Genomic DNA, 55452 nt, shown 5'->3' with positions numbered 1-55452 from the left:
AAGATCAACACGCCCTAATAACTTCACTATCTTCTCATGCCAACAGTCACGACTCATCTAAGTTTACGGCAGTGGTAAATTTCACGGTTCTCATTGAGACAGAGGTATGGAATTTACGAATATTCAGATCTTTGCGTAGTACTCGCTCCACAAAGTCTTCGTAGGCTTGAATGTCTTTGACCGTCACAATCAACATGAAATCAAAGCTGCCTAATATCTGATAGCACTGCGTGACCTCTTCTGCCTTTGAAATAGAATGGCGAAAGATTTGGTAAATATCCCCTCGATCACGCTCCATTTCCACGGACACAACCAAAGTCATCTTACTGCCGGTCAGTTCTGGATTAATGATGGACACACCACCGACAATCACGCCCTCTTCTCTCAGCCGTTTCACTCGCTTTAAGCAAGCAGGCGGTGACAACCCGACCAGCTCTGCTATTGTCAAATTTCACGTCATTGAAACACTGAAAGTTACTCTCAATACCCTAATTATTGATATTTTGAGTAAAAATAATTTGAGCATGGGTATTTACTAATGACTCAGTTATTACATGCGTATTTTAAAACACCGATAATAAAAAATTATCTTATTAGTTAGAACCCAACGCCTTGTATAAAGCGCCCTCCAGAATAATAACCACGACCTAATCAATGTTATTAAACATCCAAACTATCAACTATTCATTCAACAAAACCCATTAAATAACTGACAATAGAATAAATAACACTCCTTATTTTATATTAACTCTAAATGTTGAAACCGGAACGAATAATTAATTGTAATAATTATCCATTTGATTGGTAAATTTATAAATATATTTTGTTACATAATCAAAACTGATGGCTTGATATAATAATGTCACACAAAACAATGGCTTTAATGGTTCTAATTTTTTCCTCACTGTCACAGGCTTCCACTATTGAGAACGACGAACTATTACTGAAGTCATTGATTAAACAAGGTGTTATCTGTTCAGGCTTAACCTATGAGGAAAATCAAGAAGCTTTGCGTATCTATCTCAACGCTAAAAAAGTGAAGAGCACTCCGTTTGATTCAAAAAATAGAAAAGAGACAACCAATAAAAAAGAGATAGAAGGTAAAAAACATACAACAAACACACGTCAGTTAAATAAGACACCACAAGAGTGTATTAGGCCAAACTCGGACAACAGATCCGAATAAGGCAAGTTGATACTGATATCGACATGGAAATATAAAAAGGAAATATAATGAAAATGATGAGAAAAACATTGTTGGCTTCAGCAATGCTTACTCTATTTAGCGTCAGTAGTTATGCAAAAACACCGATTGATTTAGGCGTTGTTAATGAAGACAAACTTATCGAAATGCTAGTTAGACAAGGCTTAGTCGATCAAGATGCAACCGATGTTGCAAAACACGATGCTCTTGACCGTTACTTGAAAAATAAGATCAATTCCGGTTTTAAAGGCGATGCTCAATTCGGTAAAAAAGCGCTAGAACAACGAGCGAAAATACTCAAAGCCATCGAAAAAGGGTCTGGTGTTAAAAAAGCAAGCGTATTTGCTTTAGAGCTCGGCACCAAGCGTACCGATAAAGTACTGGCTCTATTGGTCGATTTCCCTGATTTGAACTGGGATGACAACAAGCTGACCGAAGAGCACACCCAAATGCTCTACGAGAGCTACAACCCAGAACATTATCAAGAGTTGTTGTTTTCAAACTCTGGCTACACAGGGCCAAACGGCGAAAACCTAATCTCGATGCGTCAGTATTACCAAAGCGAATCGGGTGACAGTTACAGCGTTGCAGGTCAAGCTGCGGGTTGGTATCGCGCCTCTAAACCTGCGTCATTCTATGGTGGTAACTCCCCGACGACCGACAACGACTTAAACGCACAGGAACTGGTTCGTGAAGCACTTAATCAATTGGCTCAAGATCCGAGTATCAACCTAGCCGATTACGATATCGAAGATCGTTACGATTACGACGGTGACGGAAACTTCCGTGAACCGGATGGTGTGATTGATCACCTAATGGTATTCCACGCATCTGTTGGCGAAGAAGCCGGTGGTGGCGTATTAGGCCCTGATGCTATCTGGTCTCACCGATTCAACCTTGGTCGCACACATGTGCTTGAAGGTACCTCTAGCTCGCTTCCCGACCGCTTTGGTGGCCAATACGCGGCATTTGATTACACCATTCAACCGATTGATGCAGCAGCGGGTGTCTGTGCTCACGAGTATGGCCATGATTTAGGCTTACCAGACGAGTACGACACGCAATACACAGGCAAGGGTGAACCAGTATCTTACTGGTCAATCATGTCTTCAGGCAGCTGGGCTGGCAAAATTGGTGGCACACAACCAACGGCATTCAGCTCTTGGGCAAAGCACTTCCTACAAAAATCGATTGGTGGTCGCTGGGTTAACGATGATCAAATCTCGATTGATGACCTAGAAGACAACCCACAAGTTTATACACTGTTCCAAACAACGGATAACAGCCGTCCGAACATGATTAAGGTCGATCTTCCTGAAAAGCAAATTGAAAGTCTGAAACCCTTTGAGGGAGAGTATTCATTCCACTCTCAAAAAGGCGATGATCTGAAAAATAGCATGACTCGCAAGTTGGTGATTCCAGCGGGTGATTCTGCATTGCTTTCGTTCAAAGCGTGGTATGAAATTGAGAAAGACTACGACTTCGCTCGCGTGCTAATCAACGGACAAGCAATAGCTGGCAACATCACCTCAATGGATGACCCATACAATACTGGCCTCGTTCCTGCTATTGGCGGCGAATCTAGCGGGTGGATTGACGCTGAGTTTGACGTATCACAATGGGTAGGCCAAGAAGTAGAGCTTTCGTTTGAGTACATCACCGATGGTGGCTTGGCGATGGAAGGCTTCTATCTGGATAACCTCAGTGTGGTCGTGGATGGTGAAGTAACCTCAATAGACGATGGAGAAAGCAACTCCACCTTCGCCCTAAATGGCTACAAGCTAAGTAATGGATTCCACCAAGCGCAACACTACTACCTACTGCAATGGCGTAGCCACATGGACGTTGATGAAGGCCTAGCCAACATCAAACGCATGGGCCAACTCATCTCATTCGACCCAGGATTGATCATTTGGTACGTCGACGAATCACTCACCGACAACTGGGTAGGTAAACACCCTGGTGAAGGTTGGTTAGGCGTGGTCGATGCAGACCAAAATGCCATGGTGTGGGCAAACTCTGGTGAAGTGGCTCAAACACGCTACCAAGTTCGAGACGCTGCGTTTTCACTCAAAGATCATACTCCAATGCGCCTTGTAAACAGCGATAATGATGTACTCGAAGATACCAGTTTGGTTGGCAATGCTAGCTTCTCGGATGACCAAGATTACACATCGCCTCAAGCGCCTGATTCAGGACGCATCCTGACGGAGTTTGGTTTAGCGGTCGATATTGTGAATCAGAGTGATAACAACGAATACGGTGTGGTTCGCTTATCTAAAGTAAGTCAACACAACATCGTTCCTACTGCGAACTTCGAGCTTAATGTGACTGGCCTGAATGTTTCTGCAAACAACTTCAGCTCAGACCAAGACGGTGAGATCGCCCGTTACCTATGGGACTTTGGGAACGGCACAACAAGTAACGAAGTGGCACCAACTTGGTCTTACGAGCAAGCGGGCGAATACACGGTGAACTTGACTGTTGTCGACGACAAAGGCGCTACCGCTTCATTTAGCTCCGTAGTGAGTGTTGAATCTCCAAACGCCCTTCCAGAAGCAAGCGCGAAGTACATTCACTTGGGCCGCTGGGTAACCATGTGGTCTACAAGTTCAGACAGCGATGGTCGTATTGTTGATACCGAGTGGACACTTCCAAACGGAAAGGTGAAACGAGGTCGCACATTCACGTCAATCTTCCCTTCATACGGAAAGCACGAGGTGACACTTAAGATAATCGATGACCAAGGTGGGATTACAACTAAGACAATTTTGGTCGACCTGTAGCTCATCTTGGGTCTTAGGTCTTAGGTCTTAGGTCTTAGGTCTTAGGTCTTAAACGATAGACCATCAAAATAAGTACGCGGCTCTATCACGCGTACTTACAAGCAAGCTTAAGCACTGTTGTCTTCGAGCATGAGCCAAGACAGCAGTTTTAAGAAAACGTTATTATTTAAGCCGTAAGCAAAAGCCCTACCGCTTTGGTAGGGCTTTTTATTGGTCGCAGTTCGAGATGCTAAGGTTCTAATCACAGTAACGAATTTACTGAACCACCATTCGATGAGCCATTACACAGGCTGCTTTTGAATACGCGATTTACGAGCACTGAATGCGAACAGCAAGATAACAGCTAACACGAATGGCAATACGTAGATATTGAGGTTCTGCCACCCTGCTGTCGATTCTAGCCAACCAGAGAGCATCGCTGTAATAGTCACACAGCCAAAGACAATAAATTCATTAAACGCTTGTGCCTTAGCTTTATTCTGCGATTGGTAGGACTGACTAAACAAACCTGTTGCCGCGATAAACATGAAGTTCCAACCCACACCAAGCACAACCAAAGCCGCTCTGAAGTGCCAAATAGATTCGCCATGAATGTTAATCGCGATACAGACGACGAACAGAATCCCGCCTGCCAAGATCATCATTCTTGAGCCAAACCTCTCGATAAGTGATCCGGTAAAAAATGCAGGTACAAACATCCCCAGAACATGCCACTCAATCACGCCAGCAGCTTTAGTAAAGTCAAAACCACAACCAATCATTGCCAATGGCGTTACTGTCATCAGGATATTCATCACCGCATAAGCGACCATGGCAGCAAACACTGCGCCAATAAAGTTAGGCGCTTTTACTATCACACTGAGAGGATCGGATTTAGGTGCCTGACTATTAAAAGAGACTTTTGGAAACTGAATTGTTTGTAAGATGAGTAACGCAAGAATGTTCAATCCAATCAAAGAAGCAAAAGCACCAATGTACAAGCCATCTTGCGACCACTGTTGCGACATAATCGCCAAATTTGGTCCTAATACCGCGGCTAAAACGCCACCAGCCATCGAGATAGAGATCGCTCGGTGACGGGCATTTTCATCACACACCTCGATTGCAGCAAAACGATAAAGCGTGCCAAAACCTATGCCTATCCCAAGTAAGAACGTAGCGAAACAAAACAAATAGAAATGTTGTTGAGACAGTGCGTAGGTGGCAAGACTAGCTCCTGTAATGCCAACCACATTACCAATGCTAAATCCTCGCTTTCTCCCTAACTTGCCTGAAATTAAAGATGCTGGAATAGTGGCTGCCATTAAACCCAAAAACTGCAGTGCAACCGGCAAGGTGATCATGCTGACACTGGGTGCAATCTGCTTACCGATCAAACCAATCACAGAGATCAGTAATATGTTACCCGTCATCAACAAGGCCTGACACAGTGAAAGCAGCCAAACATTTCTATTCATCTTCGTTCCTAAATATGAGCACAGTTGGTCAATAGACCAAAAATTCAACAAAGTCGCAACACTTTGTTACTCATAGCAACTCTACAAAGCGACCAATAGACCAATATAAAGTGCTACCACCACATGACTTTGATTAGCGTTACTTAAGACGCTAGAGTTGAAATTATCATTACTTAAGATAATAATAATTTTCTGTTATTTATTGGCTTTGTTATTTATAGGCTTTAGTATTTGAAGGTGAGTATGATTAATCCACTTTGGCTCAATACGTTTAAGACTCTGGTTGAAGTTGGCCATTTCACCCAAACGGCAGAAAAGTTGTATATGACACAACCTGGAGTCAGCCAACACATCAAGAAGCTTGAACAAGCTTGTAATTGTGACCTGCTATCTCGAGAAAACAAGAGCTTCGAACTGACCGAACAGGGTCGGATTATGTATCGCTATGCGATCAAACTAGAGAAAGACCAAGAAGATCTTTTTGAGTCTCTGAGTTTTGATAACCCTTATGCTGGGCAATGTCACTTGTCTTGCTCTGGCTCACTCTCTTTGCGTCTGTATCCTAAGCTTCTTGAACTTCAACAGCAACACCAAGAGCTCAGCATTAACTTAGAAGCCGCTCCAAACAAAAAGATATTGAATGACCTAAGCGAAGGCACTACCGATATCGGCATTGTTAGGCATTCCCCGAACGACAGCTACTACCAAAGCCAAGTCATCGGCAAAGAAGCACTGTGTCTTATTGTTCACCACAGCCTTGCTGATTTAGAGATAACGCCGCAAGTATTGAATGACATTGGCCTGATTGCCCACCCAGATTCTGCACACTATCTGTCTTTGTATTTCGACCTTTGCGGAGATAAAGACTTAGCGAACATCAACGTTAATGAGATACCAAGATCTGGCTACATCAATCAGCTTCACCAGATCTTGCTACCCGTATCAAAAGGATTAGGTTTTACCGTGTTACCGGCTGGCGCGGTTGAACACTTCCCAGATAGAGACAAGCTACACGTTGTGCCGCCAAAGGTAGAAGTTGAGGAAACGTTGTATCTGGTTCAAAAACGAAACCGAAAACTGCCGCACCGATACGATACGGTTGTTGAATTGATCAAACAGAATGTGAGTGGTTAGTTCGGTATAGATAGATTTAAAGCCTTTAGCTAGCGCGTTATTTCGCTGTAAGAGCTAAAGGCTTTAATGTTGAAGTGATATTTATAAAAGACAACTACTCAGAAGCGCCAAGCCCCTCTTTGGCTCGTTCAAAGTCATAATTATCTAACGCACTTTGAACATCTTTAAGAACAACAGAATGTGGATACTGTGCCAGTAACTCAGTCACATATTGAGTTGCATCGTTATCATACGCATCCAGCAGTGATAGCAACTGAGCATGCTGTTCTGACGTGATGCTCGGTGAGTCAGAGGTATCAGCAAGACTCACATCGGCTACTTCAGAACTTGTCGTATTAGATCCTTTGGCACCAGGCACATCAAAGCTGATCTCAACTGCTTTAATCAGTTCAATTAACCCAAGCTCACCTTGTTTAAGATCCTCTTCATCACACGCCTTGTTATGAGCTTTGCTTTCTAAATCACTGAGTAACTCTGCCAATCGCAACCCACCAATCGAAGCTGCCATGCTTTTTAAGGTATGTAGATTACGCTCTAACGTCTCCCATTCGCCTTGTACTAAGCTATCAAAAGCATCCGACATCATGTCTGGTGATCCTTTGCAGAACCTATCAAGCATTTTGGCTTGCAGTTTCACATCATGATAAGTCAGTTGCTCAAACCTCGACTGAGAGAAAACAGGCGGTTTTATGTGAGTATCAGAGTGTAATTCCGCACTCTCATCAGAATCACCTGTCTGTATCGCATCTGAATGCGTTCTACCTTCAACTAATACCTCAGGAACAATGTATCGAGTAATCAGAGACATCGCTTTATCAATAACAATAGGCTTGTCTAAGAAGTCCGTGACACCCGCTTCCCTCGCTCGTTGTTTCGCATCAGCAAAAACATTGGCTGACATTGCAATAATCGGTACATCTATATCGAATTCACGAATCAAACGGGTAGCTTCAAAGCCGTCCATAATCGGCATTTGAAGATCCATGAAGATTATTTCGTAGTCGTTGTTTTTAGCTAACTCCAGCGCTTCCTTTCCGTTTTCAGCAAGATCGGCATTTAATTTAGAGCGACTGAAAAATGCTAAGGCTAGATCTTGGTTCAGCTCATTGTCTTCAACCAATAACACTCTTTGGCCTTTGAACTCTATCTGGTAATCCAGTTGCAGTTCTTGGGCTTTGAAGTCGGCTAACGCATCCGAGCTTGATCGTGGCAATGTCAGTACAAAGGAGAACTCACTGCCTTGCCCGTAAACACTCTCCACCGTAATTTGACTGCCCATCGCATGCACTAATTTCTGGCTAATGTTGAGTCCAAGCCCTGTACCGCCAAACCGACGTGTCGTTGTGCTATCCGCTTGGCTAAAGGCTTCAAACAGCTTGTGCAGATTCTCATCCGAGATGCCTATCCCGGTATCCATCACACTCACTCTCATGGTTAGGCTGCTGTCGTTCGAGTCAACATGCTCCACCGTTAACGCTACGCTGCCTTTTTCCGTAAACTTAATCGCGTTGCCCACAAGGTTGAGTATGACTTGGAACAACCTCAATGGATCGCCTTGTAGTGGCGTGTCTAACTCTGGGTCGATGACCATAGACAAATTGAGTTGCTTCTCAGCCGCTTTCGATTCCATCAACTCAATCACATCTTTAAAAGTCGTTACGGGATCAAACGGGACGTTATCAATAACAAGTTGCCCAGCTTCTATCTTTGAAAAATCAAGGATGTCATTGATGATACCGAGTAACGAATGGCCAGAACGGTGCACTTTCTCAATATAATTTCGAGCTACAGGATTAGATATTTCGCCAATCGCCAGATAAGACAAGCCAATAATGGCGTTCATTGGGGTTCTTATCTCATGGCTCATATTGGCTAAGAATTCCGATTTAGCTTGGCTCGCCAAATCGGCTCTCTGTTTCTCTTCTTCCAATTGTTCGTTAAGGCGCTTCATTTCTGAAATATCGAATGCCCAAAATAGTGTGGCGACTTCACCATCAATCTCAAAAAGATAGTAACTGACCAAAGCAACAAATCGGGTTCCATCAGACTTTCTGAGTACTAACTCCCTATTTTCAACTTTACCGTTAAGGTCGAGCTCTTCATGCACGCCATCACGAACGCTCAGCGAATCATGGATAGCGGCAACGTCGATAGAAGACAACGCCTGATCTTCCACGCCAAACAAACGTTTTGCCGTATCGTTCGCGTAACGAACCTCTTCTTCAAATACCACACTAGCTGCAATTGGAGAGCTATTTAGCATGTTGTAGAGTTGGTTCTGCGCCTTTTCCAGAGCTTCGGTCGCTTCCTTAGCAATACTGATCTGCTTCGCTAATTTACGATTCCAGAAAATAATAAGAAGAAGGATCACCAGAGAAAAAACCGAAATAGTGTAAACCAATTGATAATCAACTCTTTCTATCGCTTTGGGCGCCGCCCACTTCGCCGATATCTTTTGATGTTCTTCAGCAGAAATACTCTCAATCGCCTTATTCACAATCGAATAAAGCAAAGGTTCAGATTTGATGACATGCAGAGTTGGCGATAGGAAGAAGTCTAACCGGCCGATGATACCAACCCCTCGATGACCAAATGAATCAATGAGGTAATTGAGGACATCAACAGTGTCGACCATGCCGTCTAAGGTTTTATCATCCAATCGGTTGAGCCCATCGGCCGTGGATTCTACCTCTACCCACTCAACGTTCGGGTACTTATATAAAATCGCGTTAGTATTTGCCGCATTCTTCAATATACCGATTTTCCAACCATCAGCTTCTTCAAGTACCAAGCTACTAACGTCTCTTCTCGATGCAATGGCCAAACGACTTGAAAACAAGCTTTTAGCTGCTTTGACGTTATCTCCTAACGAACGATTCTCTTGAGCTGCTGAGACCAGTTCCACTTCATGATGATCAACCAAGCTTCGGGTCTCAGACCAATTCGCCACGTCAACATGCTGAATACTTAGCCCTGTTTTTTGTTCAATCAGCGTTAGATAATCATCAATCATCCCGATGTATTCACCGGTATTGGATACCGCTTCATAAGGTAACGAATTCGGATCGATACCTATACGTACATCCGGATTATCTTTAATCCACGCCCTCTCTTTTTGGCTTAGATTTAGGATCTCTCCAGTCAAGTTACTCGCTTGATAAACATCCGCAATATAGCGTTTCGCCGCATCTCCGAATGAACTAAATTGTTCGACAGATGGAAAATAAACATAGTTCCGCTCTAACGAATTAACATCAAAGTAGAAAGTCATCGAACCAGAGTTGATACTCCCTCCCTTGGTCCTATAATTCGCCACCTTGGTGACTGATGAAAAGTGAGAGGTATTTTTCTTCTCTCCATATTGATCAACTAGGTTGCCTATGTACCAAGATTTGATCGGGCGACTATTGTTATCCGCTTGTGCGGTGATCACCTGAAAAGAACTGTCCGTGTCGAAAATTTCAAACACTTCCGTCAACTCTTCAAAGCGGTCGTTGACGATAAAATACGCAGATATTTGCGCGATAATATTCGCTTTTTTAAGGACTAGGCTTAAATCACTCTGAACCTGCATCTCGATAATTTGGTTTAAGCCGTCATCCTCCTGTTTAAGCCTTTTAATTGCGGCATTGAAGCTATCTCTGATTTCTTCACTCTTAAAGTCCACATAGATCGGATACTCAACTTTATACTCGTCATGTAGCGTTAGCTCTGCCATTTCAATAAAACGAGTATTGGTGATAAACCACTCTAGCACTCTTCGTTCAACCATTAGCAGGTCAACATTTTGAGCCCTCAACTGCGAGAATGCTGATTCAAGATCTTCGTAATCTTCAACACGATCAATGTCTAACTTACTCTTCAGAACTTCAACAGAGTTTTTAATTGTGGATGTTTCGTCGAACAATAACGCCCCTAATGATAGGTCTTTTGGGGATTGAAGTTGGAGTTTGCGGCGAGTTAGTGAAACAGGAACAAACTCAACATTAAAAACGTTATCACTTAAAAAGTGCGCATTAGGATCATCAAACTGAACACCAGAAAAAAAGGCTATAGAATTATTGTTATCGATGGCTTTTTTAGCGGCGCTAGGTGGAAGTGTGACAACGTCACCTAGTTTATATCCCATGTCATTCAGTGCACGCTGAAGAATGTCGTACTGTAGCCCGACTGCGGTGCTGTCTGGGTAAATATACGGAGGGTTACCAAAGCCAAACACGCCTTTTAGCGGCACTCGATAGGGGGAACTGTCTAGCCACTTCGATAAAATCTGGTTCTTGTTATCAACGTCGAAGGTTTCAATCTGTTTGTTGATTAGCGTCAGCAGTTCTGGTTCATCGGTTCGAATCACCATTGATGCTTCAAACCTTTTCCAATGCTCCAGAACATAATTTACCGCTAAATCATGAACGCCAATCTTTTTCGCAAGATCCATAGTGGTGATAGGTTCACCGACCATGCCTTCGACATCCCCGGCCCCTAACGCACGTACTGCATCAATAACGTTATCAAAATTCACTCGCTCAATAGAACTCAATTTGACACCGGCTCGCTCCAAGTCGATATTTTCATTAACCATCGCGATGCGGCGCTTTTGAGTTTGGTCGATGTTGGTATCTATTTTGTTGTCGATGGGAACAATCACTGCGACCTGATAAGGAATATAAGGATCACTTGCAAGAAAACGGCCACCTTCACTTGGGTCGAACTGTTGGAATGGGAATACATCGCCTCGCCCGTCGACTAACGCGGCTTTAGCCTCGACACGCGAGTTAACTGTGACAAACCGAACATGAACACCAAAACGCTGTTCAAGATCCAGTGTCCAATCTTTGATGATCCCAGAAACTTGCCCATCATCATCGATGAATGAGTAAGGATAATGGTTGGCCAAGACAACAAAAGTTACCGTTGGTTGGTTTCCCAACCACTGATTTAACTCAGTATCTGTTACCTCAGCAGCATTCGTAGATCGCATTAGCAGTGGCCACACCAAAAGTGTAATGGCCAGAAAAACAACCAAACGATTTAGCGACAACATCAAGCCATCACTCATCTCTAAATTTCTCTTTAATTGCTAGAATCTCAGGTAACTTCAGAAAAAACACATCAACGATAGTTGGATCAAAATGTTTGCCTTTCTGTTCTTCAAACAAGTTCAGCGCCTCATCAATACTCCAAGCTTTTTTATAAGGGCGCTCTGCGGTCAGGGCATCAAACACATCAGCAACAGCCGCAATTCTTCCAACCAATGGGATACCTTCACCAGCTATCTGGTTTGGATAACCACTGCCATCCCATTTTTCGTGATGATATTGCGCCACCTGAATAGCCATACGCATCAGTTTGGAATCACTCTGCCTACCAAGTATATCAACACCATATTCGACATGCTTTTGCATAATTGTCCACTCGTCGGCGTCCAATTTACCCGGCTTGAGTAATACGCTATCAGGAATACCGATCTTGCCAATATCATGCATTGGTGCTGCATCACGCAACGTCTCGGCATCTTCGTCAGTCATTCCCAAGGCTTTAGCTAGCACTTCACAGTAGTGACTCATACGCTTAACGTGCATGCCTGTTTCATTGTCTTTAAATTCAGCAGCTCTACCCAGTATGTTCAGTGTTTCTAGCTTACCGAGATTGATCTCTTGAGTTTTCTCTTTTACCTGACTAAACAACGCGCGTTGTTGGTCATAAAGTGCGATATGCGTTTTCACACGCTGGAGTGCAATTGCAGGGGTTATCGGCTTGGTTAGGTAATCGACAGCCCCCAAGGAGAGCCCTTTTACTTCGGCTTCTGGACCAATTGTGGCGGTCACGAAAATGATAGGAATGTGAGCCGTATTCGGCTGAGCTTTAAGTTGGCGGCACACCTCGTAACCATCGATGTCAGGCATCATGATATCAAGGAGGATAAGGTCTGGCTGCGGCACCATCTTCGCAATTTTGATACCAATTGTGCCGTTAATCGCTACTTTCACTTGATAAGTATCTTTGAGTATTGCCGTTAACACATCCAAGTTACTTGGGGTGTCATCCACGACTAACACTATAGGTTTCCGACTCATTGATACCTCGTATACAAATCAAACAGTTATAACCCTAGTGTAGAACGGTTTTCAGAGGTTAAGCAGAAAAAAAGCAATTGATTTTCAAAAATGAAGAGTAGATCTTCGAGTGACGTCAAACTAACGGTTTGAGTCTAGCCTGATGTCAGAAACTCGGCGGACGATCCCAGGTACAAATCAGATAGAGGCAAAAACTTTGGTTCACAATATATTCAATTGAGGGCGGATCAGATCATAAATAAAGACCCGTTCATTGGAATGGTCAAACACTTGATTAACAACACCACCAGCCATATGCGAGTGTCCTCCACCAAAACCAACACCCGTATCATTCAGCGATCTCTTTATCACCTTAGCCATGTCATTCTGGGGGCATTCAGAACGCAATGAAACAAATGTTCTCTCATGACTACGGGCACTCAACACCACAATATCTAGTTCATCAACTGTAAGTAGAAAGTCACCAAGCACTCCTAGCATATTTTTGGGACACCCTTCTGGTAAGCTCCCAAATGCACAATTTCCGTCTTTCCTAATAGATTCAAACATGAAATCAAATAACTTCAACTCTTGATATTCGATTTGATTTCGACAAATACGATTGACCATATTCATATCAGCACAGTTTTGAAGTTGAAGTAGGGCTTTGATATCAGCTTTGTTCATTGCGCGGGTAAAATTTGCCGTATCGAACGTCAATCCAACAAGTAGAGCCGTCGCTACGCGGTCGGGAATTGGAATATCATAATGATTAAAGTACTCCACCATAATGGAAGCTGTTGCGCCATAGTTAGGTCGAATATCTGAAAACCAAACGAAACTGGGTGCTACAACCTGATGATGATCGATCACCCCAACTTCTATACCCGGTAAGTCGGTAACATTTTTTTCACCAATACAGCCATCTACCACAATGATTTTGTCATTGGGCTTTAAATCTAATCGATGTGACTTAACTATGGGAATATCAAGCCAACCAATCAAATTATGTAAAGAAACACGATCAATAAAGCCTTGATAAGTAATGAGTGGTTTAAAGCCCTTCTTTCTAAGTAAATAAGCGAGAGCAAAAGCGGAGCCAACCGCATCATGATCAGGAAAGTCATGAGCTTGAATGATGATTCGTTCGCAGTCCCTGAGACGCTCAAGAAAATCGTTAAATGAGAAAATAGACATACCTCACCTTAACCTTTCAAGTTTTCTATTGTATTAAGAACAGTTTCAGTACCACCACCCAATGGACTAACTATCTCATCTCCATATTGTATTCCAATAAAAACACCGAGAGCGATTAAGATAAGACTAGCAACTTTTAACATGAGAACACCACTAACTATAAATAAAGCGAATCAATTGAGTTCTAAACGTAAGAACACCTAACTCCTAAGCCTCTCAAACAGAAGAAATTTAATAAACACCCATTCCAAATTAACTAAAACTTACTCACACTTAACAAAACAAACATTGACTTATATCCCATTACGATTAATGCGCCATTGAGTGATATTCAACTAGACTATATGGTCTTGAGCTCATCTGACACTACGGCCATATGGAAAACTTATCTAATGACACGGAATAGAATTGTCACAGGTATGCTATTTGCGTTAGCACCAACTCTTAGTTTTGCTAACGCTGACAATCAATTTGAATTTTCGCACTCTAAACAGGGAACTGTATGTTCATCTAATCCTGATATTTGGCAGCTTGGCGGTGAGCTGCAAGTTGATGCTCCTATTTCGCTGAATGGCAAGGTCATCACTCGCGGCGGACAAAAAAAAGCAAGCAATAATGTTGACCTATTTGCAGGACAAGAGTCCTCTACCGAACAACATTACATGACGAGTTCTATCGGATGTATACAATCTGACGACCCAATGTCATTGGTTGGTGCTGTCGCCTCTTTATACGAAGTACAACACACCACATTGAGCAGCTCAGACATTCCACCACCAGTTCGAGAGCCTGATCTGCCCAAAGCGCCAGAAATCGTCAAAGATCAATTTGAAACCAAAACTCAATTTGATCAACGCGTCGAAAAATTGCGAATAGAACGACAACAACAAATAGCCGCTATACAACTTAAATACCGTCAACAAGTAGAAGCTCGAAATGCCAAAATTCGAGTCCTACAAGAAGGGGCAGACTCTCGAAAGGGCAACTTGGGCGTGCAAAAAACTCGACTCGTTGCTAAGGCTTTTAGAGATGTAATGGGTAAGCCGGTCGTCACAACAAAGAGTTATGATGCTGAAAACCAGCAAATGCACCTGTTGTTTAAAGCGTCAAATCAAAACTATCAGCGAGACATTATTCTAAATGTACCTCTTGAGCAGGCGCGTGATGTCTTCAGCAATATCGATAACCTTGACCTCGCACTCACCTACTCTTATGACGAGAATCAACTAGAGCTCGTAAATATAAAAGGCAACTACAATGACGTAATGTTCTCAGGGGATGTGGCTAAAAGTAATTATCAGCCCGAAGCTCTGAGTGTGGTTATTAACAGTGGCCCAAGCAGTGCCGAGACTCCAGGGCTAGAGATGCAAAACCCTAACTTAATCGATGCGTTTGAAGTCGATTCACGCCTCTCGGCAACGGACAACACCGCCTCTGATGAATTGAAGCAACTACTTAATGGCTTTGTGCCTGTGGAAAGTAATTCATCCAACTGGTTCTTCAACCTATCTATCGAAGATTACGCAAATTCAGATCAAGTAGCTTTTGCGCGCAGCAGTGGTGAAGTGATGTCTGACGTCGCGACAAAAGTTCTGGGTGTTCCAGAAAGGCACGTCTACGAACTCATTGACCGTGACGCAACCAGTGGTGCGATTAAAGATAAGTTACGTTTAATGTTAGACAACGTCGATGAAGGCGATACGGTTTACTTTTACTACAGTGGACACGGTATCCCTGCGATTCCCGATAATGATCCTTACATTCTCCCGCAAGATAAGATCCCTGACTACATAACTGATGATGAGTTCTTCAAACTCGATAACCTCTACAAAACACTGTCTAGCAGTAAAGCAGGCAAGATAGTCGTTATGGTAGACAGTTGTTTCAGTGGAGCGACTGATGGTGTATCGGTCATCAAAGGGGTTGCCGCCTCCAGACTGGCACCGAAAAAAGTCAGTATTGATCCTGAGCGTATGGTCGTGATCACTGCGGGACGCGATAAAGAGTATTCCAATATGTACCAAGAAAAAGGTCATCGCCTGTTTAGTTACTACCTCATGAAGTCAATGATCGAGGGAAACAAGGATGTGAATACGCTTTATCAAGATGTTTACGACAAAGTGAAATCTGCCTCTTTTGAGATGGGGGATTTAAAACGTCAACATCCAACAATTACCGGTAACCAGACTATGTCCCTTTAAGAGCATGTCTCTTTAAAAACGTTTCTACTTTTAAAAACTATTTCAATTTACAGCATATTTGAAACATTGATTAAGGCTTATATCCATGTTTAAGAAAACACTTTTAGCAAAATCCGCTCTTCTAATCTCATCAACAGCCTTCGCTGCGGATGTAGAAAACTCCAATCTAGATATCGCGTTTCAGGGAGCTCACTTCCAAGGTGCTGGTAATCAAGTAACGATGTTGCGAGTACCAGTAACCAACAAAGACACCGGGCAAACTCAATTCTTTGATATGAGTGCAGAATTCTCAGCAGACAAAAATGGCAACCTAATCTTCCAAAATATGAGCTCAGTAAAATCTGTAGCTTTTGCAAGCGCTAACCAGTTGCTCTCAGGACACTACTTAGATGGAAAAAACTGTAGTTGGTTTGTTGATGGCCCTTCAGTAGGAGCAAATGGCCGTTCAGTCTGGTCGTTTTTTATGCCCGGCAATAATATAGGATGTAAGAACAATAATGATTATGCAGGGACTGTAATGAGCGGCCCAGTGCAAGGTAACGAGTTAATCAAAACCATGTTACCATATAAAACTTTATCCAAAGCTTCCGATCATAACCTAAATTATGGTGTTTATGACGGAGACTATGTTGTTTCAGCAAGCCAATCTGGCTCACTTATTTCTTTTGTTGCTCATTCACATTCAGATGCTCGTGTAAGATTTAGTTGGACAGTAAAACAAGCACCTTATCCAGGAAAAAAAGAAGACTAATGAAAATAATAGCGCTAATCATCTCCCTGTCGAGTGCTTGTGCTTTCGCTTCCCCGTCTTGGTATGGGGAAGTGCCATTAGACTTAACCTTGAGCTATGGGTTCGGTAAAGGCAACACTTACCGACAAGCCAAAGACGCAGCTTATCATGATCTGGCTAAAGGTATTGAAAACCAAATTGTCAGTAAGACCACTAGTACTAAAACCTTCGAAAATGGTGAGTTGAAAAAATCTGCGGCTTCTCATAAAGAGTCCATATCCAATGTGGTTTTCCGAAACAACGTCACCATTATCAACAGTGAAAAATCGCAAAACCAGTTTTATGTTCAAGTTCAATATGACCCCGAGTCATTTGCACAAAAGCTCTCTGCTTGGTTAAAGAAATCACAATGTCACCGTGAATTACACCCATACTGGTCAACAACGACCATGCTAAAAAACTGGGTGGAACAACACCAATGTCTGCCGGATATAGATATCGAGCGGTTTGCTGGGGGCTGGATGCTTTCCAACAGTAGTGGCCAGTTAATACTACCGGAAGCAAAGTATAACCACCTATTTTTCAACTATTCAGATGAAAATATAAATATTCACTCATCCAAGCGACGACTCAATGCTGGCGACCATTACTTTATTCAACTCAACTCAAACCAAGCGGGTTATCTCTCTTTGTTTCAAGTTTATGAAGATGGTAGTACAGGCGTGTTAGTTGAAAACCATCAAGTCACAGATGGCGACTCTATCGAGTTTCCAGATAGAAATCAGTATGACGGAATCGAAGCGCTGCTCAACAACGGACAAGAGACATACGATACCAATATCGCATTGCTCTGCCCTACAAAAATAGACACCTCTCGATTTGAGCGATTGGATGAATCGCGTTTATCAACAGACACTCCAGGGTTTGGGTTGATCCTGAACTATTTCGAGCACTGTGATTTTGTCATGGAACGACTCTCGATAGAGAAAGGTTAACCCCTCGGTCAAGGAACAGATATGAAGAAAATAATTTGCCAGCTATCCCCTTTAGCGATACTTATCTCTAGTGGATGGGCGTCTGCAGATACGCTGCAGCAAGCGTGTGAACTTTCAATTACCGAACAAAGTTGCCCTAGCGTCGAACATTTTTTCAATCAACCTTTTGAAGCGAAAGATGAGTTTGAAAAATACAAACTCTGCAGTGAAGCCCAATTTGATCTTTACAAAGTACAAAAGAACTGCGAATTCGATCAATATGTGGCACAAGCTCAACAAGAGTTTGATAAGTTTAAAACCAAAGTTTCAGAATCTTGGGATAATCCTACCTTTAGCGACCAATTTAAGTGGGTCAGCTACAGCCCCTCTCTACAAATAAAGCGTGAAGTTAACTTCGAGAAAAATACGATTCAAGTCACCACTATTACAGGTGAAACAACCTCAATAGAAGAACTCAAAGAAGAGATCGTGCGTACATCTCAGCTGACCATTGGCGAAGCCCAACAAGCCGATGCTTATACCTCTGAACTGATTGAAGCAACAAATGTTGAGAAACTCAGTGATAAGACATTCTTACCCGTTTCCGAAACACCAAAGGTTCAGGCTCAAGAGTTAGACAAAGCTCTTGAAAATGTGGCCGTGACCAAAGCCAAAGACAGTAAAGGCAATACCGTTCTCAAAGCCGTTATTTCTTTTCCGCCAAGTTGGCTTAATCGTAAAGAACAACGCTTTTTTGATACCGTTGAAGTTTACGCAGAAAAATACAAACTTGAGCCTGAATTTATACTGTCTATCATCAAAACAGAAAGCGCTTTCGATCCTACAGCAACCTCACATGTTCCTGCCTTTGGCCTGATGCAAATTGTCCCAAGTTCCGCAGGACTAGATGCGACAAACTTCCTATTTGGTGAACAACAGTTACTGAATAAAGAATACTTATTCGACCCCGAAAAAAATATTGAGGTCGGTACCGCTTATTTGCACTTACTGCGATCTCGCTACTTCAAAGGCGTTACCAATGAAGAGAGCTTAAAGTACTGCATAACAGCGGCTTACAACGGAGGCATGGGGCCAATCTATCATATTTTCGGTGGCAAACGCTCAGTTGCAATCAAGAATATTAACCAGCTTCAACCACAACAAGTATTCCAAACTATCCAACAAAAGCATTCTGCTGCGGAAACTCGTAACTACTTGAAAAAAGTAAGTAAAGCAGAAGTTAATTACGAAAAGAATATGATTTAAGGATAAAACATGAAAAAGACTCTAATTATCGCTGCAATTACTACATTGTCATTTCAAGCAGCCGCTAACTCCGAATTTCCTAGCTGGCGCATGAACCCACAATCTGATTTGCCTGAAGGCTTAATCGCGGGTGTTGCTTGCGTTGAAAGTATGGGAGATATGACGCTTGATATGGACATCGCTTCAATGGAGGCGAGAGCATCACTAGCTGCGTCTCTCGAAGCCATGGTGCAAAAAGAGCTCGATACAAATCGAACCTCGGAGAAAAAGAAGATTGTAACAGCCGATCGTAAAGACAATGTTGTAACTACAACCGTAACCGCTAAATCGACCACAAAACAACTAACCAACCAGCTAATGAAGTTTACCTGGGTAACAGAAAGCGTTTCTGTAGAAAAAGATGTCGAAGAATATTTATGTACCCGTGTGGTTGCACAAGCACCTCAAATTGTTGCTGAATAAGGTTTTATCATGTCAGAACAAGCTCTACCTTCATCTGTTGATAAAGCAGCACTAGAAGAAGACATGTCTTTAACTCAACAAGCTCCCAATGAAGATCAAAAAGATTTTCTTGAAATAATGAGAGAGAAGACACCAAACTCTATCCTTGCCATCATTGCGCTGATCATCGCAGGTGGTCAGTTCAACGATGCTATTGATATGGGAAGCAAAGGTTGGGATCTCCTAATTTCTAACTTTTCAGATGCTCCATCTAACGAGCGTCTTTCTAAAGTCTATATTCGTGCTTCCAGTGGCATTTTAGAAGAGACATTTGGCTCTCCGGTTTATACCAAGATGTCGAATGGTGAGGTACAGGTAAAGTACTACAAAGACAGTAAGTTTATTCTTTCTGCAATAACATCCAACGACACAATAGATGCTTTTCTCATTTTCCCTAAACCGGGGTTTGTCGCTGATGTGAACTACCACGCAGGCAGCGCCACTTATTTGGAAACCAACTTCGTTAACTCGACAACAGAACATGCTGCCATATCCAATATTGCGCGTTCAGGGAATTATTACATTGAAGAAGCAGAAGGTGGTCGCTATGAACTGTTATACAGCTCTGTCGGTGGTTACAGCGAATACCTATCCCCTCTCTCTGCGCAACAACTCAAGTTACTCGCTGATTTTAATGACAAATTGATGATGGAAGAGAATACAAAAGATTCTCTAACTAAACTACGTAGTGAAATCAAGCCAAACTTTTATGGGTATACGACGGTCGATTTAGAATCACTCGCCCCTGCAATTCTTACCAAGCTTGAATATGAGCTAATAACTGATTAACAGCACACTTAATTCATAATTTGTAGTCAGTTATACGTACATCTGACTCCGCAGACTCTATGTAGATAGATCAACTCATTGAGTTTTCTAAAACTAAACAAACCTACAAAGCGCCTACAACGAGAAACGAAAAGAGCTCCTCATAGGGGAGCTCTTTTATTGAACAGTTAGAAAACAAACAGCTTTGATTATTCAGTAGCCTAACGACCTGAGTAATACATACAGATTCGAACACCGTCGAACTCACGAATCTCAAATGGGATCTCGTAGATAGACTCCATCACTGATTTTTCAACCACTTCCGAAACCTTACCCGACTTAACCACTTTGCCTTTCTTCATCGCAACAATGTTATCTGAGTAACAAGAAGCGAAGTTGATGTCATGAATCACGATAACGACCGCTTTATTGAACTCATGCGCTAAACGACGCAACGTCTGCATAATTTCGACCGAGTGTTTAATATCAAGATTGTTCAGTGGCTCATCTAAGAACACATAATCCGTATCTTGCGCCACAACCATCGCGATAAACGCCATTTGACGCTGACCGCCACTCAACTCATCAAGGTATTTGTTTTGGATGTCAGTAATGCCAAGGTGTTCTAGTGCTGTATCGACGATCTTATGATCTTCGTCTTTCAAGCGACCTTGAGAGTGTGGGAAACGACCAAAACAGACCAATTCACGAATCGTAAATCGCATGTTGATGTTATTTGATTGTCTTAACACGGCAAGGTGCTTCGCTAGCTCTTTGGTATCCCACTCAGCCAGTAACTTATCGCCAATGACCACTTCACCCGCGTCGCTGTCTGTTAAGCGGCTCGCCATTGAAAGCAGTGTACTTTTACCCGCACCATTTGGGCCAATGATAGAAGTCACTTCGCCTTTCGGGAACATAGCACTGGCATCATCAACCACGAGTGACTTGCCATACTTCTTACTTAAACCTGTTAATTTAATCACTACTTACTACCTTTACTGAATTCTGGTGCGTAACAACAAGAACATAAAATACAAACCGCCGACCAAGTTAATAATCACACTCACAGTGGTTTCAAACGCCATCACTTTTTCGATAAACCATTGGCCAGAAACCAATAGCACGATTGCTAGTAAGCTGCTTGCGATGATAAGCACACGATGCTGATAAGATCGGAATATCTGGCGAGCTAAGCTTACGGTGATCAAGCCAAAGAACAGCACAGGGCCAACCAGAGCCGTAGACACCGCGACCATCACTGACACAATCACCAAGGTAATCTGAGTCAATCGCTTGGTGTTCACACCCAGGCTTGTCGCGTTATCAACACCAAGCCAAAGTACATCAAGCTTAGGCGCTAACAACCAAAGGCCAAGCAAGCTCAAACCCAAAGGAATAAGGCTGAGGTAAACCAACTCGCCTTTCACGTTATTGAAACTTGCGAACATCACATTCTGCAGCACCGCGAACTCGTTCGGGTCAATCAACATCGCCAAGAAGTTAGACAAACTCGAGAATACGCTGCCACATACGATGCCTATCAACAGCAGTGTGAATACGTTGTTTCGCTTGCTCTTAAAGTAGAAATGGAACAGAGCAAACGAGAACAAGATCATCACAGTCACAGACATCGAAAAGTTTGCGATCGAGTCAATCACCCAGAAGCTAGCACTGCCAAACACAAACAGAAGTACCGTTTGTACCAGCATATACAAGCTGTCAAAGCCCAAGATGGATGGGGTTAGAATTCGGTTATTAGTAATGGTTTGGAAAACCAATGACGACGCCGAGATCGCTACCGCCGCCAACACAATCGACAGCAATTTTGGTAGGCGCAGAGACAAGAAGAACTCGTAGTTATCCCACGTCAGCCCCTGCCCGATGAATAGCGCTGTCATACCCAAAGACGCGATAGCCAGAATCGCAATTTTTACTGAATCACGCATTCGACTTGTCTCTCATGATTAGGTAAATAAAAATCATGCCACCAAAGATGCTGATTACCATCGAGATTGGAATCTCATAAGGGAAGATGACGATTCGAGCTAGCAGGTCACAAGCCAACACCAAGATCACCCCCCAGTAGGCAGTCCAAGGCAGAATCTTCTTCATGTTATCGCCCATCATCAGCGACACGATATTCGGCACGATAAGGCCAAGGAATGGGATAACACCAACGATCATCACCACAGAGGAGGCACTGATAGCCACTAACGCAACACCAATGAAGACGATCTTCTGATAATTCAAACCGATGTTTTTCGCGAAGCTCTCACCGATGCTCGCCGCACTGAACTGTCTCGCGAAATAGTAAGCCAATACACAAGCAGGCACCGCGAGATAAAGGATTTCATAGCTGCCCTGCAACACGCTCGCAAAGTTCGCCATAGTCCATGCCGACATGGTTTGTACTAAGTCGTACTTATAAGCAATAAAGGTTGTTAGAGACGAAACAACGTTGCCATACATAATGCCAATCAAAGGCACCAATACCGCGTTCTTAAACTTGAGGTGTTGTAGGAAGCGAACCAATAGCATGGTGCCAAACACTGCAAACGCGAAGATAAAGCCTAAGTAGCTCCATTGCGCAGCATTGCCTAGCACTAGAATGCCGACAATGTAACCCAACATCGCACAGTCAATGGTGCCCATCGTCGAAGGCGCGGCAAACTTGTTCTGTACGATTTGCTGCATGATCAAGCCAGAAACACTCAATCCTGCTCCGGCAAGCACGATCGCGAGTAGTCGAGGAATCCGACTAACAATATAAATAGAATTGGCGTGTTGGTTGCCATTGAAGAAGTCACTAAAACTGATTTCAGCGACTCCAATCATCAATGACGCAACGCATAACACAACAAGAAATACAGCAGCTGCAATGGGTTTCAACATAGGAATAATACTAAAGATAGGTCTCGGGTAGCCCGTATAAAAAAGTGAAAAAGGGCTTATAAGAACACTCTTATAAGCCCGAAAATCTGATGGTTAGTAACTATTGAATCGTACGTTCAATGTCACTAAGCATTCTATGAATCGCTGTCACACCGCCACCAGCCAAATACCAAGCACTTGAATCAAGGTAAACGATATTGCCGTGCTGCGCTGCAGGTGTTGCCGCAACCAGTGGGTTATCAAACAGTTGTTGTGCGCGTCCTTCTGATTTACCAATCGCTTTTTCGCGGTCAAGCACGTAAAGCACTTCAGGTTTTGCATCAGCTATGTATTCAAAAGAGATTAGGTTGCCGTGTGTTCCTTTGATCGGAGCCACGGTTGCACTCTTTGATTCCACGAAACCAAAGTCATCAAAGATGATTGAGAAACGGCTGCCTTTGTTGAACATCGCAATGTTGTTACCGTTGTTCATTAGCATCATTGCTGAAGTTTCGTCAGACGCTACTTTGTCGTTTACCGCTGTGATAGAAGCTTGAGTCTCTTTAATGATCGCTTCGACTTCAGCTTGCTTACCAAAGATGTCGCCTAGCACACGCCAGTTTTGCTGAGCATCAGCCCAGTACTTGTCGCCTTCAATAGAAAACATGACAGTAGGAGCAATTTGTGCCAGTTTGTCGTAAACCTTAAGCATGCGGTTTTCCGCGATGATGATGTCAGGCTTCAACATGTAGATAGCTTCAAAATCAGGTTCGCTTAAAGAGCCTGTATTTACCGTCGTATCTTTGTACGAAGCTAGGTAATCAGGCAGCAAGCTATGAGGCGCGCCAACTGGCTGTACACCAATTTTATCGAGCACGTCTAAGCTACCGTGGCCTAGAACCACCACTCGCTGTGGTACTTCAGTAAACTGCGCTGTGCCTTTCACATGCTCAATGGTGACGGTTTCCGCATGCGCGGTCATCATGAATGATGATGCTAGAACGATGGCAAGCCCGCTCAATAACTGGCGAACTGAATTGATTGTTTTCTTCATGTTTCTTCCTTTGCCATTGATACAAACCACCACTCATGACAATGAAAGTCACATTACTCATAGACGAGCATGGGGCGTACACAACTGCTAAATAACGATAATTTAAAGTCTGTCATTGGATTGACAACAAACTTGTAACGCAAGTGAGAACTATTATCAATTATATTTGCACTAAATTGGCGATACAACGACTTTATTATTCAGAAACGTAAAAGTGAGTATTCATATTTTGCGTAGTCAGGAGAGGTATTAGGAATCAGAAATATCAAAAAGACGCGAAGAGGAAAATACTCATCAACCTGAAGAAAAAAACAGATGGGGAAAGCACCCAAAAACCCTGTAATTACAACGCTGAACCCCAAAATCATGGATTGTAATTTACAATGTAAAGATCATATACAACAGAGACTTAATCATCACCAAATTAGCTGATCAATTAAACCCACTAATGACAACGAATACGAACAGCTGAAAAGCCAAGACTCAGTCAGATATCATGGTCAAATCCCTGACCTTCGCTCATTTAACCTTCAGTAACCGATGGTAAATCACCCAAAAATATTTTTGAATTTAATTCAAAATAGGGTTGTAATTTTGAAAACTAGGCGTATAGTTCGCCACCTGGCTCTAATCTATAGAGCTGTTAATGCTAAAGTAAGTCCAAGTTCCACATAGACAGTTCTCGATTCCCTCGTTACACCATCTCTGCGTCAGCTTTCACCCAGATAGTCATTCAATAGCTTTTAAATTCGATCCTACTACCGATCTATCGTCATTTGCTCTTTTGTCAGCGAAGTCAGAATAGATCGAGCACTTAAATACAAATGTAATAAACACAAGGCACAGTTATGTCACGCAGAACAACACGACAAACCCATTGGTACCAACTATCACGCGAAAAAACAGTCAATAAACTAAAAGGTAATAAATGCTCAAGATTAAAATAGATTTACACAAAGAAGAGATTTCATGGGTCACCGAGATTCGACAGCTCAATAGCGATATACTCCACCGCCACATATTGCCCAAGCTACAACATCACAGCTATCTCATCGCCTTTGAATTTAATGAACGAGAAAGCATCGGAACTATCGTTTCAGGCAACGGAAACACCCTAGGACATTTCACACTCCTATAGCATTTCCCAAAGGCTACAAAAGAAACACCATCTAGTCCCAAAGATGTAAAAGATGTCACCCTCAATTCGCTCTAGCAGAACAAAATAGAGTATAAGTAAAACAGATCTGAAACCTAGCCCTTTTTGCATTTCACACGCGGCTAACGCTAGCTAGGTTATCGTACTTCTATTGAAACCAACTTATATCAAACTCTAAATCACCATTGAGTCATTATCAGTGCATTCATGGACTAATAAGTTAACGGCATCGACCTTAACTTCTGATCAAGAGTATATAAGTGTTCTGCAGCTTGCATGTGTTGAGGGTAATCACTGAACTTCTCACGATTCTCCTCATTCATCTTACATGTCTCATCCACCAGCATTAACTTCCAATACAGCTTCGTTGTATGCAACATCGCCAGTAACGGTTTGAACACCTCTTTCTCATAAGCTTGAATCAACTCTTCAATCAACTCGTCACGTTCGTCTTCGCTTGCGATTGAACCCTCGGTTGCCGACAACACTTTTTGATACTTCAGGTTTTGTTGCAGCTTATCCATGACCGTTTGGTTTTCTTCCGCTAAGTCAACAAGCTTCGACTTAATGATGTTTACCCAATTCGCTTGGCTCAGTACTGTGTCATCAACGCTGGTAAAGTCTTCTCGTATTTGTCGTTCAACATCTTTTTGAGCTTTCTTTAAAACCGCACGCACCTTTTGGAAAGGCAGCTGATACTCCTTACTTAGCTCGATAATCAGTTTATGAAAACCACCATTTGGAAGGTGTAAGTTTTCTTTAAACGTCGCCATTGCAGCTTCTTGCTGTTCGGTAAGGTGAGTCATTCTGTTTCCTATTCTTTATCACTTATGGTGCTGAGCCCGCGATCATACCATTATTACCCTCGTTTTTTCGGTAACTTGATCAGTTACACCTCGCTATGCCGTTAAATTCTCTCAGCCCTTTCTCTTTTGGCTAGTTATTAACCCACTTGGCATAAAATGGTAAATCTCTATCGGCGAAAGTTCGTACATTACGCGCTCAGGGGATATCGCCAGACAGGAGTCGTTACTTACATATGAAAGACAACCGCGAGAAATGAGAAAACAGATGACCTATTCAGAATACAAAGAATCCGATTTGCATAAGTTCGTGAGCATTGGTTCAGAAGCAATGGTATCCATTGCCAAGTTTGCCTTTAAAGCCACTACCCTTTTATTTCGATTTTTCCGCTGGCTTGTCGTATCGGCTTATACCTACGTGATGAAGTAATTCTATATGGGAGTCGTTGTTTTCATTACGACTTATCTAAATACCCCAAAGCGCGCCCTATTAGGTCGCGCTTTTTTTGTGCCCAGTTTTATACCTAGCTTGATGCCAAAAGTCCGAGTGCATTTTATATCGTCAGTGGCGCTAAATGGTAAAACTGACCATCGAATAAAAACCATACTACACCTGTTCCAACGAAACAGACTTCTAACTTATACAGGTACTAAAATGAAAAAGATTGCACTTAAAATTGTAGGACTAACGGTTTTGGCTTCTGCGCTAACTGGTTGTATCGGCAGCAACGCCGTAACAGGGAAAGTGATGAAATTTAACGTTGAAGTTGTCGATAACCGCTATGCCCGTGCAGGTGTAAACTTCTTATTAGCGCCTGTATACGGTATTACTACCGCAGCAGACTATGTGGTATTCAACTCACTTGAATTCTGGACAGGTAAAAACCCTATCAGCGGTTCACCACACGTATTTGATACAAAAACAGACACGCACTTCAAAGTGAACGATGAGCTGGACCCAAGCCTGAAAGAAGCCCCTGTCGGCCCAATTTCTAACAATCGCACCATTGAAACGGGTGAGATGATTAAGATCGACGAAAACACGATTCAAATGGACATCGTCTATACATCTGGTGAAACAGCGACTCTAACGGGCATCAAAGACGGTCAAAACGTTACCTATTACATGGATGGTCAGCTTGTATCGCAAACAACTATCGCTGAATTAGAGAAGATTCAAGGCACTGAAGCTTAAGGTTCATCGCCCACACAGAGTTCAAACTTAAAGAGACTTTTGAGCTCATAAAATAGAACAAGCCCGGCGATTGCCGGGCTTGTTTGTATGTGCTCTATTATTTGTAAATGCTCTATTGGGACTGAGACTGTGCAAGTCGAATGCTCACCAAACTCGCCACCATGATAGCTAAGTAAAAGCTGCCGATAATGGATTCCATAAACACAAAGAATTGAGCAATAGGCAGAGCTGGTGATATGTCGCCGTAACCAACCGTAGTCAAGGTGATAAAGCTAAAGTACATCGCATTAAACAAGTTCGTCAGCCAGACTTGCTCTTCTAACCCGTTAAAGGCATTAGGAAAGATCTCTAAAATTAACAAGTAGATGGTCGACCAAGCAAACCCTAGCAACAAGTAAATACAGATGGAGCCGATGATGTGATTGGGTGTCACCGTTTTGGCTTTCATCACCTGCTTCAACGCCGAGTAAATGTGTGAAAACAAGAACACAGCCAACGCCGATAGCGTCACTATCGACAGGTTATAGCCTTCCAAAAATGAAAACACGCCAGACACGAGCGCCGTAATCAATAAAAGCCCATACCAAGAGCGATACAAGGCTCGCTCTTTATGAATACCGGCAATTGAACTCGCCAACGTAATAATGATAAGAAATAGGATTGTTTTCTGGCCTTGCGGATAAAACTGCTGCATCACCGCGCAACCAAGAAACAACACCAACAGTGCATAGAATAAGAAATAGAAGTTGTCGTCTTTAGAGACTGGCTTCATCTATTTTCCCTCGACCTCTGCAGGTTTTTTCTCAGTTTCTTGTTGGTTTTTCTCTTCAAGTCCAAGCCACGCCATCATCAGCTCATAGCTTAAACTCAGTATCACAGCACCGACAAACAGACCGACGATGCCTGACATCGCCATTCCGCCCAGTGCACCCAATAGAATTACCAACATTGGAATGTGAGAGCCACGGCTCAGCAATACTGGCTTTAAGATAGCGTCACTGCCGCTCACCAAAATACACCACACTAAGAACAAGCTCGCCGCCAGTGTCGATTCAACGCTGAACATGTAGATGATCGCCGGTAATAGAGCGAGAATCGGTGGAAGTTGGATTATCGCAATGAGCAGCACAGCTAGCGCCCAAAACGCAGCTGCTGGAACGCCTGCAATCACCAAACCGATTGCCGACATCATGGATTGAATCACAGCCACACCAATCACACCTTGCACAACGCTTCGCACGGTCGATTTAGAGAGCTCTACCAACTCTTCACCTTTACCGCCCGTTAAACGCGCCACTAAGTGAGTCACGCCGGTTTTGCATTTATCGGCATTACTCATGAATGCACCCGCAATGATGGTAGAGATGATGAACTGAATAAAGCCGCCACCTAACGAGCCAAGAACAGAAGCCGCTTTCGTCGCAAACTGTTTAAGTTCATCCGCATACTTTATGAAAGTGCCTTCAATATTGTTGGAGGCGGCAACCAAGGTTGAATAAACCTTCTCACCTATGAATGGAATATCTTGTAAGGACTCTTTCGGTTTAGGCAATGACAATGTGCCATCTTGAAGCCCTGTCATCAGGTCAGTCGCGCTGGTGTAGATACCAGAAGAAAGCGCCGCCAAAGGAATAAATAGAAGAATCACACCAATAAAGCTCAGCAATGCACTGGCTTTACCTTTCGACATCCCGGTTTTATTTGAAATTGCGACCGCCACTGGATACAACGTAGTCGCAATGATCGCACCCCATATCACCAGAAGAATGAATGGGCGCAAAATCGAAAAACACCAATACACGAGCATGGCAATCGCTGCGATCTTGATGGCAGCGTCTATCGCCTGTTTTGAAAAATCATCGGTTAACTTCATGAGACGTCCTTGTTAGACAAAATTAAGACTGATTTTGTAGAAACTTCCAATTCCGTGTTTCTAGGAATAGAGAAGCCAAAATCATATATATGCCAATTAACACTAATTGGAATATGCGTATAAGAGTGTTGCTATCGATGTCACCGGAGCTCATCAACGTGCTACCAACCAGTACGAGCAACGTACTAAATGCAGTGGCGAAAATAGGTGCTTTTTCGGGAACCGTGTAGATCTTGGTAGCCATAAGAATGGCAATAAGTCCTATAAACAAAGAATAGAAGACAATGTTGGGTACTATAGAAAGAATTGAAAAAGCAGCAATCGCCAGCAATCCCCCGATACCGTTACTTATCACCAGAAAAGCGCTCAACTTTATCGACTTCTCTGACGTAATCATCAACGATAACAACGCAATGAACATCATTGTCAGTAAAGCTTCAGATATTTGAAAAATAAAGAAAAAACACACCACAGGATAGGAGATAATCATCGCCTTAAAGGCCGCATACCAACGCTGTTTCTTTTCGAGTGGCGCAGCAGCGAAGCCTGAGAACGCCGATTTTGGCTCAGGGAAAAACACATGCACTAACGCAAAAAGCATGACTGAAACCACACCAGAGGTCGCTAAGCCAGAGGCCAGCATGACTGAAACGCCGGGGTTATCAATCGCCATGAATGGCAACATCAAAACCGCAATCAACAGTATGGTGGCAAACAGGTTCCATTTTGGGTCGACAAACAAGTAGTAACCCCACAGCATCATTAACCCCACTAAAATCAGCAATGGGATTGGATAATGGGTAATTCCTCGCGACAGTAATAAACCTAACCCCATTGTCACCACAACGGCCAAGAGCAATTCGTAGACCGTTTCTTTATGGAGATTTGGTTTATCAATTAAGAACTTAGCTGTGAACACTGGCGCCACAAACGCAAGCGGCCAGTTTATCCACGCCGCCAAGAAAACAGCCAACGTGACCCCGACCGTAAATCGCAGGATCCGTTGCTGTGTTTGTTGGTCAGGAATCGGCTTATCGGACATAAGACAATACGCTAATCAAACGAATCCATACTTTGCCTATCGCGTTGAATACAAAGTTATCGCCGCTATAAACAATCACATCCGCTTGACCACCCACTCGGAGCATGCCTGTCACTTCTTCATTATCAAATTCAATGGTTATGGGAAGCATCTGTGTTTGGCGCAACCAACCCGTTTGTTGGCTAGCTTGAGCAAGCTTACCTGCTTGGTCATTTTGCCCCCAATCAACACCCCAATCGATACTACTTACGCGCCCTTTTACCACTTTGCCCGGTGCGAAATCTAACGCCACTTCAACTTCATCACCGACCGTTACATTACCTAGGCTGTTCTCTCGATAATAAGCTTCAATCCAAATATCTTCGGTTGAAACAAAGGTCATGATTGCTTGCCCTGCTGATGCATAGAAACCTTCAGACAGGCTAAAGTTAGAGACACCACCTTGTGTCGGTGCAGTAATCACGGTGCGTTCTAGATTCAATTGAGCTTGTTCAAGTGCCAGCAACGCCGCTTTCACTTGGCTATTTTCTTCGCCTTCTTTACCCATTTGTTTCTTAGCACGGTCAAGGTCAGCTTCTGCATTCACAACCGCCGCACTAGAGGTCGCTAATGCTGCTCGCGCTTTATCTGCATCTGATTTAGAAACGACACCTTTATCGGCCATCTCTAAAACACGCTTAGCTTGCAGTTTGGTATTTTGTCTTTCAACAATGGCTGAGGTGAGTTTCGCTTGTGCTGAAGCAATGCTCGCGGTTTGAGCGCCGACATTTTGGCCTGCAATCTCTAAATTTTGCTCGGCTTGTTGTACGGCTATTTGGTAATCAGACTCATCTAAAATGGCTAGCTTATCGCCTTGATTAACCAGTTGGTTAGGTTGAACAAGAATATCGAGCACTTTACCCGACACCTCAGGTTTGATTGGAACGATATAACCTTTGACACGAGCATTATCAGTAATAGGGATGATGCGGTCTGAAATGATACTGAAGATCAACATGAACGCTACGAACAACAATAAGTAGTTGGTGACCTTTCTTACTTTGTCTTTTCCATTTTCTTGCTGGCCAACTTCTTCCTTGGCTTCTTGCGCATTCCCGTTGACTTCTGACATGGGACTCCCTTCTAGATAACTAACATCAACAAAATTAATACTTTAAAAATAAGCCCGGTGATGGAAAACTCAAGTAAATAGGGTTAGATTTAGTAAACAAAACGTTGCAAATGATATGCACGTCTAATAGTGCGACAATATATACAGGATTGTATTCCAATGAGCTCTAGTCACTACCAAGTCCCGGTAATTCAAACGAACTACGCCAAAATTCTGGTTCAGGTTTTTTCTGACTATGGTCTCGACCTCCACCTTTTGCTCAAAGATTCTGGTTTACCGCCCGATCTCATTGAATCAGAAAGCGACTTTGTGCCATCAGAATCGATTAAACGTTTGATTTATCTGACATCCGCCCAACTTGGCGTATCTCGGTTCACCGATATTCTTGGACTCGCATTTCGACGTCGAATCATCCCAAATGTCTTGCATCAATTTACCGAATTCGAAACCATTGGCGATGCACTAAAACAGATCAATTCAATCTTTGCCTATGATTCACCAGGCAGCAAAGTCGAGTTTATCCAAGAACACGGTCAGAACTGGTTTTGCCGGACAGCCCCGGAAGACAACTCCCCTATGTTTCAATGGGGCGAAGCTTTCGCTGTTATTTATATCATCGAGTTAATAACCATTTTATCGCAATCACCATGGTTACCGACTAAAGTTCGCTTGCAAGGGCATGACATCGATGTCGTCAAAACACTGGTATCAAGTAACTGCCAACTGTTTGTTGATCATTCGTCGACTGCTGTGCAGATTCCTGATGAGATCTTACAACTCCCAATCCGTCTTACGTCTAAAGACCTCAGTACAAAACCGACACTTATTGAGTGGCATACCAGCTTTACCGATAGTATTTATGAGCTTCTAAAACCGTACATGAAAGAACAAGACCTCTCTCTTGAAGAGGCGGCAGAGCTGCTCAACTTTTCAGTGCGAACGTTCCAACGCAAACTCAAGAATGAAAACACCACTTATCGAAAGATCAAAGAGAACCTGATGTTTTCTGTAGCTTGCGAGCTGATGGAAGAAGGCCACACGCTGACCTACATTTCTAGCCAACTCGGTTACACCAACATCTCTCATTTTTCTCGTGCATTTAAGCGTGTGTCTGGCCTTACGCCGAAGATTTACCAACGCTCAATCTCGGCTTAGGCTTCGCTCGATTGATTAACCAAGCACGGCCTACATCTAACCAAGGGCAATTGGAGTAGCACAGCCTGGGCTAGAGCTACACACTCTATTTCGCCCGTTACCTTTAGCGCGGTAAAGTGCCTTATCTGCACTGCGATAGGTCGCTTCGGCTTGCGCCTGTATTTCAGACACACCACTGCTCACGGTCAGGTTCAATGTTGTCCCTTTGGTAATCACTTCTTTCAGTCGATACATCGCCTCAAACGCTTCTGCCAAATTGGTTTCAGGCATCAAGATAGCGAACTCTTCTCCGCCTACTCGCGCGACGATATCAGTGTCTCGGCTGTTGTTTCTCAACAGTTCAGCGACCTCTTTCAGCGCTGAATCACCTTGGTCATGACCGTGATTATCATTGATAGCCTTGAAGTGATCTAAATCGATCAACGCCAAGCAGGAATGTGTGTAACCATAACGCTCTGCCAGGTTAGAATAATGTTTTAAGTCGTTATCAAAGCGGCGTCGATTCCAGCACCCTGTCAGTGAATCCGTTTCCACCAGCATTCTTAATCGACGCTCCAATATCTTGCGTCGGCTAATATCCGTAAAGGTCACCACGTACTTGTTATTGTGCGGCAGAATTTCAGTTAGCTTTTCCACCACAACGTTTACGGTAAACTGCTCACCAAGTCGACTGACGCCACTCAACTCACCTTTCCATCTCTGGTTTTCCTTGAGTGAGCGAGTAATGGTCGTGATTAGGCTGCTGTTATTCATAAAACAGAGATCAGAAATCGGACGAGATTCGACTTGGTCAAAGGCATAACCTGAAACCCGAGAGAATTGTTGATTCACTTGTATGACCCTCAATTGACTATCGAGGATCATAAAACCAGCAACGCCATCAATGATCGCTTCAGACAAGCTATTCTTGCTTTGAGCCATTTCATGTCGATATAGGCGTGCGGTAATGAGGGTGCTGAGCAAAAACAACGCGCACACAGAAAAAGCCATGACTGCCGAAGAAGCCATACTCAATAACCACAAGCTAACTGCCATATTAAGGGCAAGTGTAGACACCACGTATAGCGGCATTTTTCGGTCAAAACTTAACTTATTCATAGTCTGCTCTAGTGATGGGCGAATGACTATGATGGCTAAGTTTCCACTAAGATATTTACCATTTTGCGACACATACAAATTCAAATTACATATCGAACATTAAGCGCATAGGCTTATGCTAACTATTGAGCAGAAGAAACGAGTTGTTTAATAGAAAGAGCTAGTTATTAATCAGGAACAACTAATTATTGAGTAAGAACAACAAGCTACCGCTACTGAGTGAGCTGCCGTAATTGAAGTTAATTCCAATCCCGAAGTTGTCAAAAAAGTAAGAATCGTAAGGCACATCAAATACTAATCCGGCCCCGAATTCATAGTAATAGTGCGTATCTAAAGGAGCAGTCAAATCACCCGCGACATCGATTCTTGTTAAGTTATAGTGGATTTGAGGGTTATTAAGCGACCAAGCATCGAGCGCTACATTTTGCCTAAACTCTAGTTCATTAATGAATCGCATCCCTTCTGGGTTACCGATATCGCCATCGTTCGCTTCGCCCCAGCCTGTTCCATAAAAGTAACGAACTCTTGAAGACACATTCCAACTGCCCCACTCCTTTGGTTGCAAGTATTGAAGTTTGACTGAAGGTTCTGCAACAAGTGCCCATGCTGATGTATTCAACGCGTAGCCGTCTAGCTGAGATTGAAATGCTTGAGAGTAGCTGTTGTTGTATTCGTATTTATTGCGGTAATAGAGCAAGTGAGTGCCTAAGCCATAGGCGATAGACCAATGTTGGTTTAAATGGTTTTGCCCTTCGAAAAAGCCATACAGGCCCAATACCGAGTCTTCATTTGGGTTAACACGACGGTCAGGAGTCACATCTGATGAGATCTCAATATCCTGTTCAGAAAGCGCATAAGACCCTCGCACAGACCAAATAAGGTCAAAGTCAGGGTCATCCGTTTTAATCACGGAAGAGTAAGGGATGGAGCCCACACTCACTTGGCTTCGAGTATCGATGGTTTTATCTGAGCCAAAACCACTGTCGTTTAAATTGATAAACGAATTAGGATCAAAATCCACAAAGCCAATTGAAATGGCATCGCTGTCAGTCAGCGCAATTGACACAGAAAATATCTTCTCTAAGCGGTTCTGAATCAATTCATTGGATGCATAGGCCGAGGAAGAACTGAGGCCCATTAAGAGCAGAATAATAGAACGGGGATAGTGCGATAGGGGTGAAAGCATTAAGTTGACTCCATTCAAACTTATGCTTCAAGTGTAATTGGTAACTTAACTAATTCAATCAGAGAGTTAACGGTGTGGTTGATACTGCTCTCAGTTCCAACTGCAAGAGCGTTGCTAAATCGATGGCCCCCCAAAGTTCTTCTACGTCTTGGATTCTAAAATGAATAATCATATGCGCCTCTGTCTAAATTGGAGTCTTATCTTGGATCATTCTGAAACCGGGAACTTACCATAATACGCCATACCCAGTGAATGACTGTTTACAACTCTGATAGGCGAAGTGATTGTTCATAAGAACTAATTAACGCTGGATGACACGCAGGAAAGCAAAAAGTGAGCCACCATGGGCTCACTTTTTAGGTCTAAACAAGATAATAAGTAGCGGAATTAGATAAAGACTCTCGCTCTAATACTAAACACCCAAGCGCTACTTTCATTTGAAAACGCAGGATCTTTTATATACTGGATGTCAGGCGTGACTTGGAAATGATCACCAAACTGCATGTTGTAGTAGATCTCTGCTGTCCACTGCTCTGTACTACCGCTTATAGCTTTCGCATCAGCTGCAAAAGAATCACCATTCACTTCCGCCCAGTTTAGCGCTACACCAAGGTTGTTGGTCGGTTTTCCTAATCCAAAGTACCCCATACCAACAGAAATAGACTTATCGTAAAGGGCAACATCCCCTTCAGAGAAACCACCTCGCACAAACGGCATCACTTGATCAGTCATGAACTGGCTCCATGAGAAGTTAACGCCCGAGCCACCTTCCGCAGCAAGGCTATTACTATGACGAGTATCGTCACCAAAGTCCCAGAAAGTCACATGGAAGTTATCGGTGTAGATCTGCTCTTGCGAAGCCGTCCAGCCTAACTCCAGTGTGGTGAAGTAAGAGGCATCGCTGCCAAAAGCGGTATCAAAGCCATCAAAAATGTCATCTGATTTACCCTTTGCGTCCGCGATACCACCGACCACATAAAAATTCTCACCCAACATATGACCAGCAGAAAGCGCAAGTACACCATCATCAGGTAAGCCCATCGCACCAGAGCCTGTCGAGAATGCCAAATTAGTAAAGCCAGACCATGGGCTTGCTAGAGCGTAAACATCCGCATAGTTAGTTACATCCTGCCAACCGACAACAATAGTGCCTTTGCCATCGTTAATTTTTTGCTTCCAATTTAAGTCCGTAACACGAAACCCTTGGTCACTGTATGCAGGGCCAATTGAACCGACATAGCCAAGTGGGCCGAATGAATAGTCTTTTGGCGCAGTATCACCATAGGCATGTCTATGTTCCACCTTCCAAACTAAGCTACCTGAGTTCTGTGTGTCCTTTCCGTATAGATGCCATGAACCGTATAATCGAGCCACACCCGACGATGCATCAACGCTATCGCCGCCAACCCCATCTCCTGAGGTCAGCCCCAAAGCAAAGTAATCTGCACCAAATGTAAAACCATCCTCAGCTAATGACTCCCTCCAAGATTTCTTTTGTGCTTTCTGCTCTGCAATTGTATTTTCAACAGAATCTGGGCCTTCAAAGTTAGCGCCGTAAACAACGCCGCTCATTGGGCTAGCCGCCATCACAATTGCGATACTTACTTTAGAAAATCTTGAGTTCATCATGTCACCAGTGCTTTTTAAGTTAGTTTTATTTTAGTTATTACTCACATTGAAAATTGTCATTTGATGACAACCATTAATTTTCTTTTTCATAATAGTCTTCGATCATCGAAGCTTTCATTTCATAACCCATGGTGAGGTTACTTTTACCATCGACTAGGAAGACCTCTTCAGTCACTTTGTTGGAGCTAAAGTCACCTTCTACCCACACTGGATACTGAACGTTCTGTACCTGAAAGCCTTCAGGAAAAGACACGCGCACAATCTGGTTTGCAGGAGGCGGTGGCATGTGGATGCACGCACCCGCCACTGGCACTAACAGAAACTCTGTTGCTGTCATTCCCTCTGAGAATTCCAGTGGAACGATGAAACCGGGAACTCGTACTTTCTTGCCATCAAACTCTGTCGTAATAGCTTCGGCGTTTGCTTTCATGGTTTGCATGTATTCATCACGCAGTGCGATCATTTCGTCTGCGTCCACGCCTTGCTCTTTTAGCGTTTGTTTAAATAATAAAGCCTGTTGTTGAGCTTGCTCTTCCTCTGATGCACTCATTGCTATCACACCTTGTAATAGACGCATTTGTTGATCGGTGAGATCCGGCATTTCTACTTTCATTTCGTGAGACTCTGAGTTCAGATCTTGCCACTCAAGATTCATCGCTGTTTCAGCAAAAGTAGGTAAAGCAACGGCCGTAAGTGATGCCACCGACAGGATAAGAGAAAGCATTTTTTGCATATAGAACACCTTGAAGAGGGATGACCTACCCAAATAGGTCACCCATTAAAGCTTAATTTTTAACTGAGTTGTCGAACTGAATTACAGCGTGTTTTTGTAGACTTTGCCGTCTTTCATGATGACTTTGATGGTATCGATTTCAGGGCTGCGCGGCTCTGCATCAAACCATTTTTCGTTTGCCCCAATCACTGACAAGTCTTCAAGTGGGTTGCCTTCAACAATAATGATATCGGCGTATGCGCCCGCTTCAATCACGCCTAACTTACCCTCTGGGTATGGGTCCATCACGCCAGATAACTTAACGATCTCACCGTTTACCGATGTCATCCCTTTCAAAGTGAAGAAGTTGCCTAACTCTTTACCCGCAAGGAAGATCGTATGGTCAGTTTGTTTGATACAAGAAACCACGTCACCAACACAGTCTGTGTGGAAACCCCATTTCGGTTGGTACTTGTTTACATTCGAGATGTAGTCTTTGAATGCTTTGGTTGCCGACTCCGCTTTACGCTTAGAGGCTGGGTTCGAGTTAATCGCTTCGATCTGTGTCAGGTAAGGTGAAAACGCGGTCATGTTAGTTGTGATGTAGGCGTCTTTATCTTCCATCTTGTCGGCGATATCGCCATCGAACATGAAACCGTGCTCGATCGTTTTAACACCCGCATCCAAGTTACGCATGATCGCTTTTTTGCTGTAAGCGTGAGACATCACGTAAGAGCCATACGCATCAGCAATTTCAACGGCGGCTTCAATTTCTTCCGCAGACATCGCATTCAGCTGCCAAGGGTCAAATGATGATGCCACACCACCTGATGACATGATCTTAATTTGCGTATTGCCTTGCTTGAAGTTTTGGCGAGCAGCCGCTTTGATTTCGGTAATACCGTCGGCATTAAAGCTGACGCTATTTCGCGCCATACTGGTCGATGAACCAAAGAAGTGTTGGTTAGCCGTGGTTAGGTTACTGAAATCGGCATGCGAACCCGTCGGGCCAATAAATGCGCCTGATGTGTAAAGTCGTGGGCCCGGCAACATGCCTGAATCGATAGTCTTACGTAAGCCAGTATTCAAGCCACCAGCATCACGCCACGTGGTGAAACCCGATTGAAACGCGGCGTTCGCGTTGACTGTCGCTCGCGCGGCTAACTCTTCGATCGTTCGGTTGTTTTCGTGGTCGCTTAGGTTACCGCCGTTAAGCAATAAGTGTCCGTGGCCTTCGATTAAACCTGGCATTAACGTTTTGCCTTCGCCGTCAATCACTACAGCGTCACCAGCCTCTATCGGGCTCGCAGAGATTTGTTTGATAAGATTGTCTTCGACTAATACATGATGGTCTTCGTACAATTTGTTTTCAGTACCATTGAACACATCGACGTTAGTAAATAGCGTTGATGCTGCATTTGCAGAAAGAGCAAATGAACACGAAAGAGCAACAACAGAGAGCTTTAAGCCTGCATTTTTCATTTTTACACCTTGATTCCGTTTATTAGTGGCGTCCACTTCCCATAACGATTCCGTAACTACTAATGAGTGTCATGAGGTTTCAAAGGTGTTTTTATTGGTTGCGACACTCGCAAAAAAATAAAAACAACTCATCCACATTCAATAACTTAGTAGTGATACTGCCAGTATTCAAGGTTGATAAATGGCCATTTGGTGACAATAAATAATTCTGCGTGCAGGCTCCAGTTTTTACTTACTGTTTTTAGCTGTGCTCTTTTCGGTACTGTCTTGGCGTCATGTTCATCTGTCGTTTGAACGCTCGGGTAAAGTGGGAAGAATCGGAATACCCCATCTTCGCGCCTACTTGTGTAATCGATAAATCGGACTGCTTAAGCAATTCTAAAACCTGCTCAAGAACCATCTCTTCAATCAAGGTTTTGTAGACCACCCCTTCACTTTCCAACCGACGCTGGATCGTTCTGACATGAATATTCAGAATCTCAGAAGCTAAGCTAATTGGGAGTTTCCCCATCGTGAGATAAGGTTTAATAACAAGCTTAAAAGCGCTCAGGAATGAGCTAGGTAAAGGCTTAGTGAGATCTGATACTTGAGCAATTTTGGGTAAAACAATCGGTGCAAGCATGATGTCTTCAGGGATCTCAAAGGCAGTGACCGGTCTATGCGTATAAAACTGAGCACTGCCCATTTGTGGTAGAGATTGAAAGCATTCGAGATCGCCATTCTGAATGCCAACCTCAGACGGCTTCCAACGCCCTTGCGTTAATACTAAAAGTAGCTCGTTGATGAAAATAACAGAGAACAATTCAGCAAACTTAAACCAAGGCGCGTTAGTAAACGGCTTCTCACGAACAAACCACCACTTACCTCCGGATTGCTTGGTATAGACATTCGCACCATTAGATACGAGCTTCAGCTGCTCACCAAATTGGTCTAGCGCGTTTTTCAATGAATCCTGCTGGCTTAGCTTAGCCACAAACCTTGGCACATAGGTTTGCTTGCAAAAACTCCACATAAACAGCGAAAACTCTTCTCTCGACGCAGATTCACCCATAATCTTGACCACGTTCTTAACCGTTGTCTCAGGGAGATAATCGTAATGGTCATTACTGGTGAGAATATCATTAGGGATTTGGGCACTGCGTAGTAAGGTGTAGATTTCACCATCAATATGTTTGAACAGTTCCGCGAACAATTCGACTTCTTTCTTATCGACAACTGTCATTATCTGAGGGGTATTTGGCATCCTTTCCCTTATCTATTCGTTCACGAACTCAAATTATCACCTTTTTTAAGATAGCAGAACAAACGCCGCGTTACCTAGGCCTACTAACCGAATATCTCCGTCAAAATAACGAATAAACAAACGGTTAGTGGCCAAAATAGTGTTTACTGACTTGGTAGATTACTGAACGGCTAGCTCCCCTCTACGTACCCAGAATGCTCGAACATGGTCATAAATCAGATTAAACACAAACGCGTAAATGGTAATAAAAATGGTCACGCCGATGTCCATCAAAAATGCCTGCCAAATCCCCACATCAAGTAAGTAAGCCATCGCTGGGATCGTCGCCACCAGCAAGCCTGCCTCAAATAGCACAACATGAAAAACACGTAACTTGAGTGAACGCTTTGATTTTTCACCCGTGAAGTAGCGATCAAAAATGCGGTTGAAACAGTAGTTCCAAATCATCGCGATGGTCGCAACAACTATCATGGTTCCTGATAAGGCATTCACATCATGATCAGTAAATATCGCTAAGCCTATAATTGATAGTGTTACGGCCAATACTTCAAATAACACTGAATGAAACACTCTTTCTAACGTACTCATACATTCCTCTAAATAATCTATTACGTGTTGGATTGGTCGAGATTATGTCTCCTGAAATAATAAGAGAAAGTTAACAGCCATCACGAATAGTGATAGCCTAGGAGTGATTACCCCCTTTGGTATTGAGCGAGAGATAACATGTACAGTTTTGAGCAATTAAAAGTCTTCGTCACTGTGTGTGAAAGTGGCTCTTTCTCTGCCGCCGCTCGCAAACTGAAACGCGCTCAGTCTGGAGTCAGCCAGTCGATCGCCAACCTAGAAATTGCCATCGACCAAGAGCTATTTAACCGAGAGAAAAACATCCCCGTTTTGACCAACACAGGTAAAGCGTTATTACCTGTCGCTAAGTCGATTCTCGACCAACAAAAGTACTTCGACCAAAAAGTAGAATCGCTCACACAAGAAGATGAGCACGAACTGATCATTGCGGTTGATGAAAGCATCATAGATAAGAATTTCATTAAGATAATCAGCTCACTGGCCGATCAGTTCCCAATCACGCACTTCGATATTATTACGGCCTCAACCTTCGATGTGGAAGACCTCGTAAGACGCGGCAAAGCGCAGATTGGCATCATCTATGCGGATGGTGAACTTAAAGTGGATATGGACTTCTTCTTACTGGGCCAAGCCCGCTTTCTTACAGTTAGCTCCGCCACTCACGAACTCAGCCAAATGTCGGTAGTACAAGACTCAGATCTAAAGCGTTACCGCCAATGTGTGCATCGCAGTTCAAAGCAGCGCGAACTGTGGTTCACCTACGGTATTAGCTCGATGCTTTGGTATGCCAACAACCACAAAACGATCATCGATCTCGTTGAACAGAACGTTGGCTGGGCAAATGTGCCTGAAATGATGGTGATGGAAGGCATTCAAAAAGGCGAACTTGTAGCACTGCCAGTGGCACACGAGCATGGTGGTTGGATTACTCCAGTGGGTTGCTTAGTGTCTCGCAGCCATATCAATGGCCCAGTGTTAACAAGTTTACTTGAAAAACTAAAAGGCCACTCATTAGAGAACAATCAATGGCAAGCCAACTAATCTCCCCCAATTCTTGAGTTCAGCCTATTTTAGCAACTGAATCCTAAGTCAATGACGGTGGTGTTTTCTCCAGCACTACCTCATTTCCGGCTTTCGTACCGATAATTTTCTTTGTCGTGTGGATAAAACACCTTAGTTGATGTCCAAAAGTGACCTAACTACACTGCGATCCCAACCGGGTGTGTCTTTTCAAACGAATGTAGACAGACCCAAATCGCTCTTTAACATCACTGACCCAACTTCAAATCTCCTAGATAAGCGCTCAGCCTTGCAGTTGCTTATGCCGGTTTCAAATAGATCACTTTTTGAATATTAATTCGCACCCAGTTTATGAGCGCTCTTTGAGTGCTTTTTTATATCTAAATGAACCTTTTGGAAAATTTGTCGTGAACGTTTTAAGAAATATTTGCCCTGAGAAAATGGGCAAAGAGCGTAACAAACGAGAGTATGATTTACGCGTACTTAATTGTGTCAGTGAAAGCGAATATGAATCGCGTATGGCGGTTTGGAATAGCCTAACTTTGGCTGCTACTCCGTCTGCTTCGGAAACAAAGGGCTTCATCGATGAGTCTTTCAACAAGCTTCAACAAGACCTGAAAAAAGCTAGCCGTGAGTTATCGATTAACTACACGGACTTCATCGCAATGGCGCATGAAGAGATCAACTACATTAAGGTGTTTGTTGCTGATAAAACTGCACAATATGGTTGGTACGCTGCGATTGTTCTGATGGTCATCGGCACGGTTGCTCTGTGCATTCAATAGACCAAACGATGTGTTAGATAGAGCACCTTAAATGCTCTATCGATAAGCACATCTAGCACCCATCCGTGCTTGTGCTTTCACTAGAAAACAGATGCCCAACCTCATTTGTTTTCTAGTTCTACTCCCCCCCTTCACTCTCCCATTAGAGATAGCAGTTCCTGGGTCGCTTGTTTTGGGCTTTCAGCGTGACATATCGCTGATACCAAGGCCAATCCATGAATACCTGTCTTAACCAACTGCGGAATGTTCGACTCGTTGATTCCACCGATACCCACAATCGGCAACTTCGTTGTATCCAAAGCCATTTGAATGCCTTCATAACCCCAATGTTTCTTTAGATTTGTCTTAGTCGGTGTGGCAAACAACGCGCTGAGGCCAATGTAATCGATCGGCAAACTATCGGCTTCTTGTAGCTGCTGTTCAGTTTCAATTGATAACCCAAGAATCTTATCTGGACCTATCAACTGGCGTGCTAACTCTGCAGGCATATCCGATTGCCCCAGATGCAAACCATCGGCGTCGACAGCCAATGCAACGTCCACTCGGTCATTGATGATCAGCGGAACACCTGAACCAGCTAAAATAGACTTAACCGCTTGTGCTCGTTCAATGAAGGCTCTTACGTCTCCGTGTTTTTCTCTTACTTGAACCATAGTGACGCCACCCGCGACCGCTTGTTCAACCACAAACTTAAGCGTTTCTAAATCTTGTTGGTCATCCGTTACTAAATAGAGCTTATAAGGGTTCATATCGTACCTTTGGAGTCGATGTCTAAAATTGGCGTTGTACTATTTTACCGACAAATCGCATCATGTGCATGGAAGTTAATACTAAATTAACTCAATTACACACGTACCATCGAATACGCAACTCGTTGAAAGCATACCGAAAAACCTGAATTTTTTAACTAAAGCGTTACTTATTACACAAAGAATTCACTTCAAGCATGCCCAGAACGCTGTTTTATGAAATACTCCACAGTGAAGGAATCAGGTAAATATAGGGATAGTTATGCGCCACCTTTCTATAGCGCTCAAGATCAAGCTGGGTTATGCCATCTGCTTGCTCTTTTTCGTCATTTCAGGCTTTGTGAGTTACAAAGGTATTCAAACCTTGTCGAACGGCTTTAGCCAATACAGTGAACTCAGCCAAAAAGCGACATTATCAAGCAACATTCAAGTGCACTTTCTTCAGATGCGTTTAGCTTCTGAACGTTACTTAGAGTCATTGGATGAACAGTACGAAACGAATTATCAATCAAGCAAACTTGCGATTGATGATCTGCTCAACAACTTAATCCAATCCACCACCAAAACCGATAGCCTAGCTAGCCTACAATTAGTGCAAGACAGCGTGGCGGCGTTTGATGTGGCTTATGGGTCAATGAAACAAAGTGAACTCCTCATTGACCAACTGGTCAACGTTGAGATGGTCAAACGAGAAACCAACGCACTGAAAGCGGCTCAGAGCTTGTTGTATGAGTCATACAATAACAACGATCCAAACGCGAGCTTATACGCAGGCATGTTGATGGAGAACTTCCTCGCAGCCAAGATCACCGTGCTCAGTTACTCAAACAACAACGACCTCAAAACCTATGAAGCGGGTAAAGATATCTTTGAATACGCGCTACCAGGTATTGAAAGCGATATTGAATCTCTTAAATCATCGCCTTATCAAAGTGAGCTGATTGAAGACTTCTCGAACCAACGCGAAGCGTATGCAAAAGGCTTTGAGCAAGTTCATCAACAGATGATTGAGAACACGCAAAGAACCGCTACCCTCGCCTCTATTGGTGACAGCTTAGCGATTGCGGTCGCGGATGCTCAAAGTATTCTCGAGCAACAGAAACAAGCGCTCACGCCAGTACTGCAAGCCAGTGAAAAGCGTTCGATTCAAATCATCATATTGCTGACGGGTGTGGCTTTAGTTATTGGCATGACGAGCGCCGTGTTGGTGACTCGCTCTATCACCACAGGCATCGCGCAGGTTAAACAAATCACCAACGAACTTTCTCAGGGCAATCTGAATGTTGAAGTGAACATTGAGAGCAAGAACGAGATTGGTGAACTGCTAACCAACATGGAGATCACCATTGAGTCTCTGCGCGATATTGTTGGCCAAGTGAACCGCTCTAGTGTGCGTATTGGTGAGATGTCGGAGTCACTCAATCAAGTGACAAACAACAGCTCGACCAACGCAACACAATTGAACAGCGAAATGATCAATATCTCTTCTGCCGTTGATCAATTGGCTTCAAGCACATCAGAAATTGCGGCAAGTGCTAACCACGCGTCTCAAGTTGCTAACCAAGCAACCGAGAATGTGGCGATGGGACTGAAAGAAGTAGACAAAACACTGCATGAAATTGGCAGCGCCGATGAAAGCATGCAGGTCAGCAGCCAAAAAGTGACTGACTTACACAAAGAGTCGATGAACATTGGTGCCATTCTTGAAGTAATTAAAGGTGTATCTGAGCAAACCAACCTACTGGCATTGAACGCTGCCATTGAAGCCGCTCGTGCGGGTGAACAAGGTCGTGGGTTTGCTGTCGTAGCCGATGAAGTGAGAACGCTCGCTAAGCGTACTCAAGATTCTGCGAGCCAGATTGATGAACTCATCACTTCGCTACAACGTGGCGCTAAAGATGCGTTAGAGTCGATCAAAGAGAGTCATAGCACCGTTTCTGATGCTTCAACTCAGGCACAGCAAGCTTCTCAGAATTTGCATGTGATTAACCAACACATCCAAGATTTGAATCAGGCCAACAGCCAAATCGCGGTATCGGTCGATGAGCAGGATTGCTTAACCAAATCTCTGGGTGAAAATGCGCAAGGTGCCAATACCATCGCACAAAGCAACCAAGAATCGGTCAGCAGCATTTCAGGTGCAGCGAGCGACTTAACCGAGGTTGCTCACCACCTAGAAAGCCAAGTAAATCGATTTAGAACCTAACGAAACCAGCCTTCAACACGGCTGACACGGTTTCGAACCAATAATAAAAAGCCCCCTACACATAAGTGTCGGGGGCTTTCTTTTAGTTAGGAGCTTTAAGTTAAGAACGATTAACTCAGAACTATCAGTTTTGAGCTTAGAACTAGATTAAACCTATTGAATCTTCAAGCGTTGAATCAGTGTCTCTTCATCGAGTTGATACAGCTCATCGAGTAAGTTCATCTGCAAGCTACCTGGGCCACGTGAGTTCTCAGCCGCAATTTCACCAACCACACCCAATACCGCCGCAGCAGCCAAACCACTGTCATCACCGACAGCAGCAAATGCGCCCGTCAATGCTGTTAAAGTACAGCCCATGCCTGTCACATACGGCATCATTGGATGACCATTGTTTAACGTCACAACACTGTCTTTCGTGACAACGTAATCCGTCTCACCAGAAATAACCACATTCGCACCGTATTCAGCCACTAAGCATTGCGCAGCGCCTATTGCAGCATCACTGCTATCCAACGCATCAACGCCTTTGCTCTGTGCTTGCTCACCCGCTAGCGCGATAATCTCAGACGCATTACCACGAATGATTAGCTTATCCGCTAAACGTGCAATTTCACGAGAAGTCTCGGTACGCAGCGTACTTGCGCCACAACCCACAGGGTCAAGAACCACAACCTTATTGTTCGCATTCGCTTGTTCAACCGCGAAGCGCATTCTTGGCGTCCAAACACTGTCTAACGTACCGATGTTAATCACAAGCGCGCCAGAGAATGACATCATCTCAGCCAGTTCTTGTTGCGAGTGCGCCATGATAGGCGAAGCACCAATCGCCAGCAGAGCATTGGCCGTGTTATTCATCACCACGTAGTTGGTGATGTTCACAACCAACGGCTTTTGCTCTCGTACTGCACGCAGCGATTGGATGATTTGTTCAGTTAGCATGGGTTAATCCTTATTCGTGAAAGTCGCTTTTAATCCGCTGTTGAGTCATCAAGTGCATTCAGACCTTGCTGCCAGAAAGCCACTTCCATACGTGTTGCCGTTTTGAAGATATGAACGATGTTCTGACCGCGCTCGCTGTTAATATCAATTTCAGCCAGTAGCTGATTGAAATACTCTGCGCCCGTTGCCACGCCCGATTGGAACTCTTCTCCGCAGTAAAGCTGTAACCAACTCGCGTATGGGTTACCTTCTAAAACAGTATCACTGCTTTCTAGAAGCGCTTTACCAATCACGGCATAACCAATTGAACACGGAGCCAGTGCCGCATAAAGATCGACAAGATCACCCGTCATACCTGCATCTAGAACGTAGCGCGTGTAAGCGACTGTGCCAAAATCTTCAGGTTCGTTTTCCAAGTCAGATTCCGTTAAACCCCACTGACCACAGTAAGTCACGTGGTGTGAAATTTCAGAATCTAATAGAGCATGAACACTTGGCAGAGCACGGCGCATATCTGCCAAAGTTTTAGCTTTGTAAATCGCCAATGCATAAGCGCGAGCATACTGCTTCAAAAACAGAAAATCTTGCTTCAAATAATGCAGAAAACACGGCTGAGCAAGAGTGCCGTTCGCCAGCGTTTTAACAAAATCATGCTCGGTGTAGTCTTGCCAATCTTGCTGACAGGCTTGGATTAAGTCTTGGTATTTCATGAGATTCCTTAGTCAAAAGTCGGTACGTAATCTGCGGCTTTTGGTAGTGATTTGATAATACCTTTGTCGAACATGAACTGCGCGTAATCATCGTAACGCTTCATATCTACAGCTGAAGGGCGAAGTGCAAAACGAGTCAGTGTGTCGTTCCACGCGCGTTGGTTAAGTTCGTTGTTCAACGTATCTGGTGAATACGCCACAAACTCACTCCATGAATCTTGAGGGTGGTTCACGATGTAAGTTGTTGCTTGCTCAAGTGCTTTGTTGAATGCTTTGATTGCTTCGTCGTCGTGTTTCTTTGCGTTCGCCACAAAGATCAGCTCATCGTAAGCTGGCACACCATGCTCTTCTGGGAAGAATGCTTTCGCTTTAAAGCCTTCAAGCGCTAGCTGGTTAGTTTCGAAGTTACGTAAGCCACCCCAAATTGCGTCTACCTTGCCCGATGCCAATGAAGATGAAAGTGCCCAACCGACATTGATGGTTTGCACGTCAGTAAACTCAACGTTTTCTTGAGCCAGCATGGTGCCGATCGTCGCTTCTTCGTTGCCCGCAATCGCAATACCGATCTTCTTGCCTTTCAGGTCCGCTAACGAATCGTTCTTGCCGTTATCTAAAACCATGAGCGTGTTCAGTGGCGTTGCGATAAGAGTTGATGCGCGAACGAGAGGCAAGCCTGCTGCCACATCCATAGTTAGGCTTGGTTGGTAGGTTACGGCTAAATCGACCTTACCTGCTGCGACAAGTTTCGCTGGAGTGCTTGGGTCAGCTGGCTCTTGGATTTCAACCTCTAGGCCTTGGTCAGCAAAGTAACCACGCTCTTGAGCAATCACAATTGGGCCATGGTTCGGGTTCACAAACCAATCCAACATCAATGTCAGTTTCTTTTGTTCAGAACCCGCCAATGCATGACCTGAAACTAGCGAAGCAAGCAGTGCTACTGCACCTACCAATTTGGTGTTTTTCATAGTTAACCTTTCCTTTTGAATATTATTATTGTGTTTGTCGATCTAATTTTTAACGAGGTGTTGTTTAGATAAATAGCCTTGAGCGAAGCTTTATTAAACAAAGAGTTATTGAGCTAGCCATCACTGGTTCTCCCAAGGGATAGCTTTTTTGAGTAATTTGTCTGTGATGAAGTAGAGCGAGATAGAGAGCACCGCCAAGATAAACAAGGCCGCGAACATCTCATCAATGATCATGCGCGCATTGGCTTGCAGCATTAGATAGCCTAACCCTTCACTCGAACCCACCCACTCGCCGACAACCGCGCCAATTGGAGCAATAACCACAGCGACACGAATACCTGACGCCAATGTTGGCAGTGCAGCAGGCAGTTGGATGTGACGAAGCAGTTGCCATTTCGATGCGCCCATCGTCTTGGCAAGATCGAGATAGCCTGTCGGTGTATTACGTAGGCCGTCGTAGCAACATGTGGTCACAGGGAAGAAGATAATGATCGCCGCCATCACCACTTTTGACGCGATGCCGTAACCAAGCCACAACATCAATACTGGAGCGATAGCAAACACGGGGATCGCTTGGCTGGCAATTAAGATAGGCAATAGCCAACGTTTCAACGGATCAAACATCAACATCTGCAAGGCGAAAAACAGCCCCATAGACAAACCTAGTAATAGCCCAAGTAAGATCTCTTGTGCGGTCACCCAAGTGTGTTTGAGTAACACATCGTAGCGTTCAATAAGCTTGAGAAAGACTTCTGCGGGGGCCGGAAGAATGAAGCTCGGCATTTCGAAAACAACGACCACAAGTTGCCATAAGCCAAGAATCACAACACTGCTGATAAGCAAACGCATAACGGGATTCATCTGACTTGAACGTTCAGTGCTAGACTGCACGTTCGTTGACTGAGTCACAGCTTCACTTCGCATTAGATCATTCATAATCACGCTCCAACTGATCTAAGATCGCCTGTTGCAACTCGGCACACTCACCATCGAGCACTCGTGGCGTTGAGGTGTGAGGCACAGGTAAAGAGTGAGCACTCGCAGGCATGCCTTGCAACACATACAAGTTATCCGCCAGACGCACCGCTTCTTGCGGATCATGGGTGATCAACACAACGGTTTTATCTCTCAACAGTTCACACGCTAAGGTCTGTAATTTGTGTCTTGTTACTGCATCCAGTGCTGAGAAAGGCTCATCCATCAACACGACAGGTTTGTCTTGCATTAAGGTGCGAGCCAGAGCAACACGCTGGCGCATACCACCAGACAACTGATCCGGCGTAGTATCCGCGTAATCGGCCAAACCAACTGAAGCGAGTAACTCGAACGCTCGGTTCCTTTGCTCTGCGTTTTGATGCTTGTTCGTGGTGTTCTGGAAGCGATGGCTCAGGCATACATTGTCGATAACCGATAGCCATGGCAGTAACAAATCTTGCTGTGCCATGTATGCGATACGATCAGTTAGAGGCAGTTCATCAGACGTTGCCAATGTACCCTGCCACTCCACCTTGTCTTCCAACAAACCTGCCAAATAACACAATACCGTCGTTTTCCCACAACCACTGCGTCCAAGTAGCACTGTCCACTTACCTGCGCTTAAGTTAAGTGACAGCCCCGACAGGGTCGCGTGCTCGCTATCTCGGTAACGCAACGTCGCATTGCTAAGTTGAACGCCAACCGTATTAACGGACATTACCGTGCCCAGCGAAAAAGTGATTTACTGGGCCATGACCTTGACCGACTTTCAACTCGTCAGCATGGGCAATCGCGCGTGAAATGTATTGTTTACCCAGGTCTACAGCCTCTGGGAGCGTGTTGCCTTGAGCCAAGAAAGAAGCAATAGCAGAAGAGAGCGTGCAGCCCGTGCCATGAGTGTTTTTGGTAGGAAAACGCTTCGCGCTAATCACAGCAGATGCAGTTGGTAGAATCAGTAAGTCATTGCTGTTTTCATCTTTCTCTAGATGACCACCTTTTAGCAGAACGGCTTTAGCACCTAAAGCGCGCAGATCTTCAATCATGTCCTGCATTTCGGCTTCGCTTTCAGGTACCGGCTTGCCTGTTAACGCCGCGCCTTCAGGTAAGTTAGGGGTAATAATGTCGGCGAGCGGAATCAGCTCTTGTTTTAGCGTAGTGATAGCAGAGTTTTCTAGAAGAAGGTCGCCGCTTGTCGCGACCATTACAGGGTCAATTACCAAGTGTTTTGGTTGGTATTGTTTGATTTTGTCTGCAACGACTTTGATGATTTGCGAATCCGCCAACATACCAACTTTTACCGCCACGATATTCAGATCGGTGAACACCGCATCTAACTGGCTAGCAACATGCTCAAGTGGGATTGGAAAAATGGCTGATACGCCTTGGGTATTCTGAGAGGTAATCGCAGTAATCACCGAACAAGCGAAGCTACCCGTTGCAGACATGGCTTTAATATCCGCTTGAATACCTGCGCCGCCGCCACTGTCAGAACCAGCGATCGTCAATACAATCGGAGTGTTTGTTCGAATCGAACCATCAGCAGAGTGCTGCGAAACTGAGGCTTTTAGCGTTAAATCTTTTGAATTAGAACTGTGTGTCATTGTCGCTCCTACTATCTTACAAGACGTAGGAGAACGAACACCGATCGAAGGAGAAGTCGCAATAAACACATGAAAGTTTTCATGGGTGCAGACGCAGATCGAGTGCTTATAGTTCCCTACGCCAGTGTTAACTGAATCAGGTTCAACGGGTCTCGATTAACGATCTCAGCAAACACCAAATAAGGTATATGCCCCCCGACTATTGATAGCGATAGTAACAGCACTCTCACAACTGAGATACTGATTTTATTCAATTATAAGAATTACACATGAAAAAATTTCAATTAGGCAAAACAAAACAAATACTTATAACGTTCCTTTAGATGGCTTCGACTGTATAAACAAGCACAACACAATCAGAGACATACCTAACCAGCCTGTAAAAGGAATCAGCTCACCGACAACACAGACGGCAAGCACCGCTGCAACTACTGGTTCAAACAGAGTCAGCAGATTGGCGCTACTCGCGGTCACGTGGCGTAAACCAAAACTGAACGCGATATAGCCCAAGCATTGTGGGATTAACGTCAGATAACTGATGACTAATACGTTAATCTGCGAGGAAAACAGGTTCTCCCCCGTAAACCAGAGCGTTGGCAGCAACAGCATCGCACCCAGGCCAAAAATACTGCCCATCGCCGCTTGTGACTTAATCCCTTTGTCGATCAGTGCTTTGGTCGCCCAAGAATAAATGGCGTAACACAACCCAGCGAGCAAACCTAAAGCAATACCGAACAGCTTGAGATCATCACCGGATTCATTCGTCGATGAAGATTCTGAAAACACCAACAACCCAATACCCACCACACCAATCGCAAAGCTAGTGAGCCAACGTTTGTTGATATTATTCTTTTTGCTAATAAGACACTCTAACAGAGCAGAAAAGAAAGGTGCGGTAGCAATCGAAACCACTGTACCAATCGCCACGCCAGATAATTTCATTGAAGAATAGAAAGCTAAAGGATAGATCGCTAAAGCCAAAGCGCTCACCGTCAACAGCTTCTTGTTCTGCAAAAGCTTGTCGAAAGCGAATAGGATTTTTCGATACGCCAATCCCGCTTGCATTAGGCCACCGACGCCCATAGAGAAAGCACCAATCGCTAATGGGCTTAGATCAGGCGCAAAACTTGCGGCGGTGCCTGTCGTGCCCCATAAAATAGAAGCAAACAAGATGGCTAAAGTGCCCGTTTGGAATTCGTTAACGCGATTGATGGCAAGATTCATTTCTATTACCCAATTTTCAGTTCTGAAATAGATAATAGTGAAGATTGATAAAAGTTAGTTTGCCGAAAGGACGCTATTGTTGTTTCTAAAGACTGTCTTTCATTGAGCCTAGAAACGCCCTTGGAGACATGCCAAAGTGCTGAGAGAAGCGACGACTGAAAGCAGACACATCACTATAGCCCACATTTTCAGCAATCAATTGAACCGGTAAATCGGTATGAGTTAACAAGGCTTGGGCTTTCTCCATACGATAGCGAGTGATGTATTTAAGCGCACTGATACCCAGACATTCTTTGAAGCGTTTTTTGAATTGAGTGGGGCTCAAACAAGCCGTTTCTGCAAGTTGCGAAATGGATAATGGTTGTGTGTAATTATCCGCTATCAGCCTTTGTACAGCGCGGATTCTTGGGTCGATGCTCTTGCTCACTTGTTGTTGCTCTAACAGCAGTGAAAACACATCCAAGATGGATGACTCAATACCGCTATCGACCTGATATTCCAGCTGCTTCTCAACAAACAACAAGAAGCTCGTCAAAGGTGGCGTTATCGTGAAAACCGAGAGCTCGTGCTCTAACAAATGCTGAGGCAACACAGCCATATCCGCGACAATAAACCGCGCTGCTTCGTCCGCTTTAAACGCATGTGCTGTGGTTACCGGAATCACCACACATTCGCCCACCGCCACTTTACCGACATACCCCACCATTTCGATATTAATACTGCCTTGGATCGGCAATACCAGTTGATGATGGTCATCATGAGCATGGGTATTAAATTGCTTGGTGTAAGATCGAATGCTTAAGCTAGATTTCATGAGCAACGCCGGAATTCAGTTTATTGAAACATGAGTGTTAAAAAGAAATTACATGATTTAAGCGAGGGAGTCACATCGGACTAGTATTTTTGTCGTATCTCTTTCTAGCCTTTCTAAGTCGGAGCAAAAAAGCCGTTTAAGTATTGAGACTCAAACGGCTTTTTACTCAAGTCTAATTCGCAATCTCAAGAACAGTTAACCGAATCGGCTATCACTTCCTAACAAAATCGCTCATTCAGACTCTATTATTTTTGAAGTTGCTCTTTAGCGGCTTCAACCTTAGAAAAATCTAGGCCAAGCTCTTCAACTGCTTCTTTGATTAGCGCAGGGTTTTGCATTACCTGGCCCATCAGCATTTGAAGTTTATCTTGTGGTAAGCCAAGTTGGCTGATCGTCGCCATTGCTGCAAGAGGGTTCTCTGTCAGCGTTTTAAATAGCTCACTGATCTGCTCGTCGCTAATATTGTTCTCTTTCAACATTGCTAAAATCGGGTTCATTTTTTTGCCTTTGAAACACTAAATTAAGTAGGAGCACAGCATACCATCTAGCTGTGCTCGATTGTACTAGCAACTTATACTTTGCCTACTGTGAAGTAACCCTAAGCCTAGCGAGACTCTAATGGGTAAGAGCGGTAGCTCCACATACCATAGGTTCTAAGCGCATCTCGGTAGATACCTAGTAGCTCGCCATCACTCGCCTTCTTAAGATCTGCGAGTGGCTTGTCTGGGTAAGAAACAGTATCAAAAGTAATGCCCTGAGGGCCGGTTTGCCAGCTAGCGATTTCAAACAGAGTTTGACCACGACGAACATGGCTTGCCGAGCTAATAATGGTCGCGTGCTTAATATCATGGCGAGCAAGTGCGTAGCTACTGAATAAGGCATTGCCTACCGTGCTGGTCGCGTAATTCTCTTCGATGATGCGATCTTTGCTTACCCCTTTCTCGATAAGCCAATCCGCCATTAACTTACCTTCAGTCTTGTGGTTCTTGGGCACGCCACCCGTTAACACGATCATCGCATCTGAGTTCGCCTTAGCCATCGCCAATGTTGTCTCAAGACGCTCAATCAAAATTTGATGCATAGAGCCGTCTGGATTAAGCGCATAGCCCAAAGTGACAATCGCGCCATGATGATCAAGCAAGCCTTTATCCGCAGACTCTTTCAACGGTGTTTCTAACACGCGGTCGACCGTAGCAAAAATGCGTTTGATGTCTTCTGCTTTACCTTTGTTCAGGCTTTCCAGTTTCTCCATGTGCTTATTGGATTCACTTTCATTGCCTTCAAATCGCTGCCAAACCGCAAGGTAAGCATGAAGATCAACATCGTCTGGTGCAACCGTCAGCGCTTGCTCAAACAGCTCAATAGCGCGCTCTGCATTCTTGTTGTAGATCTGAGCGTTCGCTGCCGAGATAAGCAAATCAGTACGGTAAGGTTCTAGTTGGTAAGCTTCTAACAATCGGTTAGTCACAATTTCCATGTTACTTGGCATTTTAGCCGTGAAGCCCGCGTGAGAAATTCTTGCCGGAGACTTAAACGCCTGCAACGCATCAAGAAGTAATTGGTCGACAACTTGTCGCTTAGTCACCAACTGCGCGTAATCCGCAGAAGCCTGTACTGCGCCGTCGTTAGCAGCAAAAGAATAAGGTGTTGCGCCAAAAGCCAGCATGCCACCAAGAGCGAGGGCGATAATGTTCTTTTTCATGAAAAGATCCTGTGTCGTTAAGTGTTCACATCAGATTTGCTCACCAATGTAAGTCCCTAAGATTAAAAAACCGTGAAGCACACCTTAATCTCTAACGTTTATATTCATTTGTTGCATAAGGTGTGGCAGCAGATCACGATTTTGAACTTACCAATAAGCCTGTGCATCCAGATAATTCTGGTTTGAACCAGTGCTCAACGTTTTTGTTGGAATATCTGACTGCGGATTTCATACGCCCTATCCCGCCAAAAACCACCCATCACAAATCCGAACTCCGCATAAAGCAACGAATCAAAAAAACCACTTTAAGCTCATTTTTTCAACAACTTAAAATCCAACACACTGAATCGCGCGATTTTACCCCTCGCTCAAATAACGAGGTCTTCAACACATAGAGTTGGAATGCGAGTCAGAAGATCTTCAAATAATTCAAAATCAACCATTGAACGATCGTTCAAGTGGTGCTTTAATAAATGACCAATACAAGGAGTTACCCCATGCTTAAGTTCTATTTTCACCAAACACCAAACCCAATGAAGATCGCTCTGTTTTTGGAAGAGACAGGCCTAGATTTTGAACTCGTTCCTGTTGATACCTTAAAAGGCGAGCAACACACGCCGGAATATCGTTTGATTAACCCGAACGGTAAAACGCCAGCGATTGAAGACGAAGGACAACGCGTGTTCGATTCTAACGCTATCCTTCTGTACCTATCAGAGAAGACTGGCAAGCTAGGTGGTCAGCCAGAAGATAGAGCTGAACTGCTCTCTTGGATGATGTTTATTGCGAGTGGTCTTGGTCCATATTCTGGTCAATCGGTACACTTCCGCCATGCTGCGCCAGCAGGCCTAGACTACGCAGTGAACCGTTACCTACGTGAAGCACAACGTCACTACGAAGTGCTAGAAAAGCATATGGAAGGTCGTGAATTTATCGTAGGAAATGAGTACACCATTGTCGATGTCGCTGCATGGGGTTGGATTGACAAAGCACCAGTCGTGCTTGGTGAAGAAGGCCTAGAACCTTACCCGAACTTGAAGCGTTGGTTTAACGCAATCAACACTCGCCCTGCTGCACTGCGTGCTCGTGAAATCGGCAAAGGCATTGAGTTTAAAACCGAACGTGATGAAGAAGCGAAACGAGCACTGTTTCCTTCGAATTTCCCAATCAACGAATAATTCAGCATGAAGTAAACGATGTGGAGCGAAAGCTCATTACTGGGCGAGCTATCTAAAAATCAATAGTATTGTTTCTATTAACTGATACCACACTCATAGACAGGATCTTAAG

49 protein-coding genes, 1 pseudogene and 1 riboswitch are annotated in these 55452 nt (G+C 43.9%); of the genes and pseudogenes, 17 read left to right on the top strand and 33 right to left on the bottom strand.

Annotation, left to right across the window (positions count from 1 at the left end):
• Nucleotides 1–46 precede the first annotated feature (46 nt).
• Nucleotides 47–451: pseudogene (locus AB4371_RS12135) on the bottom strand (Lrp/AsnC family transcriptional regulator); the annotation flags it as partial.
• A gap of 408 nt (nucleotides 452–859) precedes the next feature.
• On the opposite strand from AB4371_RS12135, the gene AB4371_RS12130 reads away from it, so the two are divergent.
• Together AB4371_RS12130 and AB4371_RS12125 are read left to right on the top strand one after the other, a co-directional pair.
• Nucleotides 860–1186, top strand: a complete 327-nt coding sequence (locus tag AB4371_RS12130) for a hypothetical protein (protein WP_372149834.1) — start codon at nucleotides 860–862, stop codon at nucleotides 1184–1186.
• A gap of 47 nt (nucleotides 1187–1233) precedes the next feature.
• Nucleotides 1234–3990, top strand: a complete 2757-nt coding sequence (locus tag AB4371_RS12125; protein ID WP_372149832.1) for an immune inhibitor A domain-containing protein — start codon at nucleotides 1234–1236, stop codon at nucleotides 3988–3990.
• A gap of 281 nt (nucleotides 3991–4271) precedes the next feature.
• Here AB4371_RS12125 and AB4371_RS12120 read toward each other — a convergent pair whose 3' ends face one another.
• Nucleotides 4272–5447, bottom strand: coding sequence for an MFS transporter (locus AB4371_RS12120; RefSeq protein WP_372149831.1), 1176 nt, complete (start codon nucleotides 5445–5447; stop codon nucleotides 4272–4274).
• Between the two features lie 243 nt (nucleotides 5448–5690).
• Between AB4371_RS12120 and AB4371_RS12115 the strand changes: the two genes are divergently transcribed.
• Nucleotides 5691–6581 carry a LysR family transcriptional regulator gene (locus AB4371_RS12115; RefSeq protein ID WP_102428994.1) on the top strand — a complete coding sequence of 297 codons (891 nt, stop codon included), beginning with the start codon at nucleotides 5691–5693 and terminating at the stop codon, nucleotides 6579–6581.
• A gap of 94 nt (nucleotides 6582–6675) precedes the next feature.
• On the opposite strand, the gene AB4371_RS12110 is transcribed toward AB4371_RS12115, so the two are convergent.
• The 4 genes from AB4371_RS12110 to AB4371_RS12095 form a co-directional block, all read right to left on the bottom strand.
• Nucleotides 6676–11559: an ATP-binding protein gene (locus AB4371_RS12110; protein ID WP_372149828.1), complete on the bottom strand. Its 4884-nt coding sequence runs from the start codon at nucleotides 11557–11559 to the stop codon at nucleotides 6676–6678.
• 70 nt (nucleotides 11560–11629) lie between these two features.
• Nucleotides 11630–12655 carry an HD-GYP domain-containing protein gene (locus tag AB4371_RS12105; RefSeq protein WP_029235511.1) on the bottom strand — a complete coding sequence of 342 codons (1026 nt, stop codon included), beginning with the start codon at nucleotides 12653–12655 and terminating at the stop codon, nucleotides 11630–11632.
• A 201-nt stretch (nucleotides 12656–12856) separates the two neighbouring features.
• Nucleotides 12857–13831, bottom strand: a complete 975-nt coding sequence (locus AB4371_RS12100; protein WP_102393616.1) for a bifunctional oligoribonuclease/PAP phosphatase NrnA — start codon at nucleotides 13829–13831, stop codon at nucleotides 12857–12859.
• An 8-nt stretch (nucleotides 13832–13839) separates the two neighbouring features.
• Nucleotides 13840–13974, bottom strand: coding sequence for a hypothetical protein (locus tag AB4371_RS12095; protein WP_261978795.1), 135 nt, complete (start codon nucleotides 13972–13974; stop codon nucleotides 13840–13842).
• A gap of 249 nt (nucleotides 13975–14223) precedes the next feature.
• Here AB4371_RS12095 and AB4371_RS12090 point away from each other — a divergent pair, with 249 nt between their 5' ends.
• The 6 genes from AB4371_RS12090 to AB4371_RS12065 all read left to right on the top strand — a co-directional run bounded on the left by AB4371_RS12090 (nucleotide 14224) and on the right by AB4371_RS12065 (nucleotide 20292).
• Nucleotides 14224–16032: a caspase domain-containing protein gene (locus AB4371_RS12090; protein ID WP_372129014.1), complete on the top strand. Its 1809-nt coding sequence runs from the start codon at nucleotides 14224–14226 to the stop codon at nucleotides 16030–16032.
• Nucleotides 16033–16117: 85 nt separating this feature from the next.
• A complete protein-coding gene (locus AB4371_RS12085) occupies nucleotides 16118–16783 on the top strand; it encodes a hypothetical protein (protein ID WP_372149826.1) in 666 nt (221 codons plus the stop codon).
• Nucleotides 16783–17757, top strand: coding sequence for an LPP20 family lipoprotein (locus AB4371_RS12080; RefSeq protein ID WP_048662235.1), 975 nt, complete (start codon nucleotides 16783–16785; stop codon nucleotides 17755–17757). Before AB4371_RS12085 ends, AB4371_RS12080 begins: the two co-directional genes overlap by 1 nt.
• Before the next feature lie 21 nt (nucleotides 17758–17778).
• Nucleotides 17779–19002 (top strand): murein transglycosylase domain-containing protein, encoded by a 1224-nt coding sequence (locus AB4371_RS12075; protein ID WP_372149824.1) that lies wholly within the window; start codon nucleotides 17779–17781, stop codon nucleotides 19000–19002.
• Nucleotides 19003–19011: 9 nt separating this feature from the next.
• Complete coding sequence (locus tag AB4371_RS12070; protein ID WP_372149821.1) at nucleotides 19012–19464, top strand: hypothetical protein; 453 nt, start codon at nucleotides 19012–19014, stop codon at nucleotides 19462–19464.
• A gap of 9 nt (nucleotides 19465–19473) precedes the next feature.
• The gene (locus AB4371_RS12065; protein WP_170963338.1) at nucleotides 19474–20292 is read left to right on the top strand and encodes an ETEC_3214 domain-containing protein; all 819 of its coding nucleotides are present in this window, start codon (nucleotides 19474–19476) and stop codon (nucleotides 20290–20292) included.
• A gap of 200 nt (nucleotides 20293–20492) precedes the next feature.
• On the opposite strand, the gene AB4371_RS12060 is transcribed toward AB4371_RS12065, so the two are convergent.
• The 4 genes from AB4371_RS12060 to AB4371_RS12045 form a co-directional block, all read right to left on the bottom strand.
• On the bottom strand, nucleotides 20493–21257 hold the full coding sequence (locus tag AB4371_RS12060) for an ABC transporter ATP-binding protein (RefSeq protein ID WP_017061894.1): 765 nt from the start codon (nucleotides 21255–21257) through the stop codon (nucleotides 20493–20495).
• Nucleotides 21258–21269: 12 nt separating this feature from the next.
• A complete protein-coding gene (locus AB4371_RS12055) occupies nucleotides 21270–22220 on the bottom strand; it encodes an iron chelate uptake ABC transporter family permease subunit (protein ID WP_136978264.1) in 951 nt (316 codons plus the stop codon).
• The gene (locus AB4371_RS12050) at nucleotides 22213–23166 is read right to left on the bottom strand and encodes an ABC transporter permease (protein ID WP_372112978.1); all 954 of its coding nucleotides are present in this window, start codon (nucleotides 23164–23166) and stop codon (nucleotides 22213–22215) included. Before AB4371_RS12050 ends, AB4371_RS12055 begins: the two co-directional genes overlap by 8 nt.
• 100 nt (nucleotides 23167–23266) lie before the next feature.
• Nucleotides 23267–24199 carry a siderophore ABC transporter substrate-binding protein gene (locus AB4371_RS12045; RefSeq protein ID WP_372056878.1) on the bottom strand — a complete coding sequence of 311 codons (933 nt, stop codon included), beginning with the start codon at nucleotides 24197–24199 and terminating at the stop codon, nucleotides 23267–23269.
• A gap of 928 nt (nucleotides 24200–25127) precedes the next feature.
• On the opposite strand from AB4371_RS12045, the gene AB4371_RS12040 reads away from it, so the two are divergent.
• Complete coding sequence (locus AB4371_RS12040; protein ID WP_372149820.1) at nucleotides 25128–25337, top strand: hypothetical protein; 210 nt, start codon at nucleotides 25128–25130, stop codon at nucleotides 25335–25337.
• 230 nt (nucleotides 25338–25567) lie between these two features.
• Here AB4371_RS12040 and AB4371_RS12035 read toward each other — a convergent pair whose 3' ends face one another.
• The gene (locus AB4371_RS12035; RefSeq protein WP_017061898.1) at nucleotides 25568–26161 is read right to left on the bottom strand and encodes a hypothetical protein; all 594 of its coding nucleotides are present in this window, start codon (nucleotides 26159–26161) and stop codon (nucleotides 25568–25570) included.
• Between the two features lie 265 nt (nucleotides 26162–26426).
• Here AB4371_RS12035 and AB4371_RS12030 point away from each other — a divergent pair, with 265 nt between their 5' ends.
• A complete protein-coding gene (locus AB4371_RS12030; protein WP_372149818.1) occupies nucleotides 26427–26588 on the top strand; it encodes a hypothetical protein in 162 nt (53 codons plus the stop codon).
• Nucleotides 26589–26813: 225 nt separating this feature from the next.
• Nucleotides 26814–27353 (top strand): DUF3332 domain-containing protein, encoded by a 540-nt coding sequence (locus AB4371_RS12025; protein ID WP_017061899.1) that lies wholly within the window; start codon nucleotides 26814–26816, stop codon nucleotides 27351–27353.
• A 112-nt stretch (nucleotides 27354–27465) separates the two neighbouring features.
• Here the strand turns inward: AB4371_RS12025 and AB4371_RS12020 are convergent, their stop codons facing one another.
• Genes AB4371_RS12020 through AB4371_RS12005 form a run of 4 tightly spaced genes read right to left on the bottom strand, consistent with a single transcriptional unit; the run spans nucleotide 27466 to nucleotide 31379 of the window.
• Nucleotides 27466–28125 (bottom strand): potassium channel family protein, encoded by a 660-nt coding sequence (locus tag AB4371_RS12020; protein ID WP_017061900.1) that lies wholly within the window; start codon nucleotides 28123–28125, stop codon nucleotides 27466–27468.
• The gene (locus AB4371_RS12015; RefSeq protein ID WP_372149817.1) at nucleotides 28126–29226 is read right to left on the bottom strand and encodes an AI-2E family transporter; all 1101 of its coding nucleotides are present in this window, start codon (nucleotides 29224–29226) and stop codon (nucleotides 28126–28128) included.
• Nucleotides 29227–29248: 22 nt separating this feature from the next.
• Nucleotides 29249–30268 carry a DUF2955 domain-containing protein gene (locus tag AB4371_RS12010; RefSeq protein WP_136989413.1) on the bottom strand — a complete coding sequence of 340 codons (1020 nt, stop codon included), beginning with the start codon at nucleotides 30266–30268 and terminating at the stop codon, nucleotides 29249–29251.
• Nucleotides 30258–31379, bottom strand: a complete 1122-nt coding sequence (locus tag AB4371_RS12005; RefSeq protein WP_017072266.1) for an HlyD family secretion protein — start codon at nucleotides 31377–31379, stop codon at nucleotides 30258–30260. The genes AB4371_RS12010 and AB4371_RS12005 overlap by 11 nt, the downstream gene beginning before the upstream one ends.
• A gap of 159 nt (nucleotides 31380–31538) precedes the next feature.
• Here AB4371_RS12005 and AB4371_RS12000 point away from each other — a divergent pair, with 159 nt between their 5' ends.
• On the top strand, nucleotides 31539–32534 hold the full coding sequence (locus AB4371_RS12000; protein WP_017072267.1) for an AraC family transcriptional regulator: 996 nt from the start codon (nucleotides 31539–31541) through the stop codon (nucleotides 32532–32534).
• 36 nt (nucleotides 32535–32570) lie between these two features.
• Here the strand turns inward: AB4371_RS12000 and AB4371_RS11995 are convergent, their stop codons facing one another.
• The 7 genes from AB4371_RS11995 to AB4371_RS11965 form a co-directional block, all read right to left on the bottom strand.
• The gene (locus AB4371_RS11995; RefSeq protein ID WP_017072268.1) at nucleotides 32571–33632 is read right to left on the bottom strand and encodes a sensor domain-containing diguanylate cyclase; all 1062 of its coding nucleotides are present in this window, start codon (nucleotides 33630–33632) and stop codon (nucleotides 32571–32573) included.
• Nucleotides 33633–33813: 181 nt separating this feature from the next.
• On the bottom strand, nucleotides 33814–34818 hold the full coding sequence (locus AB4371_RS11990) for a Solitary outer membrane autotransporter beta-barrel domain (protein ID WP_372149813.1): 1005 nt from the start codon (nucleotides 34816–34818) through the stop codon (nucleotides 33814–33816).
• 387 nt (nucleotides 34819–35205) lie between these two features.
• Nucleotides 35206–36405, bottom strand: a complete 1200-nt coding sequence (locus AB4371_RS11985; protein WP_372113179.1) for a carbohydrate porin — start codon at nucleotides 36403–36405, stop codon at nucleotides 35206–35208.
• A gap of 115 nt (nucleotides 36406–36520) precedes the next feature.
• A complete protein-coding gene (locus AB4371_RS11980) occupies nucleotides 36521–37180 on the bottom strand; it encodes a DUF3299 domain-containing protein (RefSeq protein ID WP_102393604.1) in 660 nt (219 codons plus the stop codon).
• 81 nt (nucleotides 37181–37261) lie between these two features.
• Nucleotides 37262–38641 (bottom strand): amidohydrolase family protein, encoded by a 1380-nt coding sequence (locus AB4371_RS11975; RefSeq protein WP_050619673.1) that lies wholly within the window; start codon nucleotides 38639–38641, stop codon nucleotides 37262–37264.
• 241 nt (nucleotides 38642–38882) lie between these two features.
• Nucleotides 38883–39863, bottom strand: a complete 981-nt coding sequence (locus tag AB4371_RS11970; RefSeq protein WP_372149839.1) for a helix-turn-helix domain-containing protein — start codon at nucleotides 39861–39863, stop codon at nucleotides 38883–38885.
• A gap of 180 nt (nucleotides 39864–40043) precedes the next feature.
• Nucleotides 40044–40472, bottom strand: a complete 429-nt coding sequence (locus AB4371_RS11965) for a PACE efflux transporter (protein ID WP_372149810.1) — start codon at nucleotides 40470–40472, stop codon at nucleotides 40044–40046.
• 138 nt (nucleotides 40473–40610) lie between these two features.
• Here AB4371_RS11965 and AB4371_RS11960 point away from each other — a divergent pair, with 138 nt between their 5' ends.
• Both AB4371_RS11960 and AB4371_RS11955 read left to right on the top strand, forming a co-directional pair.
• Nucleotides 40611–41513 (top strand): LysR family transcriptional regulator, encoded by a 903-nt coding sequence (locus AB4371_RS11960; RefSeq protein WP_102495093.1) that lies wholly within the window; start codon nucleotides 40611–40613, stop codon nucleotides 41511–41513.
• A gap of 419 nt (nucleotides 41514–41932) precedes the next feature.
• Entirely contained in the window at nucleotides 41933–42277 is a 345-nt protein-coding gene (locus AB4371_RS11955) for a thiamine-phosphate diphosphorylase (protein WP_372149837.1), read from the top strand.
• A 131-nt stretch (nucleotides 42278–42408) separates the two neighbouring features.
• Here the strand turns inward: AB4371_RS11955 and thiE are convergent, their stop codons facing one another.
• On the bottom strand, nucleotides 42409–43026 hold the full coding sequence (thiE, locus tag AB4371_RS11950; RefSeq protein ID WP_372149807.1) for a thiamine phosphate synthase: 618 nt from the start codon (nucleotides 43024–43026) through the stop codon (nucleotides 42409–42411).
• A gap of 262 nt (nucleotides 43027–43288) precedes the next feature.
• Here thiE and AB4371_RS11945 point away from each other — a divergent pair, with 262 nt between their 5' ends.
• A complete protein-coding gene (locus AB4371_RS11945; protein WP_372149805.1) occupies nucleotides 43289–45232 on the top strand; it encodes a methyl-accepting chemotaxis protein in 1944 nt (647 codons plus the stop codon).
• A gap of 153 nt (nucleotides 45233–45385) precedes the next feature.
• Here AB4371_RS11945 and thiM read toward each other — a convergent pair whose 3' ends face one another.
• The 10 genes from thiM to AB4371_RS11895 form a co-directional block, all read right to left on the bottom strand.
• On the bottom strand, nucleotides 45386–46171 hold the full coding sequence (thiM, locus tag AB4371_RS11940; RefSeq protein WP_371713654.1) for a hydroxyethylthiazole kinase: 786 nt from the start codon (nucleotides 46169–46171) through the stop codon (nucleotides 45386–45388).
• A 29-nt stretch (nucleotides 46172–46200) separates the two neighbouring features.
• Entirely contained in the window at nucleotides 46201–46881 is a 681-nt protein-coding gene (gene tenA, locus AB4371_RS11935; RefSeq protein WP_371713653.1) for a thiaminase II, read from the bottom strand.
• Between the two features lie 8 nt (nucleotides 46882–46889).
• Nucleotides 46890–47846 (bottom strand): ABC transporter substrate-binding protein, encoded by a 957-nt coding sequence (locus tag AB4371_RS11930; protein ID WP_136978323.1) that lies wholly within the window; start codon nucleotides 47844–47846, stop codon nucleotides 46890–46892.
• Nucleotides 47847–47966: 120 nt separating this feature from the next.
• Complete coding sequence (locus AB4371_RS11925; RefSeq protein ID WP_372149801.1) at nucleotides 47967–48782, bottom strand: ABC transporter permease; 816 nt, start codon at nucleotides 48780–48782, stop codon at nucleotides 47967–47969.
• Nucleotides 48775–49539 carry an ABC transporter ATP-binding protein gene (locus tag AB4371_RS11920; protein WP_104216410.1) on the bottom strand — a complete coding sequence of 255 codons (765 nt, stop codon included), beginning with the start codon at nucleotides 49537–49539 and terminating at the stop codon, nucleotides 48775–48777. The genes AB4371_RS11925 and AB4371_RS11920 overlap by 8 nt, the downstream gene beginning before the upstream one ends.
• Nucleotides 49529–50422, bottom strand: a complete 894-nt coding sequence (gene thiD, locus AB4371_RS11915) for a bifunctional hydroxymethylpyrimidine kinase/phosphomethylpyrimidine kinase (protein WP_170964257.1) — start codon at nucleotides 50420–50422, stop codon at nucleotides 49529–49531. The genes AB4371_RS11920 and thiD overlap by 11 nt, the downstream gene beginning before the upstream one ends.
• A 96-nt stretch (nucleotides 50423–50518) precedes the next feature.
• Nucleotides 50519–50630, bottom strand: a riboswitch (TPP riboswitch).
• Nucleotides 50631–50728: 98 nt separating this feature from the next.
• Nucleotides 50729–51646: a DMT family transporter gene (locus AB4371_RS11910; protein ID WP_102394458.1), complete on the bottom strand. Its 918-nt coding sequence runs from the start codon at nucleotides 51644–51646 to the stop codon at nucleotides 50729–50731.
• Nucleotides 51647–51731: 85 nt separating this feature from the next.
• On the bottom strand, nucleotides 51732–52460 hold the full coding sequence (locus AB4371_RS11905) for a helix-turn-helix domain-containing protein (protein WP_371713651.1): 729 nt from the start codon (nucleotides 52458–52460) through the stop codon (nucleotides 51732–51734).
• Between the two features lie 245 nt (nucleotides 52461–52705).
• Nucleotides 52706–52957 carry a DUF2999 family protein gene (locus AB4371_RS11900; protein WP_004731647.1) on the bottom strand — a complete coding sequence of 84 codons (252 nt, stop codon included), beginning with the start codon at nucleotides 52955–52957 and terminating at the stop codon, nucleotides 52706–52708.
• Between the two features lie 107 nt (nucleotides 52958–53064).
• On the bottom strand, nucleotides 53065–54162 hold the full coding sequence (locus tag AB4371_RS11895; protein ID WP_017061919.1) for a YdcF family protein: 1098 nt from the start codon (nucleotides 54160–54162) through the stop codon (nucleotides 53065–53067).
• A gap of 497 nt (nucleotides 54163–54659) precedes the next feature.
• On the opposite strand from AB4371_RS11895, the gene AB4371_RS11890 reads away from it, so the two are divergent.
• Nucleotides 54660–55340, top strand: a complete 681-nt coding sequence (locus AB4371_RS11890; RefSeq protein WP_372149798.1) for a glutathione S-transferase family protein — start codon at nucleotides 54660–54662, stop codon at nucleotides 55338–55340.
• Nucleotides 55341–55452: the final 112 nt, after the last annotated feature.

The organism is Vibrio sp. 10N.261.51.A3 (assembly GCF_041471965.1).
In the GTDB taxonomy this organism is placed as follows: Bacteria; Pseudomonadota; Gammaproteobacteria; order Enterobacterales; family Vibrionaceae; genus Vibrio; species Vibrio crassostreae_C.
The sequence above is the reverse complement of the archived record's forward strand: the minus strand, read 5'-3'. Positions and strand labels throughout refer to the sequence as shown.

What these genes read in the sequence shown, in the direction of transcription:
- AB4371_RS12125 (WP_372149832.1), top strand. Translation starts at nt 1,234, where the DNA reads ATGAAAATGATGAGAAAAACATTGTTGGCTTCAGCAATGCTTACTCTA.
- AB4371_RS12020 (WP_017061900.1), bottom strand. Translation starts at nt 28,125, where the DNA reads ATGAAGCCAGTCTCTAAAGACGACAACTTCTATTTCTTATTCTATGCA.
- AB4371_RS11995 (WP_017072268.1), bottom strand. Translation starts at nt 33,632, where the DNA reads ATGAATAAGTTAAGTTTTGACCGAAAAATGCCGCTATACGTGGTGTCT.
- AB4371_RS11960 (WP_102495093.1), top strand. Translation starts at nt 40,611, where the DNA reads ATGTACAGTTTTGAGCAATTAAAAGTCTTCGTCACTGTGTGTGAAAGT.
- AB4371_RS12005 (WP_017072266.1), bottom strand. Translation starts at nt 31,379, where the DNA reads ATGTCAGAAGTCAACGGGAATGCGCAAGAAGCCAAGGAAGAAGTTGGC.
- AB4371_RS12035 (WP_017061898.1), bottom strand. Translation starts at nt 26,161, where the DNA reads ATGACTCACCTTACCGAACAGCAAGAAGCTGCAATGGCGACGTTTAAA.
- AB4371_RS12045 (WP_372056878.1), bottom strand. Translation starts at nt 24,199, where the DNA reads ATGAAGAAAACAATCAATTCAGTTCGCCAGTTATTGAGCGGGCTTGCC.
- AB4371_RS12055 (WP_136978264.1), bottom strand. Translation starts at nt 22,220, where the DNA reads ATGCGTGATTCAGTAAAAATTGCGATTCTGGCTATCGCGTCTTTGGGT.
- AB4371_RS11955 (WP_372149837.1), top strand. Translation starts at nt 41,933, where the DNA reads ATGGGCAAAGAGCGTAACAAACGAGAGTATGATTTACGCGTACTTAAT.
- AB4371_RS12040 (WP_372149820.1), top strand. Translation starts at nt 25,128, where the DNA reads ATGCTCAAGATTAAAATAGATTTACACAAAGAAGAGATTTCATGGGTC.
- AB4371_RS12095 (WP_261978795.1), bottom strand. Translation starts at nt 13,974, where the DNA reads ATGTTAAAAGTTGCTAGTCTTATCTTAATCGCTCTCGGTGTTTTTATT.
- AB4371_RS12025 (WP_017061899.1), top strand. Translation starts at nt 26,814, where the DNA reads ATGAAAAAGATTGCACTTAAAATTGTAGGACTAACGGTTTTGGCTTCT.
- AB4371_RS11985 (WP_372113179.1), bottom strand. Translation starts at nt 36,405, where the DNA reads ATGGCGGCTAGCCCAATGAGCGGCGTTGTTTACGGCGCTAACTTTGAA.
- AB4371_RS11990 (WP_372149813.1), bottom strand. Translation starts at nt 34,818, where the DNA reads ATGCTTTCACCCCTATCGCACTATCCCCGTTCTATTATTCTGCTCTTA.
- AB4371_RS12080 (WP_048662235.1), top strand. Translation starts at nt 16,783, where the DNA reads ATGAAAATAATAGCGCTAATCATCTCCCTGTCGAGTGCTTGTGCTTTC.
- AB4371_RS11930 (WP_136978323.1), bottom strand. Translation starts at nt 47,846, where the DNA reads ATGAAAAACACCAAATTGGTAGGTGCAGTAGCACTGCTTGCTTCGCTA.
- AB4371_RS11980 (WP_102393604.1), bottom strand. Translation starts at nt 37,180, where the DNA reads ATGCAAAAAATGCTTTCTCTTATCCTGTCGGTGGCATCACTTACGGCC.
- AB4371_RS12105 (WP_029235511.1), bottom strand. Translation starts at nt 12,655, where the DNA reads ATGAGTCGGAAACCTATAGTGTTAGTCGTGGATGACACCCCAAGTAAC.
- thiE (WP_372149807.1), bottom strand. Translation starts at nt 43,026, where the DNA reads ATGAACCCTTATAAGCTCTATTTAGTAACGGATGACCAACAAGATTTA.
- AB4371_RS11900 (WP_004731647.1), bottom strand. Translation starts at nt 52,957, where the DNA reads ATGAACCCGATTTTAGCAATGTTGAAAGAGAACAATATTAGCGACGAG.
- AB4371_RS11920 (WP_104216410.1), bottom strand. Translation starts at nt 49,539, where the DNA reads ATGTCCGTTAATACGGTTGGCGTTCAACTTAGCAATGCGACGTTGCGT.
- thiM (WP_371713654.1), bottom strand. Translation starts at nt 46,171, where the DNA reads ATGCTAACTGAACAAATCATCCAATCGCTGCGTGCAGTACGAGAGCAA.
- AB4371_RS11925 (WP_372149801.1), bottom strand. Translation starts at nt 48,782, where the DNA reads ATGAATGATCTAATGCGAAGTGAAGCTGTGACTCAGTCAACGAACGTG.
- AB4371_RS12010 (WP_136989413.1), bottom strand. Translation starts at nt 30,268, where the DNA reads ATGTCCGATAAGCCGATTCCTGACCAACAAACACAGCAACGGATCCTG.
- AB4371_RS11910 (WP_102394458.1), bottom strand. Translation starts at nt 51,646, where the DNA reads ATGAATCTTGCCATCAATCGCGTTAACGAATTCCAAACGGGCACTTTA.
- AB4371_RS12050 (WP_372112978.1), bottom strand. Translation starts at nt 23,166, where the DNA reads ATGTTGAAACCCATTGCAGCTGCTGTATTTCTTGTTGTGTTATGCGTT.
- AB4371_RS12065 (WP_170963338.1), top strand. Translation starts at nt 19,474, where the DNA reads ATGTCAGAACAAGCTCTACCTTCATCTGTTGATAAAGCAGCACTAGAA.
- AB4371_RS11975 (WP_050619673.1), bottom strand. Translation starts at nt 38,641, where the DNA reads ATGAAAAATGCAGGCTTAAAGCTCTCTGTTGTTGCTCTTTCGTGTTCA.
- AB4371_RS12000 (WP_017072267.1), top strand. Translation starts at nt 31,539, where the DNA reads ATGAGCTCTAGTCACTACCAAGTCCCGGTAATTCAAACGAACTACGCC.
- AB4371_RS12075 (WP_372149824.1), top strand. Translation starts at nt 17,779, where the DNA reads ATGAAGAAAATAATTTGCCAGCTATCCCCTTTAGCGATACTTATCTCT.
- AB4371_RS11965 (WP_372149810.1), bottom strand. Translation starts at nt 40,472, where the DNA reads ATGAGTACGTTAGAAAGAGTGTTTCATTCAGTGTTATTTGAAGTATTG.
- AB4371_RS12130 (WP_372149834.1), top strand. Translation starts at nt 860, where the DNA reads ATGTCACACAAAACAATGGCTTTAATGGTTCTAATTTTTTCCTCACTG.
- AB4371_RS12015 (WP_372149817.1), bottom strand. Translation starts at nt 29,226, where the DNA reads ATGAAGTTAACCGATGATTTTTCAAAACAGGCGATAGACGCTGCCATC.
- tenA (WP_371713653.1), bottom strand. Translation starts at nt 46,881, where the DNA reads ATGAAATACCAAGACTTAATCCAAGCCTGTCAGCAAGATTGGCAAGAC.
- AB4371_RS12115 (WP_102428994.1), top strand. Translation starts at nt 5,691, where the DNA reads ATGATTAATCCACTTTGGCTCAATACGTTTAAGACTCTGGTTGAAGTT.
- AB4371_RS12085 (WP_372149826.1), top strand. Translation starts at nt 16,118, where the DNA reads ATGTTTAAGAAAACACTTTTAGCAAAATCCGCTCTTCTAATCTCATCA.
- AB4371_RS12120 (WP_372149831.1), bottom strand. Translation starts at nt 5,447, where the DNA reads ATGAATAGAAATGTTTGGCTGCTTTCACTGTGTCAGGCCTTGTTGATG.
- AB4371_RS12100 (WP_102393616.1), bottom strand. Translation starts at nt 13,831, where the DNA reads ATGTCTATTTTCTCATTTAACGATTTTCTTGAGCGTCTCAGGGACTGC.
- AB4371_RS11895 (WP_017061919.1), bottom strand. Translation starts at nt 54,162, where the DNA reads ATGAAAAAGAACATTATCGCCCTCGCTCTTGGTGGCATGCTGGCTTTT.
- AB4371_RS12110 (WP_372149828.1), bottom strand. Translation starts at nt 11,559, where the DNA reads ATGCGATCTACGAATGCTGCTGAGGTAACAGATACTGAGTTAAATCAG.
- AB4371_RS11905 (WP_371713651.1), bottom strand. Translation starts at nt 52,460, where the DNA reads ATGAAATCTAGCTTAAGCATTCGATCTTACACCAAGCAATTTAATACC.
- AB4371_RS11945 (WP_372149805.1), top strand. Translation starts at nt 43,289, where the DNA reads ATGCGCCACCTTTCTATAGCGCTCAAGATCAAGCTGGGTTATGCCATC.
- AB4371_RS12070 (WP_372149821.1), top strand. Translation starts at nt 19,012, where the DNA reads ATGAAAAAGACTCTAATTATCGCTGCAATTACTACATTGTCATTTCAA.
- AB4371_RS11970 (WP_372149839.1), bottom strand. Translation starts at nt 39,863, where the DNA reads ATGACAGTTGTCGATAAGAAAGAAGTCGAATTGTTCGCGGAACTGTTC.
- AB4371_RS11890 (WP_372149798.1), top strand. Translation starts at nt 54,660, where the DNA reads ATGCTTAAGTTCTATTTTCACCAAACACCAAACCCAATGAAGATCGCT.
- thiD (WP_170964257.1), bottom strand. Translation starts at nt 50,422, where the DNA reads ATGACACACAGTTCTAATTCAAAAGATTTAACGCTAAAAGCCTCAGTT.
- AB4371_RS12090 (WP_372129014.1), top strand. Translation starts at nt 14,224, where the DNA reads ATGACACGGAATAGAATTGTCACAGGTATGCTATTTGCGTTAGCACCA.
- AB4371_RS12030 (WP_372149818.1), top strand. Translation starts at nt 26,427, where the DNA reads ATGACCTATTCAGAATACAAAGAATCCGATTTGCATAAGTTCGTGAGC.